The sequence below is a fragment of the Cyclobacterium sp. genome (genome assembly GCF_014762705.1).
Taxonomy (GTDB): domain Bacteria; phylum Bacteroidota; class Bacteroidia; order Cytophagales; family Cyclobacteriaceae; genus Cyclobacterium.
This window is the reverse complement of record NZ_JABURL010000018.1, coordinates 1-48,881: the sequence shown is the minus strand read 5'-3', so window position 1 is coordinate 48,881 and position 48,881 is coordinate 1. Positions and strand designations below refer to the sequence as shown.

38 protein-coding genes are annotated in these 48,881 nt (G+C 41.7%); 11 read left to right on the top strand and 27 right to left on the bottom strand.

The genetic code is table 11. From position 1 onward, the window contains the following. Positions 1–585: 585 nt before the first annotated feature. The 9 genes from HUJ21_RS02865 to HUJ21_RS02825 all read right to left on the bottom strand — a co-directional run bounded on the left by HUJ21_RS02865 (position 586) and on the right by HUJ21_RS02825 (position 14,407). Positions 586–3,021 carry a right-handed parallel beta-helix repeat-containing protein gene (locus HUJ21_RS02865; protein ID WP_291367114.1) on the bottom strand — a complete coding sequence of 812 codons (2,436 nt, stop codon included), beginning with the start codon at positions 3,019–3,021 and terminating at the stop codon, positions 586–588. Between the two features lie 130 nt (positions 3,022–3,151). Then, complete coding sequence (locus HUJ21_RS02860) at positions 3,152–4,261, bottom strand: mechanosensitive ion channel family protein (protein WP_291367112.1); 1,110 nt, start codon at positions 4,259–4,261, stop codon at positions 3,152–3,154. 228 nt (positions 4,262–4,489) lie between these two features. Beyond that, on the bottom strand, positions 4,490–5,482 hold the full coding sequence (locus HUJ21_RS02855; protein WP_291367110.1) for a GH25 family lysozyme: 993 nt from the start codon (positions 5,480–5,482) through the stop codon (positions 4,490–4,492). A 34-nt stretch (positions 5,483–5,516) separates the two neighbouring features. Next, complete coding sequence (locus tag HUJ21_RS02850; RefSeq protein WP_291367109.1) at positions 5,517–6,065, bottom strand: DUF2589 domain-containing protein; 549 nt, start codon at positions 6,063–6,065, stop codon at positions 5,517–5,519. A gap of 4 nt (positions 6,066–6,069) precedes the next feature. Continuing rightward, positions 6,070–6,354 carry a hypothetical protein gene (locus tag HUJ21_RS02845; RefSeq protein ID WP_166142577.1) on the bottom strand — a complete coding sequence of 95 codons (285 nt, stop codon included), beginning with the start codon at positions 6,352–6,354 and terminating at the stop codon, positions 6,070–6,072. Between the two features lie 7 nt (positions 6,355–6,361). Continuing rightward, a complete protein-coding gene (locus HUJ21_RS02840; RefSeq protein ID WP_291367107.1) occupies positions 6,362–7,096 on the bottom strand; it encodes a DUF2589 domain-containing protein in 735 nt (244 codons plus the stop codon). A gap of 143 nt (positions 7,097–7,239) precedes the next feature. Continuing rightward, positions 7,240–9,105 (bottom strand): tetratricopeptide repeat protein, encoded by a 1,866-nt coding sequence (locus tag HUJ21_RS02835; RefSeq protein ID WP_291367105.1) that lies wholly within the window; start codon positions 9,103–9,105, stop codon positions 7,240–7,242. 213 nt (positions 9,106–9,318) lie between these two features. Continuing rightward, positions 9,319–10,551: an MFS transporter gene (locus HUJ21_RS02830; protein WP_291367103.1), complete on the bottom strand. Its 1,233-nt coding sequence runs from the start codon at positions 10,549–10,551 to the stop codon at positions 9,319–9,321. Between the two features lie 604 nt (positions 10,552–11,155). Continuing rightward, positions 11,156–14,407 (bottom strand): S41 family peptidase, encoded by a 3,252-nt coding sequence (locus HUJ21_RS02825; RefSeq protein ID WP_291367101.1) that lies wholly within the window; start codon positions 14,405–14,407, stop codon positions 11,156–11,158. A gap of 708 nt (positions 14,408–15,115) precedes the next feature. Here HUJ21_RS02825 and HUJ21_RS02820 point away from each other — a divergent pair. From HUJ21_RS02820 to HUJ21_RS02800, 5 genes are all read left to right on the top strand, one after another. After that, entirely contained in the window at positions 15,116–15,964 is an 849-nt protein-coding gene (locus HUJ21_RS02820; RefSeq protein ID WP_291367099.1) for an SPFH domain-containing protein, read from the top strand. Between the two features lie 3 nt (positions 15,965–15,967). Further along, entirely contained in the window at positions 15,968–16,450 is a 483-nt protein-coding gene (locus HUJ21_RS02815) for a hypothetical protein (RefSeq protein ID WP_291367097.1), read from the top strand. Between the two features lie 4 nt (positions 16,451–16,454). After that, positions 16,455–16,637: an Arc family DNA binding domain-containing protein gene (locus HUJ21_RS02810; RefSeq protein ID WP_166142589.1), complete on the top strand. Its 183-nt coding sequence runs from the start codon at positions 16,455–16,457 to the stop codon at positions 16,635–16,637. Between the two features lie 142 nt (positions 16,638–16,779). Beyond that, the gene (locus HUJ21_RS02805; RefSeq protein WP_291367094.1) at positions 16,780–17,319 is read left to right on the top strand and encodes a HEAT repeat domain-containing protein; all 540 of its coding nucleotides are present in this window, start codon (positions 16,780–16,782) and stop codon (positions 17,317–17,319) included. Between the two features lie 176 nt (positions 17,320–17,495). Then, positions 17,496–19,556, top strand: a complete 2,061-nt coding sequence (locus HUJ21_RS02800) for an alginate lyase family protein (RefSeq protein ID WP_291367092.1) — start codon at positions 17,496–17,498, stop codon at positions 19,554–19,556. 45 nt (positions 19,557–19,601) lie between these two features. Here the strand turns inward: HUJ21_RS02800 and HUJ21_RS02795 are convergent, their stop codons facing one another. The 3 genes from HUJ21_RS02795 to HUJ21_RS02785 form a co-directional block, all read right to left on the bottom strand. Continuing rightward, positions 19,602–21,170: a SulP family inorganic anion transporter gene (locus HUJ21_RS02795; RefSeq protein ID WP_291367090.1), complete on the bottom strand. Its 1,569-nt coding sequence runs from the start codon at positions 21,168–21,170 to the stop codon at positions 19,602–19,604. Between the two features lie 331 nt (positions 21,171–21,501). Then, positions 21,502–22,845: an adenylosuccinate lyase gene (gene purB / locus HUJ21_RS02790; RefSeq protein ID WP_291367088.1), complete on the bottom strand. Its 1,344-nt coding sequence runs from the start codon at positions 22,843–22,845 to the stop codon at positions 21,502–21,504. A 134-nt stretch (positions 22,846–22,979) separates the two neighbouring features. Beyond that, a complete protein-coding gene (locus tag HUJ21_RS02785) occupies positions 22,980–23,711 on the bottom strand; it encodes a DUF4397 domain-containing protein (RefSeq protein ID WP_291367086.1) in 732 nt (243 codons plus the stop codon). Between the two features lie 208 nt (positions 23,712–23,919). On the opposite strand from HUJ21_RS02785, the gene HUJ21_RS02780 reads away from it, so the two are divergent. Then, positions 23,920–25,014: a ferredoxin--NADP reductase gene (locus HUJ21_RS02780; protein WP_291367084.1), complete on the top strand. Its 1,095-nt coding sequence runs from the start codon at positions 23,920–23,922 to the stop codon at positions 25,012–25,014. A gap of 47 nt (positions 25,015–25,061) precedes the next feature. Beyond that, positions 25,062–25,520 (top strand): hypothetical protein, encoded by a 459-nt coding sequence (locus HUJ21_RS02775; RefSeq protein ID WP_291367083.1) that lies wholly within the window; start codon positions 25,062–25,064, stop codon positions 25,518–25,520. A gap of 24 nt (positions 25,521–25,544) precedes the next feature. Here HUJ21_RS02775 and HUJ21_RS02770 read toward each other — a convergent pair whose 3' ends face one another. From HUJ21_RS02770 to HUJ21_RS02730, 9 genes are all read right to left on the bottom strand, one after another. Continuing rightward, positions 25,545–26,462 carry a DUF4097 family beta strand repeat-containing protein gene (locus tag HUJ21_RS02770; protein WP_291367082.1) on the bottom strand — a complete coding sequence of 306 codons (918 nt, stop codon included), beginning with the start codon at positions 26,460–26,462 and terminating at the stop codon, positions 25,545–25,547. A gap of 19 nt (positions 26,463–26,481) precedes the next feature. Then, positions 26,482–27,507, bottom strand: a complete 1,026-nt coding sequence (locus tag HUJ21_RS02765) for a hypothetical protein (protein WP_291367081.1) — start codon at positions 27,505–27,507, stop codon at positions 26,482–26,484. 20 nt (positions 27,508–27,527) lie between these two features. Then, positions 27,528–28,298 carry a hypothetical protein gene (locus HUJ21_RS02760; RefSeq protein WP_291367080.1) on the bottom strand — a complete coding sequence of 257 codons (771 nt, stop codon included), beginning with the start codon at positions 28,296–28,298 and terminating at the stop codon, positions 27,528–27,530. Next, positions 28,288–28,857: an RNA polymerase sigma factor gene (locus tag HUJ21_RS02755; RefSeq protein ID WP_291367078.1), complete on the bottom strand. Its 570-nt coding sequence runs from the start codon at positions 28,855–28,857 to the stop codon at positions 28,288–28,290. The genes HUJ21_RS02760 and HUJ21_RS02755 overlap by 11 nt, the downstream gene beginning before the upstream one ends. A gap of 131 nt (positions 28,858–28,988) precedes the next feature. Next, on the bottom strand, positions 28,989–29,531 hold the full coding sequence (locus tag HUJ21_RS02750) for a carboxypeptidase regulatory-like domain-containing protein (protein WP_291367077.1): 543 nt from the start codon (positions 29,529–29,531) through the stop codon (positions 28,989–28,991). A gap of 64 nt (positions 29,532–29,595) precedes the next feature. Then, positions 29,596–30,996 carry an MBL fold metallo-hydrolase gene (locus HUJ21_RS02745; RefSeq protein WP_291367076.1) on the bottom strand — a complete coding sequence of 467 codons (1,401 nt, stop codon included), beginning with the start codon at positions 30,994–30,996 and terminating at the stop codon, positions 29,596–29,598. A 58-nt stretch (positions 30,997–31,054) separates the two neighbouring features. Further along, on the bottom strand, positions 31,055–32,953 hold the full coding sequence (locus HUJ21_RS02740) for a PspC domain-containing protein (protein WP_291367075.1): 1,899 nt from the start codon (positions 32,951–32,953) through the stop codon (positions 31,055–31,057). A gap of 51 nt (positions 32,954–33,004) precedes the next feature. After that, positions 33,005–33,343 (bottom strand): PadR family transcriptional regulator, encoded by a 339-nt coding sequence (locus HUJ21_RS02735; RefSeq protein WP_291367074.1) that lies wholly within the window; start codon positions 33,341–33,343, stop codon positions 33,005–33,007. A gap of 49 nt (positions 33,344–33,392) precedes the next feature. Beyond that, positions 33,393–33,518: a hypothetical protein gene (locus HUJ21_RS02730; RefSeq protein WP_291367073.1), complete on the bottom strand. Its 126-nt coding sequence runs from the start codon at positions 33,516–33,518 to the stop codon at positions 33,393–33,395. A gap of 218 nt (positions 33,519–33,736) precedes the next feature. Here HUJ21_RS02730 and HUJ21_RS02725 point away from each other — a divergent pair, with 218 nt between their 5' ends. After that, positions 33,737–34,852: a PorV/PorQ family protein gene (locus tag HUJ21_RS02725; RefSeq protein ID WP_291367071.1), complete on the top strand. Its 1,116-nt coding sequence runs from the start codon at positions 33,737–33,739 to the stop codon at positions 34,850–34,852. A 7-nt stretch (positions 34,853–34,859) separates the two neighbouring features. After that, complete coding sequence (locus tag HUJ21_RS02720) at positions 34,860–39,887, top strand: C25 family cysteine peptidase (protein WP_291367070.1); 5,028 nt, start codon at positions 34,860–34,862, stop codon at positions 39,885–39,887. On the opposite strand, the gene HUJ21_RS02715 is transcribed toward HUJ21_RS02720, so the two are convergent. Next, positions 39,879–41,402 (bottom strand): hypothetical protein, encoded by a 1,524-nt coding sequence (locus tag HUJ21_RS02715; RefSeq protein ID WP_291367069.1) that lies wholly within the window; start codon positions 41,400–41,402, stop codon positions 39,879–39,881. The two genes, HUJ21_RS02720 and HUJ21_RS02715, sit on opposite strands and share 9 nt — an antisense overlap. A gap of 210 nt (positions 41,403–41,612) precedes the next feature. Here HUJ21_RS02715 and HUJ21_RS02710 point away from each other — a divergent pair, with 210 nt between their 5' ends. Both HUJ21_RS02710 and HUJ21_RS02705 read left to right on the top strand, forming a co-directional pair. Next, positions 41,613–43,322 carry an Ig-like domain-containing protein gene (locus tag HUJ21_RS02710; RefSeq protein ID WP_291367068.1) on the top strand — a complete coding sequence of 570 codons (1,710 nt, stop codon included), beginning with the start codon at positions 41,613–41,615 and terminating at the stop codon, positions 43,320–43,322. Between the two features lie 132 nt (positions 43,323–43,454). Further along, positions 43,455–44,378, top strand: a complete 924-nt coding sequence (locus tag HUJ21_RS02705; RefSeq protein WP_291367066.1) for a sugar phosphate isomerase/epimerase — start codon at positions 43,455–43,457, stop codon at positions 44,376–44,378. A gap of 72 nt (positions 44,379–44,450) precedes the next feature. Here the strand turns inward: HUJ21_RS02705 and HUJ21_RS02700 are convergent, their stop codons facing one another. From HUJ21_RS02700 to HUJ21_RS02680, 5 genes are all read right to left on the bottom strand, one after another. After that, positions 44,451–45,902, bottom strand: a complete 1,452-nt coding sequence (locus HUJ21_RS02700) for a DUF6600 domain-containing protein (RefSeq protein ID WP_291367064.1) — start codon at positions 45,900–45,902, stop codon at positions 44,451–44,453. Positions 45,903–46,056: 154 nt separating this feature from the next. Then, positions 46,057–46,224 carry a Lacal_2735 family protein gene (locus tag HUJ21_RS02695; RefSeq protein WP_291367062.1) on the bottom strand — a complete coding sequence of 56 codons (168 nt, stop codon included), beginning with the start codon at positions 46,222–46,224 and terminating at the stop codon, positions 46,057–46,059. A gap of 43 nt (positions 46,225–46,267) precedes the next feature. Next, entirely contained in the window at positions 46,268–47,851 is a 1,584-nt protein-coding gene (locus HUJ21_RS02690; RefSeq protein ID WP_291367061.1) for a toxin-antitoxin system YwqK family antitoxin, read from the bottom strand. 248 nt (positions 47,852–48,099) lie between these two features. After that, positions 48,100–48,678, bottom strand: a complete 579-nt coding sequence (locus tag HUJ21_RS02685; RefSeq protein ID WP_291367059.1) for a hypothetical protein — start codon at positions 48,676–48,678, stop codon at positions 48,100–48,102. Positions 48,679–48,690: 12 nt separating this feature from the next. After that, a partial coding sequence (locus tag HUJ21_RS02680) for a 3-oxoacyl-[acyl-carrier-protein] synthase III C-terminal domain-containing protein (RefSeq protein WP_291367057.1) occupies positions 48,691–48,881 on the bottom strand: 191 nt, incomplete at its 5' end.

Sequence of the window (48,881 nt, the reverse complement as noted above, 5' to 3'; positions counted from 1 at the left end):
ATCTTATTTTGATAATAAATGGTATAATATTCTTAATACCAAATTTTATTTTTAACAACAAGTGACATGGGGAGATTAAAAAATTGTATAATTTCTTTATGTGATTTCAATTGTGTTTTTGGAATTATTTTTATTGCCGATAATCCAGAAATGAGGATTAGAAAAAAAAAATATTTTTTTCAGTTTTATTAGCTGGAGTTGTCTACCTGAGTAAGGATAGGGTGTGAAGCCAGATAAAAAGGGTAAATGAAAAAATAGATGCATCCATCATTGCAATTGACCGGAGTTCGATTGTGAAATATTGCCTATTGAGGGCACCAAACCTTGCCGAAGCAAACGGAAAATTGCCAGATAAGTCAAACCATCATAGATTCAACTCAAATCTCATTTTCAGGGATTCTGTATTAAGGGGGAATTATTCTTTTCAAGCAGGAAACTGCTTTAAGCTGTTCTGACAGTTAGAATTTAAATCAAACTTGGGTCAGTAATTATAGGAACCAGTTGCGAAAAGTGGCAAACCTATACCGCAAAGTTTTTGAATTTTTAGTGCTGGAATAAAAAAATGGTTTAAGAATAGTGTGCAATTTAATCCCGGATAAGAAAAATGCTCCGGTAAGGTTCCAGGCTAATTTTACCAGAATGAATTTTGCCGGATAAGTCTTTATAGCTGGCTTCCAGTTCTGCTAGGTGGGGATCGGGTTTTGGGTTGGTCAGCAGTAAAAAAGGCTCCGGTTTTCTGGTTTCTTTCTTTTGATGTAAAATATCGAATTTTATGTTGTCGATTTTGATGCTGTTTTTAGATTGGAAAATGTCTAGCATTAAAGAAGCATCCCTATCTTCTCTTGGGTTTTCTATAAAAATTTGAATTTCTTTTCTGGATTTATCCAGTATAAAAGTTTTTCCATGACTTAATTTCTGATAAGCTGGCCCACGTTGTCTCAGATAGACTTCCATTATTACTGGTTCCTCACTAGAAGCTGTCAAGGTTAGTAGGTATCTCAGTTCGTTTTTAACGGGCCCAAGGTCTAATTTTAAACTTGACATATCCTTGTCGCCGGTAAGGGAAACATATCCTCCATTTTCCCAAAAAAGGTTACAGTCTTTTACGCAATAGATTCCTGATGCGTCTTTGGAAAAGTTAAGGTTTTTAATGGTGTTTAATTCAGAAGTAGCAGGAAGTTGACTGTCAGCTGAATGAATAGTTTGGGTAGTCTTTCCCTCCCATGCTGTTATATTTTTCCAGTTTTCGAGGTTAAAATACATGTCATTTCTTGTGGAGATATTCTGTACATGAAATATAGCCCCATTTCCGGTGGGATCTATATAATGGTTTTGATCAGAAGAACCAATAGTAGAGAAATCAGGATCGGCCGATCTGATTCCCATTGGAATTTGGTGGGGTGTCTTTTTTATGAGGGTGTTGTCTTTGATAAAGATTTTTTCAAGAGGCTGTCCCAAATGATCATCTGCCAGAAAAATCAAATAGGATGCATCAAAGACAAGGTTATCCTTTACTTCAATATTATTGGTATTGTGCAGGTAAATGCCTTTGTTGGCGATACCAGAAATGGTATTTTCAGCTACCAGGATGTTTGCAGCATCATCATCCAGGTATATCCCCTCTGCAGGAGCTGGAAAATCGGAACCTTGTAGGGAGGTTCCCTCTCTTGCTCCAACACCATTTTGAATTATATTACCGATGATTTTCCTATTGAGATACTGCTTGCGGGTACCTCCGGTGTAGGAGTAAATCCCACCGCCGTCACCTTTTACAAGACAAAAACCATTGATATAATTGTTATTTACCAGCGTATTGCTTCCTCTAAAGCCAATGCCTACATAACCTGAATTCTTGATGGTATTGTTGGAGATGGTATCTGCGTCTGAAACGCTAAAAATGGCGTATCCATTATTGTCTCCGCTCTGCCCCATCCCCGAAAATACATGGATGTTTTCAATATGGTTGTTGCTTATGGTAGCCTGATAATTTCCGGATCTCAGGTAAACACCTGAGTTTTGAGCATTAAGAATCGTTGAATTTTCAAAGCGAAAACGATCCATATTTTCAACCATCACAGCATTTTCACCTGAATTTTCTATTTTGACTGAAGTGAAATGCATCGAATCACCACCTCTTATCAGTATGGCGTCATTGTTTGCCCCTTCAAAATGTATCCCATGAAAAACAATATGTCTGGTATTGGTAAGTGTGGTGAGAAGATTGCCTTTTGTACTGACTTTGATGGATAATTTATCAGGGTTTTGGTCCTCCAAACATATATAAAGTCTGTTTGCATTGACATCATGGTACCATTCACCCAGTTGGTCAAGGGTATTCAGGTGATTTTGAATAAAGAAACCATATCCTTCTTTTGGTTCGTAGCTGGATGAAGGTAAAAACGTAAGGGTATTGGATTGATGGGAAATAATTTGGTCACGGTCCATAATCCAATGGTTTTTTCTAATAACCAACTCAGCCCCTTCCCACTGCTCCCCTTCCTGTAAGGATGGATGCGCTATTTGGTTTTTCCCCTTAATTTCATCCGGAACCAAATACCCTTTGTTTTTTTCGGTTTGGTTCGGGAATCTCCCCAGCGCCATAGGCTTCCCGTTTAGTGTTAATAAGTTGACTCGAGGGGTAGCCTGAGGAGTATTGGTGAAGAAAATTCCAGGAGCGTATTTTTTCCAGTTATTAAGCAGGGTAAACCCTGAAATGACAGGGGGGGAGCCGATTCCATATTGGCTAAAAACAATGGGCTTTTCTGAAGTTCCCGATTTTTTCAGGTTTAGGCTGCCATAAAAAATGTCGCCGGACTTAAATAGAACAGAATCTCCAGGTTTCAGTTGAGGAATAAATTCATTCAATTTATTTAAAGTCTGCCATGGGCTGTCGGTATGCTGGGCCTCCTCTGCGGTTCTCTCATCATTTCCGGAAGTAGATGAGAAATAATAGTTTGCAGCATGGACCTTGCTATTATTCCAAATAAAAATAAACAGAAGTAAAAATTTTGCTTTATGCATGATGAAAACTTTCGATTCAGCTCCTTGTACCAAAGCTTAGTTATTTATTGTGATTTTGGATAAGAACTGTATAGCTCCAGGGAGGTTAGCTTTTTCAAATAAAACTATCCTTTTACTCTCATTATTGCCACTAACTTTCAGAAGGTTGAAATTCCCGTCCAAACGTTTCAATTTTAAACCTTTGATCATTTTCATTTCTGACATACAATGTTCTCGTGGGGAAGGCAATGGAGACACCCATGGCGGTAAACTGTTCAAATATCTCAAAGTTTATCTGTTCCTGGATATCCATAAATGTATTGTAATCAGCATTTTCTATGTAATAAACAATTTCAAAATCAAGACTGGAATCGCCAAAAGATTTAAAATGAGCCCTGTCAAAAGTTACAGGGGATTGCTTTTGTACGATTTCTTTTAGCAATCCAGGGATTTGTTTTAATTTCTCCGAAGGTGTTTCGTAGGTCACCCCAACGGAAAAAAGTATCCTTCTTCGCTGCATTTTTTTGTAATTATGAATCCTGGATCCCGTAAGATCACTGTTTGCAACCACCAATTCCTCTCCTGACAAGGTTTTGATTCTTGTTGTTTTGATGCCTATTTTCTCCACAATTCCGTTTTTATCATCCACAACCACAAAGTCGCCGATTTCAATCGGCCGGTCAAAAAAGATAACAAAGTAATTGAACAAATCCCCTAATATATTCTGGGCAGCAAGGGCTACTGCGATACCGCCAATTCCCAAACCGGTAATGATGGCGGTAACATCGTATCCCATATTATCAAACAAAAAAAGGATACCCATGCTCCAAATCAGGACGTTTACGATGATGATGATTCCGCCGATTTGTTTCACTTTTTCCTCACCGTTTTCCTGTCTCCGTACGTAAGTGCGGAGAACCATGATGATAAAGCTGGCAATTATTCGAATAAAAAAATAGGTCAAAACAAACTTATGGCCTGTGGAAATCGCATAGTCCATTTTTTCATTCAGGGTTAGCATCTGAATGCCCCAGAAGACTATAGAAATATAGATGGCAGGTAGAACAAACTTTTCAATAATTTCAAATAAATAATCATCGAAGCTATTATCGGTTTTTTCCGTTAGGCGCTTAATTTTCTTGAATAAGGTTTTTTTAAAGGCCTTGATAATTAAAATGCCTAAGAGGATAAAGCCCAGTGCCTGGAGATAACTCTGCATGCTGTTGTTCCAATACTCCTGATTTAAGTAATCTTGTATCATTGCAAGTTGAAATTTGGTTGGGAATTAAAAGGGGAATAAGACCATAATATTGAATAACATAGCATTTATTTTCCCCTATAATTTCCAAATTACAACTATTCCGTTTTTATTCAAATCTTATTTAGTGGGAAAGGATAGGGCCAGGGCTTTCCTTTCAAGTCTTTTTTGATTTTTCTACGGCCAACCAACTGTTAAATTAAAGGAATTCGGGACTTGATTTACTGTTAATTAATCGGGAATCAAAATATTGTCCTTTAATGTGGCTGGAAGAAAGCTCATATCTGTTTTTCCTGCGATTCCTTTTATTTTTCCCGAATCGGTAAACTGCCACATGGCGATTTCGGGCAATAGGAAAGTTGCTGAGTCGGCCTTGACGGTAAATGATTTTGGGGGTTTGTTCGAAAATTTAGCCATCCAATAAATATAATCATCAAAGTGCCCTTTTAGATGACTTTGGTAGAAGGCTTCATAAGTGTAGATGATGGGTTTTACTTGGAAGTGATCTTCAATTGCCCCCAAATAAATTTTCAAATTTTTGATCATCAGTTTATTTGAAATTTCCGGACTGGTACAGCCCGTGCAATCCAACTCTATGTCCAATATGGGTATAATGTCATTTGCTTTCAGGTTTACCTGTTTGATATAATGCTTTGCCTGGTCCAGTGGGGGGTCTTTATATTGATAGAAATGATAGGCTCCCCTAAGTATTCCGGCTTTACCTGCCGCTTTCCAGTTTCCCTGGAAATAGGGATCAGTGGCTTTGCTTCCCTGTGTTGCTTTGATCAGTGTAAAATCAATTTTGTGTGGGAGAGAGTCTGATTCTACTTGTGACCAGTTGATGGCGTTTTGCCAATGAGAAACATCGATGCCATAATAGCCATGGGTTTGGTGTCCAGGGCTCCAGGCTTCATCCTGCAGATTAAACATCCGAAGTATACTGTCATAGTGGTGCCCTCTGTGGGTAATTTCTCCGGATTCACCAGGAGTGGAATGGCCTGCAAAAAACAATGGTTGGTTAGCCAGTTGAAACTGACTGGAATCAGGATTTTCCTGTCCTTTTAAGGTGTTCTGATTGAGGTAGATGTGGTGCTCATGCACAGTTTGGCCGAAGTTTACAATTCCGGTTATGTGAAGTAAGATGACCAAAATCATGGTACTCATCATAAAAAAACCAAGTAACATGACAAATATAATTCTTCTGTACATTTCCCTTTTTCTCATAGGTCAGGCTGATCGATTGCGTCATTCCTATGGTTTAGATAATGGATTTAATCAGGTGGTCATTGATCCTGAGGAAGGACTCTGCTGGTTCCCCTGCCTCAAAGGTTATCTTTATTTTTGCCAGAGAAGATTTTTTTCCGAAAAAACCACCCCCAGACACACCTCCCAGGTCAATTCCAAGGGATTGACCCTCCTCCCGGGGCTGGTTTTTTTTGAATAGATTCCGGCCTTCTTTCCGGTCTTCCACCAAATTACCCAGGGCTACTTTAAACTCAACTTCCATATTTTTTATTTTTATGGCTGTTGGGGGAATAAGGCTCATTAATGGGACCTGAATTGTTGTAGTGCTGCCTTTTTCAGCTTCGGGATGCATATTGGGTACTTCTACTGCCCAGGTTTTGGCGATCCCCCCATTTCTGTGGATATGGGCCGCCATTTCTTCATTTTTTTTGTTTTCATCTTCAGGCCATTCAAAGTACCTGTCCAATTGCTCCAGGTGTTGCTGTTCGGTAAGCAACTGGGCTTCCAGGACAGCCTGGTGAATGGCTTGAAGCAGGTTATCCAGTTTTATCGTTTTCGCCATGAGGTTATTTGTTTTTCTCCAACCAAACAGGTTTTCTTAAAAATCCCACATGGTAGGTAGTTCGCTGGAGGGTAATCTGGTGGTCCCCCACCTGAAAAACGCCAACAGAAATATCTTTTCCGATGATCTTTCCTTTAGGGTATTCGTTAAGGCATTTATTCAATAAAGCCATTTGATTTTCCTGTTGTTCTTCATTAAGTGGGTTGTTGGGGTTGATGTTACCTATGCTGACTCTTTTTACATAGGTAACATCCCCCAAATCAGCTGCCTTGTTTTGCTGTTGGATCATTGTAAAATCAGGTGAGCGATGGGTGGGACCCATCCGGACTTACAGGTTTGGTATCCACTAGTTTGCCGGTTTTTGGGTCTCTTTTGCTGGCAGCCTCCAGGGGTGCTACATTCACATCCATAGGAGTTGCAGCTGTAGCCATCATGTCCAGTACCCTGGCCAGACCCTCCGGAGTACCGTGATTGGAAGCGGTTACTTCCACATGGTATTTGGCCGAATTGTCAGAACTTCTGGTATTTTCTTTATGAGTAGCCACCGAGCCATGTATTTTCACGGTGGCACTTACGGGACCCCATCCAATCTTTGCAGATACATCGGCTGATGCATTCATATCCGTTGAACTGGATTCGGAGGTTGCACTCTTGACCTCCATATCAAAGGTGATGTCCACCGTATCTACCTGAAGATTGGGAATGGGTACTACTGCCAACATGGGTACCCGGATTTTTACCTCCTCTATGGTTCGCTGTGGTGTTGGATTTGGGTTTTTATCACTGACTTCTGGCACATAAATACCAGGCCGTTCAAATTCAAAATCCAGCATTCTGGCAGCACCCGTAGTGAATTCACCAGGTTTTTTGTCTACCGGAACTTGGGTAAATCCCACTGTATTGATGAAATCCGCTGTTGCTTGTGCCAGTTTAACATTCGCGGAAACTGCTGCATTCAAGGGACCTCCAATCAGGTCCTGCATGGGCAATCCCTTGAATTGATCTGACATATTTACTAAACCTTCTGCCATTTTATTAAGCGTTTTTTTGGTTAAAAATAAGTATACTGTTTTGTGGGAAGTAATATGCTATTCTTTCCAGGAAATGTATTAAAATCAGGGGTGGACAAAAAGTAGACAATACCGGGGACAGATTAAATTCCCGAATTGGCGGGCTATTTGGAAAACTGCCCTTTTTTATGACTATCTGAAAGGCTGGTGATTTTCTTTTTAAACCGATACCTGGCCTTCTTAGTGCCATCGTATGAAATACCCAATACCGAAGCCATTTCCTGAGTGCTAAATCCCAGCTTGAAAAGTGCGCCCAAGATAAGTTCGTTTTCGGTTAGTTCGGGAAGATCTTTTTTCAAACGTTCCCAATATCCCGGAAAGGCTTTTTCAAACAATAACCTGAAAGTGCGGCAATCTTCCTGTCTTGAAATCTTGAATTGAGCCAGGGCTTCCAGGGCTTCCTGTCGGGCATAGTTAATAGCAGATTTTTCCAGCTCCCTAACTAGTTCTTGGTTTTTACTCAGGGAATTGGCCAGGTTTTCTGAGTAGACCAGCAGTTTTTTTTGTAACTTTTCCTGCTTCTTTTTACTGTCCCTGAGCTGTAGATCGAAAACACGAAGTAATTTTTCTTTTATGCTTAGCTTGTAATAAAAGTATACTAAAAAGAAGAAACTTGACAATGCCAGTAGGGCGAGGCCTATTTGAATGGATGCAGTTGATTCTTTTGGGAATGCAGTCGAGAATGGCTCTGATTTTGTATCTTTCTTCTGGCGATAAAGAATTTCAGCACTGGCAATATTTTTGGCTTTCTCCAGGTTGATAAGGCTGTCAGATAATTTTTCTTTTAACTGAAGGCTATTGCGATAGGCCTGCAGGTCTTTTTGTTTATAGTATTCCTCAGAAAGGTCTTCAAGCAAATCTCTGTACAGGGAAAGGGCTTTTCCCTTTTGGGCATAGGAGATGGCTTCCTGGTAAACCTTTACGGCATCCATGGACTGGTTTTCAGCGGAGATAATTTTCCCTTTTAACCAATAGGCATAACCCAGGCTTCTGTGGTTGCCAGTTTCAAGCTTAATCGGTATGGCTTTGGAGAGAAGTCTTTTGGCCTCGGGGAGATCATGCTGCTCAAAAGCCAGGAAGGCCATATTGTTCAGGATCATGGCGATTTCTGGTTTTCGATGCTGCTTTTCTGCCAGGGAAAGGGCCAGACTGTTATGCGCCTTAGCAGAATCATACAAACTTTCCTGCGCTGAGTTGTCCGCCAGCTTTTTATAAACCAATCCCAAATTTAGGTGGGCGTAAAGGGTTTGCACGGGTAATTGTTGGGTCTTTGCATGGCTAAGAGCACTGTTCAGGTAATACCTTGCCTGATCATGATCCTCCATTTCTGTATATACCAGAGCCAGGCTTGTTTCGCAATCTATGAATAAGGCGTAGTCTAATGGTTCATCCTTATTTTGGATTACCTGGATGGCCTGAAGGAGACTTGACACTGCTTTTTCCAATACCCCCATTTCTTTATATAACTGCCCTTTCCCTTTCAGAATATTGGCCAACCGTATTGGGTCTCCATTTGCGATAGCAAAGTCATGTGCCAGATCAATATGTGTTTTTGCCCTGTCAAAATCTTCCATTCTGCGGTAGAGCTGATAGAGCGCATTGTGGTTTTTCTCATTCAAGCTATTCAGCTTGTATCTTTTGGTAATGGACAGAGCTTCAAGAAGTTTTTTCTCGGCTTTTTTATATTCCCTTTGATCGTAATAACTGTATCCAAGCACCTGGGCAGCCTCAGAATGGATAGCCGGAGAGCCTGATAACCTGGCTGTTGCATAGGCCTGCAGGGCATAGGCAAAAGATCGTTCTGGTTGGGTATATGCCAATTGATTGGAGAGATCCAAAAGCAAGCGAAGGCTGTCTAAATTATCTGCCTCCTGATGAAAGTCAATCGCATGAATATTCCCCAACTGAATAAATGTAGCCAGTATAAAAAAAGTAACCTTGGTCACGATTAAAGCTGTTTGGTTTGCCATATGGCTTGAATATCAGTCAGATATTCTGTTTTAAATTTAGTATAAAAATTTAATCAATCCTAAGACCCCTTTTTAAATTATCAATGGGAGTGCAAAAACAACAAAGATTTAATAATAAGATAAAAATGGATCTTTTGCCGCCAGGTGTTTAAAGTCAAAAAAAGGAGCCGATAACAATCGGCTCCCTAAAGTATTTGGTGTATGTTTTCTTTCTTAATGTGAAACAGGACTCACCATTTCCGTTTTTTTGGAATTTTTCTGCCAGAAGAAAAAGATGATAAAGAGTACGATCAGGATGGCCGGAAATAAGGCCATGTTCTGTAAGGTAGCCTGGCCAGCCATAAGCTCCAGTTCCTCCCCAGAAAACCTTCCAGACAATTCTTCTCTGGAACTATCAATCCATCCACCAATGATAGGTTGCCAGATAGCTGTGGAAAACATACCGATTCCACCAATTATGGACATGCCCAAAGCGCCACTAAGTGGCACTCGCTGTGCTACTGCACCTACCATTACCGGCCAGAAGTAAGCTACTCCCAAGGCAAAAATGATGGCTACAAAATAGGCAATCCCACCCGTCACCATACTGAAAAGGTAAATTCCGATAGTAGCAAGGATAGACCCGGCCAATAACACGCCGGTTTGTCCCAGCTTTTCTACAACCGGCCCTGCAAAGAACCTGGCGATGGCCATTACACCTGTGGTCAGTGCAAGAATAATCATTGCATTTGCACCACTGTTTGCCAGTACGATATTAACCCACTGTTGCGGTCCGAACTCGGAAATGGCAGTAAGGGACATACAAACGAAAAGAAAAAGGAATACCGGACTGAATAATGCTTTAAAATTATTGCCCAATGAGGTAGCTCCCTCCACTTTTGCTTTTGGAAATGCTTTTCCATAAAATAATACGGCATAAATCACTGTTGGTACCATGGTGATCCACATCTGGGCTTCCCATCCCAGATTCATGGTGGTCATCACATTGGAAATGATGGCACCTAACATGATACCACCCGGGAACCACATGTGAAACCTGTTGAGCATTTTGTTCATTTTCACCCCTGAATACATATCCGCTATCATGGGGTTACAGGCTGCTTCCGTACACCCGTTACCGAACCCGATAAATAGTGTGGAAATCAGTAAGGTGGTATAACCACCAGCGTAAATGGTCAATAAAATACCCAAGGTATGGGCAACGAATGCCACCCGCATGATGTTTCTGGCACCAAAAGAATGGTAAACAATCCCTCCAATAATCATGGAAATCGGAAATCCCAAAAACCACATGGAGTTGATAAAGCCTAGTTGAGATGCCGAAAGGCCAAAATCTTCGCCAAGCTGTGGCAGGATGCCGGCCCTGATGCTAAAGGTAAAGGCGGTGGTAATCAAAGCAAAACAACTCCCGTTAAAGAGTGCGCTTTTGTTGATGTTTTCGTTCATTGAGATTGGGTTTAGAAGTTTTAAATATTGTTTGAGGTTGATTAATCAAAACTTTTGGACAATATATAAAAAAATGATTTTATCTTCTGACTTTTATAAAAAATTATGAGGAATGACAAAATACGGGTTTGAGAGGGCAGGGGAGGGAAGGTATATTTTTTTTAATTAGAGGCATAAAAATCTCTACGCTTCCGAAAAAGTAGAAAAACAAAAACGGGAAGCATTCTTTGCGAATATTTCCCGTTCCATAATGTAAGGACCGTAGTCTTTATATCATGCCAAGCTACAGTTATTGTGACTTTCTCCCAGTTTCCCAGGTTCATGGCCTTAGGATCTAAACCACTACTAAAAATCCTTTCGGATTTCAAGCTTGAATTTTGGAACGTCTGCGGTTTCCCGTTTCAGGCTTCAACACTAAAGTTTTATCCCATTTTGTTCTCAATCCCGTGATTTGACCTTAGCCCGAAATTTTACTTTCGGCCTTTTATCTCTTACTTGATACTGTTAAATGTAGCAAGTTGTTATTACAATAGCAATTTTATAAGTTATTATTTATAAACAATTTTTCCACAAATAAATTTGAAATAAACACAAGTTATGCACATTATTTATCTTCATAGGCTGGGACGGCTGGTATATTGTTTGGTTGATTCTCCAGTAAACGCAACACCTCTTCAATGGCCTTTTCCAGTTGAGGATCTGTTCCCTGTGCCAACTGGGTCGGGTCTTCCGGGACTTTAATATCAGGGTCGACTCCATAACCTTCCCTGAACCATTGCCCGTCAGGATCATACATCCGGAAAGTAGGTACCGTCACATTACCACCATCAATCAAGTTTGGTGCTCCGCTTATGCCTATCAATCCACCCCATGTTCGGGTACCGATCAAAGGCCCCAAACCGGCTTTTTTGAAATAATCAGGAAAAGCATCCCCTCCGGAGCCGCTCCACCCATTGATCAACATTACTTTGGGACCAAAATTGGCCACCGGAGGCCATTGCCAGGTTTGTCCATCACGCACCGCCCAGAAAGCAAGGGCAGGGCGGTTAAGCAATTCTATAAACCGATCGGGAATCTGGCCGCCATTGTTAAAGCGTTCGTCGATGATCAGGCCTTCTTTGTCAAACTGTGCGTAAAACATCCTGGCCAGTTCTTCCTGTCCATCCTGACCCGTGCTTGGCACATAAATGTAGCCGATCCTTCCCCCGGTCGCCTCAGCTACTTTTTTTCTGTTGGATTCTATCCAGGCCAGATTTCGAAGCCGGGTTTCATCGGCCAGGGTCTTGACCAATACCTTTCTCGCACCTTTAATTTCCGGGTTTTGGTTGACCGTTAGTTCAACTGTTTCTTCTGCTAATCCTTCAAATACAGCCCATGGATCCCTATCTGCATCCAAAGGTATGCCATTGACTGCCAGGATAAAATCACCTTCTTTTATGTTGGTGCCAGGCTGGGCCAGGGGGGAACGGGCCTCGGTATCCCAGGCAGCTGCGCGAATGATTTTTTTTATATAAAATGCACCTTCCTTGAATCCCCAATCTATACCCAGGTAACCTGTTTGCTTACTAAGAGCCTTTTCTGTATCCCCACCTCCCCTATAGGTATGTGAAGCCGAAATTTCAGCGATCAATTCCCCCAAAATGTAATTGACATCCCAACGGGTAATTGCATGGTTCAGCAGTTTTTCGTAACGTTCTTTCATGGCTTCCCAATTTACCCCATGCATGTTGGGATCATAAAAGAAATCTCTTTCAAAACGCCAGGTATCCATAAAGAGCTGCTTCCATTCCTTTTTTGGGTCCAGCGTCATTTCCATTTTTGAAAGGGGTAATTTGTCCTCTATTTTTTGGTCTTTGTTCATTGGGATTACCGCCAATGATCCATTGCTATTGACAAGTAGCTTTTCACCATTTGCCGACAATTGGTATCCGCCCACTTCTGTCAGAATGGTATGTTCTTTCCTTTCTTCCACATCATAGTAAACCAGGTCGGCCTTGGCCTCCGGGGTCCCGGCCACCGGATATTTCAGATAGGTCACTTTACCTTTTGCAGCCCCCATAGTCCTGTAATTTCCAGCCTTAAGAGGTAAAATCACCAAACGCTCCTCCATTCCATCCCAATCTATGGTAGTGGTTGCTGTCTCTGTCTTTTTCTTTTCTGTGGTATCTCCATTCTCTTTGGAAGCTTCTTCCGTTTCATCCTTTACCGGGGTATGATCATTTTTAGGGGAAATTGGAGAAGGCGTTTCGCTTGAAAGGGGCAGTGCTGCCAGTTGACTGCTATTGACATATACCCAACTTCCTTCAAAATCGCTGTATACAGGGTCAAAATTTCTTTGTGTTATAAAAAAGATAAACTTTCCTTCCGGGTCAAAGACTGGATTTTGGTCGTCATAAAAACCCGATGTTGCCTGCTGAAGGGCTTTCTCCTGGTAGTCGTAAATGGCTATGGCAGTTTTCCGGTTACTCAAGTCCTTTTCATAGGTAAGGTACCGACTATCAGGTGACCAGGAAATTGAAAAATTCCTCAATCCTCCTTCATACAGGAATTTCATTTGATCGACCCGGGAGGTGACTTTTGTATTGTGATCGTAAATGTACAGTGTCATGGTCTTATCTATAAAGGCCATTTTTTCACTGTCCGGCGACCAAAAAATCCGATAACGGTATCCTGGCCCATAATCGCTCAAGGTTGTCTCCTCCCCGGGGCTCTCCATATCTCTGATGGTTAGTTCATACTCACCGGTACGGTCACTCCAGTAGGCGATATACCTGCCGTCAGGTGACCAGGAGGGGTAGCGCTCCGCAACACCCGGACTTTGACTGAGGTTGATCACTGCCCCATCTTTGGCGGGTACTGAAAATAATTCTCCCCTTGCTTCCACCACTGCACGATTGCCATCATAAGCCAGCCAGGCATTGGCCAGATGTTCTTCAACTTTGATTTTTCGGGGCATCAAAGTGGCCAAATCAGCACTGACCTGTATGGCCACTTCTTCATATTCTTCTGAACCTAGATCCAAAAGGTAAATTTTGCCTGCCGCTTCAAAAACGATATCCCCGGATCCCAGGCTTGGAAAATGCACATCAAAATCCATAAAGTGTGTGATTTGATGCAAGGACTTTTCTTTTATGTCATATCGCCATATATTACTGCGTTGGTTTTGACCCCTGTCGGAAAGAAAATAGATGTTTCCGTTTTCAGCCCACATGGGAAATTCATCGTTATAGGTGCTGTTGCTGATATTTTCGGCAGCAAAATTCTCAAGATCAAAAATGAAAATATCGGTTGTCATGCCCCCTGTATACCGCTTCCAGGTTCGGAATGCACGACTTTTGGGGGTATAGACCATTTTCTGTCCATCTGGAGAAAGCATCCCAAACTCCCCATAGGGTACTGGAAGCTTATCAGGTAGTCCTCCGCGAGAAGATGCCTTGTAAAATTGGGAAAAACGCTGTTTTTCACTTTCCCTTCCGGAAGCAAAAATCAGGTGATTTCCGTCCGGGTGCCAATCCACTACCCTGTCACTCATTCCATGGTGGGTGATTCGTTTTGGTACACCTCCCTTTGATGGCATTACATATACGTCCACATTTCCGTCATAATTCGCACTGAAAGCAATCTCAGATCCATCAGGAGAAAATCGGGGAAACGATTCTTCTCCATTTGCGCTGGTTAACCGTTGGGCAAGGCCCCCATTTTTTGGCACTATCCAAATGTCTCCTCCATAGGAAAATGTAATGGATGTGGTAGAGACATCCGGGTATTGAGCAATTCGGGCTTCTATTTGCGCAGTTGCCCTCAACTCGAACCAGGACAATAGGAGTATATACAATATGGAGATTTTTACTTTCATCTGTTTATAGTTATTTCTTAATGGTCACTTAGCTTGTCCCAACTCGACGCTTGGGAGAATCCCGCAGGTTGGATAATCATCCCTCCTTGTATCGCCTGCACAGGCGTTATTTTATGGTATTAATGATTAACGGATTGAATACCAAAGCAGCCTGGAATCCTGTATTGAACTTCAAGCGTAAATATTTCCTACAACTAAAACTGATACATTATTTTCAGCTAATTGTAAAAAAAACAAGGCTCTTGAAGGACTAAATGTAATAAAGATATTGATAATTCAAGGAAAATCGCAGATTAAAACCATTCAAATACTCTATTTATCCAGTATAGTGCCATTTTTTTATCAGTCACATTATCAGTACTTTATCTCTCGAGATTATGCTTAAGGGTTCTGTAACCGGACACTCATGTTCCACTTTCGGACAAGCTTTCCTGAACCAACCACCTAATTTTCACTTTATTCAAATAGCGCAGGGTTAAGTTAGACTTTCCCTATGTTTTATTCAGGTTGGTAAAAAGAATGGTCACCCGGATTAATTCTTGTTTTCCGGGTTATTCCAGACAGGATTGGGCAATCCTATGCAGCTTAGAAAAATAGTAAAAGCCAGATGGTATTGGGTTTGAACTATTATAATAAACACAGCTAAACCAAACCAAATAAAAAATTTTCCGTATAATTGAAATGATATCAAAATAATATTAAATCAATATGGAAAAAACAATCAAACCCCAATCCGGATACCTGTTAATTCTGGTAGCTATTGGCATTCTTGCCCTCACGATTTTTGCCTTTGCGGTAAAAGCCTTTATTTTAGCCCTTCCTGCGGCACTTGTGTTTTTCCTTGTTCTACCCGGGTTTTTCATAGTTGAGCCCAATAAAGCCATGGTGCTTCTCCTTTTCGGTTCCTACAAAGGTACTGTTAAGGCAGATGGTTTTTTTTGGGTCAATCCCTTTATGAGCAAAAAGAAAATTTCGCTGCGTGTAAGGAATTTTGAAAACAAACCATTAAAGGTGAATGACAAAATCGGTAACCCGGTAATGGTGGGTACCATTGTGGTCTGGCAGGTGGAGGATACCTTCAAGGCTTCCTTTGATGTGGACGACTATGAAAATTTTGTACACTTGCAGGCAGATGCTGCGGTGAGAAAAATGGCAGGAACCTATCCTTATGACAATTTTGAGGATGAACATGCGGAAGTAACCCTGCGCTCCGGAGTGGAGGATGTAAATAAATCTCTTGAGGATGAAATCAGTGACCGCTTGCAACATGCCGGTATAAAAGTGATCGAAGCCAGGATTTCCCATTTGGCATACTCCTCGGAGATAGCTTCCGCCATGTTGCAAAGGCAACAGGCAACAGCCATTGTTGCAGCAAGAAGAATGATTGTAGATGGGGCGGTTGGCATGGTTGAGATGGCACTTGAAGATTTGAAAATCAAGGGAATCATCGATTTTGAGGACGAGAAGAAAGCGGCTATGGTAAGCAACCTGATGGTGGTGCTTTGCTCGGATAAAAATGCCAGCCCGGTGGTGAATGTAGGAACCCTCAATCCATAAAACATGGTGTTTAAGGAAGAGCAATACTTGAGGAAAATCTGGTTGCTTCCCCTTTTTCTGGTTCTTTCGCTGCTTTTTGGCATCATTTTGCTGGTGAAGGATCTATTCGGAGATGCAGATCTCCAGGGCACCATAGCCCTGACACTGCTGATGCTGTTAATGGCTTCGGTTTTCTGGTTGTTACTGACGATGAAGCTGGAAATCAGGATGGATGATTGGGGGCTAAGTTTTAAAAGTCCGCCTTTTATCAATTCCTGGAAAAAGTATTCCTGGGGGAGCATTCAGAAGATTGAGCCTGTTTCTGCCCGTGCAATTTGGGGAACAGGAGGCATTGGGATCAGGTATAGCCTGAGCGGGGAGTGGCGTTACATCTTCAGTGTAAGGCATGCCATAAGGGTTCACCTGAAAAAGGGTAGTTTTGTATTGAGCACTCGAAAACCAGTAGAACTGATGGCGGCATGGGAAAATTGGAAAATAGTTAAATAATAAAATGGCGCAAAAGAAACCCTTCGCCCTAAGGATAGATGAGAAATTAATGAAGGCTGTGGAAAAGTGGGCAGCGGATGAATTCAGAAGCACCAACGGACAGCTGGAGTGGCTAATTCACGATGCTTTAAAAAAAGCAGGACGGCTTCCCAAAAAAAACCAGCAAAACCATTCCGAGAATGATTGAGGGTCGATTTATGGGTCTTGCTTCAAGCAAATTGGTTTTATTTGTCTTACAGTCCCCGAATTTTTGTGGGATTGTTTTTTGTTTTGAAAAATAAACTAAAATTCACCTTCAAAGAAGATTTAAATCGATTAAAATTATACTTATGACTGAAGAAACGGAACAAAAAATCAATGGCCTTTTGGAGAAAATGTTGGACAAGGATCAGGAAGAGCCTTTGAAATACGGGGAGCACCTGGCGCGGATGGGAAATCCAGAGGTACGTCAAAAGTTGATACAGGTAATGAACGAAGGAGATATGGAAGAGGCTTTTTTGGCGGCAAAGACTTTGTCCATGATACCGGAAGAGAGTGACAAATCATTAGATGCTTTATTGGCCGTAATTCATAAGCCCACTAACCATGCACATAATGGCGGGTTGGTTTCTTTATTGGAAGAATTTGATTTAAGCCAAAAGTTTGTGGATCTGTTTCGCATATACCTTTTTGGCAATTTCAAAGCGGCTGCATTGGCCAAAGTTCATCTCGATTATACCGAATTCGATATCAGCCCCCGAACTTTGAAAAAGGCAGAAAAGCATTGGAAGCATTTTTTGAACAATGCCTCTCATGACGAGGCTTTTGAGTTGAAAAAGGAGGAAGCTGAAACGATATTAAAGGAGATAGAAGATTTGTTATCGGATTAAATTGGAATTGTTATGATTTTCTATAACACCACTAACATTTCAATTTTTACTGATAATCAGCTTTTTATTAAAAGAATCAGGTGAAACCTGATAGGCTTTTTTTATTTGGATTCCGAATTGTCAGGTATTTTCTGCTGTTTTTAAGTACATTTAATAACCAACAATTTTGAAAAGTGATGCTTAAAAATTCAATATCCAAAAATTGCCTCCTGATTCTTTTTCTCACTCTTTTTTCTGTTTGTGAAGTATCCGCTCAGAAAGATTGGCAATCCATCCAGACTGTTGAAGATCTGTATCAGGCTTATCCGGAAACGGTTAAGGGTATCTTTGACCACCTGGATTTGAGTCATTCCGATTTGGCCGCTGTGAAAGAGGCCAAAGAGCAGGGAAACTGGGTACTGGCAGCGGAAAACTTACTTGAGTACTACAGGGAAGGGGATAATGCCCGTTCCCTCCGAAAAACACTTCCCCTTTCATCAACTGACAAGACCATAGCAGAAGCAGATACCATTTTGAAAGACGTATTCACCATTCAGAATGTGAAAGGTAAAGTGCCTTTGCTTCCGGATGGACATCGGGATTGGTACTATAAGGGGCCAAACAATGACAGGGAGTGGGCCTGGCTTTCAAATCGGCACAGTCAATTGATGCAGGTGATGAATGCCTATTTTGAAACCGGCAATCCAAAATATGCCAGCTATATGGATTTATTTTTAAAGGATTTTATCATCAAGAGCATGCCTTATCCAGGAGAAAAAGGTTACGAATCCATTTGGCGGGGATTGGAGGTTGCTGCCAGGGCCAAGGCCTGGTCCAGGGTTTTTTATGGCATGATGGAAAGTGAATATCTTTCTCCCGCCACCCGCTTGTTAATCCTCAGCAGCCTGCCGGATCATGCCCATTACAGCCGGAATTTTCATGGGGGCAATAACTGGCTGACCATGGAGATCTCTGCATTGGCGACCATTGCCGCTTATTTTCCTGAGTTCAAAGCTTCAGAAGACTGGTTGGATTATGCCATAGCCGCAATGACAGCAAGTATGCGGGATCAGGTTTATCCTGATGGAGTGCAGACTGAGCTTGCCTCCCACTACCACAATGTGTCCCTGCATAATTTTGAACTTTTTCAATCTTTGTGTGAAACTGCGGGCCGTGAACTTCCCGCTTATTTTACCCAAACCATAAAGGGTATGTATGGGTACATTGCGAAGGCAGTGAGACCGGACGGTCACCGTATCCTTAACAATGACGGGGACAGGGGAAGTGACAGGGAACTTATTTTAGAAGGAGCCGAAAAATTTAGCGAACCGGGCTGGGCATTCATTGCCAGTAATGGAGAAGCAGGTATTGCTCCAAATGAGGGGCCTTCCTTCTTTTTTCCCTGGGCCGGCCAGTTGATTTCCAGAAGTGGATTTGAGGCATCGGCACATTGGTCTTTTTTTGATATGGGGCCCTGGGGTAGTGGTCACCAGCACAACGATAAATTGCATCTTTCAGTGACAGCTTTTGGAAAGGACTTCTTGGTTGATGCAGGTAGGTTCGCCTATACTGGTGCGGTGGCAGAAAAATTCAGGCCCTACGCCAAAAGCAGCAAGGGGCACAATGTATTGCTCATAGATGGAAAAGGACAGCTACCAGGCCCTACCCATGCCGCGGAGGCATTGGATCAGAGTTATGTGAAAATAGCAACAGATTTTGACTATGCTTCTCAAAGTTTTGATCAATTTGAGGAGTCGGATGGAAAAGTAACCCATGTGCGCAGCCTTTTTTATGTGCGCAAAGCATTTTGGGTGGTGGTGGACAGGGTGATCACGGATAGACCAAGAAAAATAATGGCTTTGTGGCACTGGCATCCGGATGTCAGGCTAAGCCAGGACAAGCTTCAGTTTACAGGCAAATACCAGGAGGGGAATTTGGCCATCATGCCTGTGGGTGACAATCTGAACCACGTAGTGCAGATGATTAAGGGTCAGGAAACTCCTGAAATACAGGGATGGTACAGCCCGGAGTATAATTTATTTGAACCCAATACCGTCAGCACTTACCAGACGAATATTGAGAAATCTACCAATTTGGTCTGGCTGTTGGTACCCTCCAAAGAAGAGGGTGTGATAACTGATGCTAGGATTTTATCTGAGAATAATGAAATGGTGGAATTGGAAATCAGACAGGATGGGGAGAAATGGCACCTGATTATTCCTTTTCTTGATAGCGAATTAGCCGACTTAAAAAAATAGTAGTAAAAAAAAGGCCCTCCAATACGGATATTGGAGGGCCTAATGTTAGTTCAATACAGTTGTGTTTTCTTTATCGATATTAATTACCTCAACGGTGATGTTTTTTTCTTTGGCGTTGACCTGAAAATCCTTGATGACTTCAATCACATCATAATCGATGATTTTTGAATTGCTTCCATCTATAATGACCTTCTTGTTTTCGCCTACTTCCTTGAGGGTTTTGATCAGCGATCCCTTATTTAGGAAGCTCACCTCTTCGGCAAGAATAATATGGATGATGGATTCGTCGTCTTCTCTGGAATCTTTGAAGACGTGTGAATTTTTATAATTCCTTTTCAAAATATACACTATTCCGACAATCATGCCCATGCCGATACCTTTTAGCAAATCAAAGAAGACGATACCTAAAATGGTAATCAGAAAAGGCAGGAACTGGTCCCAACCCAATTTATACATGGATTTAAAAAGAGATATTTTAGCAAGCTTATAACCTATAACCAGGAGAATCGCAGCCAAACTGGCAAGTGGAATCAAATTCAATAAATTGGGTATCAACAAGACACTGGTAAGCAGCAATAAGCCGTGGAATACTGCTGACATTTTGGTTTTTGCGCCGGAATTGATATTTGCGGAACTTCTTACGATTACAGCTGTAATCGGCATTCCGCCTACCAATCCGTTGACGAAATTTCCTGCTCCCTGAGCCAATAGTTCCCGATTGGGCGGGGAAACCCGCTTTTGTGGATCAATTTTATCTGAAGCTTCCAAACATAAAAGCGTTTCCAGGCTGGCGATGATGGCAATCGTGATGGCAATAACCCAAACTTCGGGATTAAACACCCCGGAAAAATCAGGAAAGAACAGATGCTCTCCAAGGCTTGAAAATCCGGATATTTCAGGAAGAGTTACCTTATCCTGGGCATCAACATAGAGACCGCTACCGGGTATGAGGAATTTAAAGATTTTGTTTATCCCAATGCTCAATAGAACTGCCAGTAATGGGCCGGGAATAAATTGTAGGAAACGGTGATTTTTAATTACAGGTTTTTCCCAGAAAATCAGAATAAACAAGGATACAGCAGCTATGATAACGGCACCGAAATTAATGGTTTCACTTAAAGATTGTAAGGCGAGTACGGCTTCCAGATCATTTACCAGGGGAATAAAATCTTCTACCAGTTCGCTTGAGTTAGTACCAAAAACAAATGGTATTTGTTTGATAATCAGTATGATGCCAATCCCCGCCAGCATTCCTTTGATGACCGAAGTTGGGAAATAATAGCCAATTACTCCTGCTTTAATTATTCCCAGGACAAATTGGATGATACCTGCGATGACCAAAGCCGTTAAAAAGAGTTCGTACGCCTGCAAGTCCTCAATGGCATTCAATACGATAACCGTAAGGCCTGCAGCAGGACCTGATACAGCGGTATGTGAGCCAGATAAGAATCCTACAACAATACCACCTACAATTCCTGCAATTACTCCTGAAAACAACGGTGCTCCAGAAGAAAGGGCGATGCCAAGACAAAGGGGTAGCGCCACCAAAAAAACAACCAGCCCGGCAGGTAAATCCGATCCTAAATGTGAAAAATATCCTTTTTTATTCAACATAGCATGATAAATTAATGGTAAAATGGGTATATAAGCTAATTATCCTATCAAGAACCAATTAGACCTGAATTTGAATACTGATTTAATTTACGGAAAATTACTGATATTATTTTTCATTATGTTTCACATAAGCAAATTTTATACAAAAGGGTTCACCGATTTGTCGATTTAAAAAATAAATCCCCAGTAATAAATTATTTCAATTTATCACTCAATAAAATTTTGTTTTGATAGACCAATGATTTCTGAAGGGCCACAAACATTAAAATTCTATTTTTAATTAACAAAAGTCAAGTTTTGGTCGATGAAATTGGATTATAAATCCTTGTTTTTACTTCCCTGTATAGTTAAACGGGCTTATTTTTGACAGTTCTTCTTTTACCTCATCAGTCACAGCCAGAGTTGAAATAAAATCTTTCAATGAATCTTGGCTTATTTTATGGTGGGTGCGGGTCAGGGCTTTTAAGGCTTCATAAGGTTTAGGATATCCTTCTCTTCTCAAAATTGTCTGAATGGCCTCTGCTACCACTGCCCAATTATCTTCCAGATCATGGTTGATTGTGTCCGTGTTGAGTTCAAGCTTCTCTATACCTTTACCCAAGGAGAGCAAGGAAATTAACATATGGGCCAGGGGCACACCCAAAATCCGAAGTACAGTGCTATCTGTAAGGTCCCGTTGAAGTCTGCTGATGGGAAGTTTAGCGGAAAGGTGTTCGAAGAGGGAATTGGCAATACCTAAATTCCCTTCTGCATTTTCAAAGTCTATTGGATTCACTTTATGCGGCATGGCAGAAGAACCGACTTCCCCTGCTTTGATACTTTGTTTGAAATAGTTCATTGAAATGTATTGCCATACGTCCCTGCTGAAATCCAAGAAAATCGTATTGATTCTTTTAAGGGCATCCATGTGTGCTGCCAAATGGTCATAATGCTCAATTTGGGTAGTAGGAAAGCTCCTGTCAAGACCAAGTTTCTGAGATACAAAATTATCCGCAAATTTTTTCCAATCGATTTCCGGATAAGCTACATAATGGGCATTCATGTTGCCGGTGGCCCCTCCGAATTTGGCCGCATAGGGTATGGTATGGAGTAGTTCCAACTGCCCGTTCAGACGGCTTACGAAAACCTGAAGTTCTTTGCCCAGGCGCGTTGGTGATGCCGGCTGTCCGTGCGTTTTGGCCAGCATGGGTACGGTATCCCATTGCGTGGATCTGTTGGTTATTTTTTCTTTAATTTCCAGAATTGCAGGTAAGATAATTTCCTGGATGCCATTCTTATACATTAGGGGAATAGCGGTATTGTTGATGTCTTGTGAAGTGAGACCAAAATGGATAAATTCGGATACTTTTTCCAGTCCAAGAGAAGAGAAACGTTCCTTTAAAAAATACTCCACTGCCTTGACATCGTGGTTGGTGGTTTTTTCTATGTCCTTGATTGCCTGGGCATCTTTTTCTTCAAATCGCAATTCAATTTCCCGGATGGATTTAAAATGGGATTGGGTCACACTTTTCAATTGAGGCAGTGGTAGTTGGCAAAGGGCAATAAAATATTCGATTTCCACTTTTACCCTGTACCTGATCAATGCAAATTCAGAGAAGTATGCCATCAGAGGGCTTGTTTTTGAAGCGTAACGGCCGTCAATTGATGAAATTGCAGTAAGTGGGGTTAGTACCATATTCTTAAGGATCCATTTTTTAAAGCACAAAATTAATTTTTATTATTGAAATGCCGATGATACTCCCGGAATTATTGAAATAAAAAAGGCCCCCGTAAACGAGAGCCTTAATAGTTAAACAAATTATCAGGTACTTAATAGTTGGGGTAGTTTCTGATCAGTTGTAAGCGCAAGGCGTCTGCAGAATTGCTGTCGGCTTGCACCTTTCCTCTGATGATAAGGGTGTAAATTCTCCCTTCCCGAAGATGGATATCGTTGATTCTGGCCAGCTCCTCGCTGTTGTCATTGGATCTTATAAAAAGGTCCGTTTCCCCCATGTCCACAGGTACAAAATCCGTGATATCCATAAAGGATTGATCACCGATCAGTGGGTCATCTTCATCCCTTTGGTAGACACTTACTTCGGGGCTGTCTGATGAAAGGTGCACCAAACGGATCAAAGCTTTACCGGAATCAGGTGTTTTGAGGCTGTCTTCGGTGAAAATGGTTTTGACTTGTGATCCATCTTCTGTCATAAAAAAGGAATATACTTTTTCTATTTCCAGATTGACGGTGGTATCCAATACGGATTCCTGTGTTTCAGGATCTTTAAAGGAGAAATCTCTTTCCCCGGTATAGAAATACCAATAATCAATATACTGACCAAAATCAAATGACTTCCGGTCATAAACCCTGTCATCTACCTCAATTTTGATTTCATTGTCTGCGCTGGTCCCATTGAAAAAAGAGACATAGGCCGTAGGGGTATTGTCAATGTTTTCCTGATCGGTATCCAAACAGGAAAAAGTAAAAGGCAATAGGATTAGTATCCATGCCTTTCTCCAGGTGCCGTTGTTGCTTAAGTAGTTTAACATTTTTGCTTTCATTCAATAGTTTGGTTTAATCTTCTGCCACCATTACGTTAATTGATATGGAAGTGCTACAATACCCCGGGAAAATATTTTAAATCAAATGGAGAACCTAAAAGTCTCACTGATAGTTAGCATAATAAAATTAATTTTTTTGCCATTAGGTAAATGAAGCAGGACTGTTAATTTTGTACGATAAGACAATAAATATATAGCCATAAAAAAGATGTTATTTAATTTATTCAATAGGGAAAAATCCAGCAAAAAAGAAGACAATTATTTGACCCTGAGAATCAGGGAAACTGTGGTGGAAACAGCAGACACCATGACCGTATATTTCGAGCAGCCTGAGCCTTTTTTGGACTACCAGCCAGGGCAATTTCTGACCTTGATTTTAGAAATAAATGGCAAGCAAGAAAGGAGGTCTTACAGCCTTTGTACTTCCCCATTTGTAGATCCATTTCCAGGGATCACTGTTAAAAGGCTCAATGGTGGTCTGGTATCGAATTATATCAATGATCATTTCTTCCCCGGAAAGCGAGTTGCGGTAATGAAGCCCCTGGGTAATTTTGTAACAAACTATCATTCAGATAATCGGCAACATTATGGCTTGATTGCTGGAGGAAGCGGTATTACCCCCATTATGGGGATTTTAAAATCCATTCTGGTCAATGAGCCTCATGCACAAATTCATTTGTTGTATTGTAGCCGCTCCAGGGAAATGATCATTTTTCGAGAGTTGCTGGAAGACCTTCAGGAAAAATTCCCGGACAGGTTGGCGGTCAGCCATCAACTGAGCCAACCTGAAGCAGGATGGGAAGGAGATAGGGGGAGGTTGGATCAGGAAAAAGTGAAACAATTTTATCTGAAAAATTTCAAGTTTTTTGAAGCCAATCAGAAGTTTTTTGTTTGCGGCCCCGAGGGATTAATGGATATCAGCCAGGACGCTCTCCGGCAACTGGGTATACCCAAAGAGTTGATCCTGAAAGAAAGTTTTCATTTGGAAAAAGAAAAATCGGCTCAGGAGGAAGGTTTGACAGATGTGGTCAGCAGACCGGTGAAAATCATTCTGGAAGGGGAGGAGTATGCTTTTGATGTAGGGCCTAAAAAAACAATCCTGGAAGCAGGACTGGATGAGGGCCTGGACATGCCTTATTCTTGTCAAAGTGGCTTGTGCACTGCCTGCATGGGAAAACTGATTTCGGGGGAAGTAAATATGGATGAGGATGCCGGTTTAAGCGAGCAGGAAATTAAATCAGGGTATATCCTCTGCTGTTCGTCCAAACCAAAGGGTTCTGATGTAGTCATTCAGATTGAATAATGGATAGGGAATTACTGATTTTGGAGTTAAAGAAAAAATTCAGGTTAATGGAGCAAAAAATTTTGTTGTTGATTGCTGTTCCATTACCGTTTTTCTCCTTTGCCTATTTGTATACCAGTAGTGGGAACATGCAATTTGACATGCCTGCACTTCCTCAAATACTCAGTCATGTGATATTTGGACTTGTTGGTTTCCTTCTATTTTTCCAGTATTATGCTTTTCGCAAAAAAATAATGCAGATAAGGAATGCTCCTGTGACATTAAATGAAAAATTAACCCATTATGGCAAAGCGACATTCGGCAGGTATTGGGGTTTATTTTGGGCAGGATTATTGAGCGCAGCAGGCTTGTTTATTTTTGATAATCAGGTGTTTACCATTGCCTATGCCTTGAATTTGATTTTTATTTCAATCGGAAAACCCACACCCGACAGGATCATCAAAGCCTTGAAATTGAAAAAAGAAGAAAAGGACATGGTTTTTGAAATCAACCGAAGAGAAAATTAAAAAACCTTGTCCTTTCCCGATGTATCAGATGGGTTGGATCACGATGTTTCCCGAGCTGATCCTACCTTTTATTGTTGGAAAATTTCCATTTCGGATCACGAGAGATTTTGATTTGGATTGCCGGTCTATCCGGATATTTCCAGATCCAGCCTGCAGGTCAAAGTTGTAATGATCAAAATCACTGGCCGTGCTGATTTGAATATTGCCTGAAGAACCGTTTAACTGAGTAGATTTCCCCAAACCGGCATGGTCTGCTCTGATGTTTCCGGAAGTGATTTCCAGGCTGCCCAATTCTCCGATCCTATTCAGCCGGATGTTTCCGGAAGTAAGGCTGGCATTCAATAACCCAGTTACGGATTCTGCTTTAAGCTGTCCACTGGTTGCTTTAAAGTCCAGATCGCCTTTTATATCTGCTATAGAGGCATTACCGGATGTCAGCCTACAGGTCACATCTCCATTGATGTTTTGTAGGTTTAGGTTACCTGAACTGCCTTTGATCCATGTATTCCCGGTCAGGTTTGTGGCGTTGATCTGGCCAGAGCTTACTTCAAGATGAGTTTCGCTGGAAGTAATACCTGAGACCGCCAAGGAGCCAGAGCCGGATTTAATATCCAAAATCATGTTGGCTGGACCGTTTAGATAAATCTGTTTTTTTGAATTCCAGCTTCCTTTGGGAGGATTGTAGGCGATTTTCAGGGTATTTCCAACAGTCACCATGAGCAGTGACTTATCGGAGATTTCATTGCTGCCCAACAAAGCTTCGAGAGACAACTCCTGTAGGCCTTCCTGACCTTCATATGCTATGGCGATACCAGAGGATTTAATTTCCAACTTTTGTATTCCTGAAAATGACTTTTTGATGAGCTCCTGGGCCTGAACCGAAAGCATTCCCATTGAAATCAAGAGAGATAGAAGTAAACTGAATTTAAAATGATTTTTCATGATAAAGTAGTGGATTTAATTAAAATACTATTCCAAAACTGACAGGGCTTAAGTCGGGGCTCAGGCTGTCGTGAAACAATGGATTTAGATCGTAAGTGGTGAAAAAGGTAATGCTTTTAAAGCCAACCTCTCCCCTTATGCCATACCTGAAATTGCTTAAATAACTGCCAGCGGGTTCTTTTTCCTTTTTTCGGCCTGAGCCTCCGAGTTCCCGGTACACGAATTTACTTCTACCCCCCAGACGATAGCCCGCGTAGGGTCCAACACCAATGCGGAGCCCATTTCTTCCGTTGTCATTAAGTTTGCCAAAATCCAGTCTGAACATGCTGAGAACGTTAAGGTATGAGGCGGATATTTTACTTTTAAATCCATTGACATCCGTTCTGTTGACCATGGTAATGCCATCTTCAGAGCCAATGGCCTGGTACCTGGGGTTATCTAACTTAAAGTTATACCAGCTAACCCCCAGTCCAAAATCCCAATAGGCACCTTTGGTGAGTTTTTGACTTGCCATCCAGTGAAATCCCACGTTCCAGCTTCCCCAACCTTTGGGACTGAAAGGGGACCCGGCACCGGGGATAGTGCCATTTTGAAAATAACTGTTGATTCCAAGATCAGTATTGAGATAGGTTCTGAAAGAAGGGTCCTTTTTTTCTTTAGGGCCGGTCTCCATCTTCACTTTGGTTCGACCTCCTGTTTCATCCACAATGATTTTATACCTGCCAATTTTGACCTCTGTCTCCCCTACATTTTCATAAATACTTACTATTTCTTTGTTGCCATCCTTTTGTCTCATCTCTATTACGGTAACTACACCATCGTTTTCAGCTTCAGGTATATTGAGCTCTTTGATGATCTGGTTGATGTCCATGCTTTTTAACCGTTCAAAGTCCTCTGGATTGTCCACGAGAAAAACCACCTTACCGGATTTCCCAAACTCTACGATAATGCTGTCATTTACTGGCTTATCTTCCGGAATGGAAGGATTTCCAAATGCCAGCTGTACTAGGGCCATAAGTAGAATGGCGATAACATACTTTTTCATAGTTGATGTTGTTTATACGATTATCTGTTTTCTTTTTTTTCTCTCTTGGTACCAAGGGAGGCGAAGAGATTGTTTTTTGCGTCTTGCAAATCGCCAAATCCCTGGTCAACTTTACTAAAAAAGCCTTCGATTTTGTTTTCCAGACCATCTACAAGTTTCTCTTTTTCGGGTTGTAGGGCATATCCTCTGGATACAATCCTTACCGTATAGGCTTCCTCCCCTGCAACAGCTCCGGGATCCGGTCCGGACGGGGTGTCTTCCAATGCCAGGTCAATATCCGGGACCAGGATGATTTCTTTCCATTCGGGTAAAATGTCAGGGCTTGCCTCAAGTGCCACTTCCTGTTTTCTGGAAGGGCTGGTGTTTTCCCTTGGCTTGTTTGATGATTGACCTTTTACGGTCTCATTTTGGTTGGAAAGTTGGCCGTTGGCAGGTTTTTGCTGTTGCTTTTCCTTCTCCACCTTTACCTCAGGTTCTGTGACTTCGGCCAGATCAGTTAGATCATTCTTTTCCTCAGGGCTAAAAACTGTTTTGTCGCTTTCGTTTTTGTCATTTGAATTAAGGGAGATGGGTTTATTGACTTCGGGAATAGTAAGCTGAAGCAAAAACCAGCTGAATCCCAATATCAATACAGCTGCGGCTGCCCAGCCTTTCCAAAAGATAAGCATGGGCTTTCTTTTCTTTTCCAGTCTGTCCGAGATTTTCTCCCATACCCAATCATCAGGTGTTTCATGATGCCCTGAGAGGGTTTGGCGGATTTTATCATCCAGATTATTTTTTTTATCCTCCATTTTTCTTCTCTTTTTGTAGATTAGGTTTCAGCTTTTGTTGTAACATGGTCCTTGCTCTGCTTAACTGTGATTTAGACGTGTTTTCGGCTATGTCCAGCATTTCTGATATTTCCCTGTGGGAATACCCTTCAATGGCATAAAGGCTAAAAACAGTCCTGTAGCCCAGAGGAAGTGTGGCAATTACATGTAGCAGTTCTTCTGCACCGGAATTAAACAGCTCGGTATTGAAATCAATTACTTCATTTTGACCATCCAAATCTACTTCCATCCGTAATTTTTTGTTTTTCCTTAGCGTAAGCAATGCCTGGGTTACCATTATTCGCTTCATCCAGCCCTCAAAACTTCCTTCACTTTTGTATTGAGACAGATTGTCAAATATTTTCATAAATCCTTCCACCAAAACATCCTGAGCCAGATCCCGATCTTTGATGTACCTCAGGCATATTGCCAGAAATTTTCCGGAATACAATTCGTACAACTCCCTATGGGCTAATCTTTCACCCTTTAGGCAAGCTTTGATCAAATCGTATTCGTCCGTAAATCTGTTTTTGGCTGGCATTATTTATGGCTTACAATTAGGTAGATACATTTGGCCAGAGAATGGTTGCATGCCAGGATGAAATTAATCAAAAAAAATTATTCCAATGGATAAGAATATCTTTTAAAAAATTGAAAATCAAATTTTTATGTTCAGTAAACAGTTTTGTAATCAATGCGTATTTGAATTTTATTCCATTTGCTTTTCTCCACCGTCAAAGGATGAATGTAGCTGTCCAGATCAAATACGTTTGCAAAATAACCATTTTCCTCTACGGTGAATATAGAGTACCTGCCGGGTGGTAGTTCTACCTTAAAATAACCCTGCTCATCGGTTTCAACTTCTGCGACAAGCGGCGTTTCAATATCTCCAAAAAGATAATCACCCAGGCTGGCCTGGTTGATATGCGTGAGTTGATGTATTCTTATGGTTCTTTTGGCAGGTTTCCCCTTCCCGGAGGCCGAAGACTGAGATTTTTTATCGGAACTTTGGGGCATTTGATTACCTTCTACCCAAATAACCTGCCCCTCGATTCCTGCGGTTTGGTCAGAATTGGAAGTTCGACCGGCATGCTCATTTCCTTGTTTATCAGTTGTTTTGTCGGATGGTACTGATATAGTTTTAGAGGACTTACAGGAATAAAGACATGCTGTGGCAAAAAGCCCATAAATGAATAATTTCACCACTGTTTTCATAAAAAATAATTAAAATTTTTTCAGTTAAATCGCTGTGTTACATTAAGTATTAAGGCTGCGTATTTTAAATCCCTGTAAATAATTCAAAGGATTCCAGGTAATGGGGACAAATTGTATTCCAGCCCAATTTGTCTTTCAAAATTCCGGCCAGTTTTTCACTGGCCTGTTTTTCTCCATGCACCAGAAAGGTAAATTTTGGTTTGGAGATGAAATTTTCACACCATCGGACCAGTTCTGTTTGATCAGCATGGGCTGAGAGCCCGTCAATAAAGTGGATGCCTGCCTTTACAGGTACATCGATACCATATATCCTGCAAACTTTGTCTCCGTCAAGGATTTTTCGACCCCGGGTGCCTTCAGGCTGGTAACCCACAAAAATCACACTGTCATTTTCATTGGGCAACCGATGGTACAGGTGGTGCAAGATCCTGCCTCCGGTAGCCATTCCGCTTGCAGAAATGATGATGGCATCCCCCCGGATATGATTCAGGCTCATGGAAGCCTCCTGATCCCTGTAGTAATGGAGATTTTTATGAAGAAATGGATTGGACCCCTGATCTTCTAACGAAGGCCCAAGATGATGATAATGGGAAAAATTTTTATAAAGCCCAGTCACATCTATGGCCATTGGGCTGTCTACATATATAGGTATATCCGGTATTAAACCTTTTTCCTGTAAGCGGTGTAAGTAAAAAAGTATCATTTGTGTTCTTCCTACGGCAAATGAAGGTATCAGGGAGACGCCGCCGTTCTGGTAAGTAGTCCTTATCAATTTTGCCAGCTCTTTGTCCAGGTTCTCGGATTCATTGGTTCTGTCTCCATAGGTGGATTCCACAAAAACAACATCTCCGAAGGGGATGTCAGCAGGCGGATTCAGGATGGGATCACGATAACGTCCCAGGTCACCCGAGAAAATAAGTTTCTTTTCCTGATGCTCACCTTTTATCTTTAACTTTAAAATTGATGCCCCAAGGATATGTCCTGCGTTATAAGCCATAAGGCTGATGTAATCGTTCAGTTTTACCTCTTCTTCAAAAGAGATTGCCTGCAACAGGGGGAATACTTTTTCCGCATCTTCCTGAGAGAATAATGGCAAAGGCTTTGAATGTTTTGAATAACCTTTTTTGGCCGCAAATTTTGCTTCCTCTTCCTGAAGTTTTCCGGCATCCAACAAAAGGATTTTTACCAGTTCCAGGGTAGGCTCTGTGCAAATAATCTGTCCTTTGAATCCCTCCTTGACAAATTTGGGCAGGTATCCGGAATGGTCAATGTGGGCGTGGGTTAACAAAACCATGTCTACTTCGGCAGGATCTGTCGGGAAACTGTCCCAATTCCGTAGCCTGTAATCTTTAAGTCCCTGAAATAACCCACAATCCACGAGCACCTTAAACCCACCTGCCTCAAGCAAAAACCTGGAGCCGGTAACTGTACCGGCCCCACCCAAAAACTTAACTTTAACATCCATTTAATTCTTCTTTGTTTGCAATCCTGAAAGTAAGAAAAAAGTGGGTGTAACACATTGATTATTCCATAAAATACTTGTCCTGAAACATGCTTCTTGATAAGCTGTCGGCTTCGGATTGCCTGGGATCATTGATGCAATTCAAACATAGCAAACCGTCTTCATTGAACACCCAATGATGTCTGCTGCTAATATCCCTGGATTTGTAGCCATGCTGGGCCAGGGTGTTTTTCAAAATTGGCAACAAAGTTCTGTCTATGACAAAAGGGGTATTCATGGGCAGGTAAAGTGTCTGATTCAATTTTTGCATGCGGAATTTTGCGGAATTGGGGAAAGTGAGAATTTTACTAAAAACCAGAACGCTGTCTTCCATTTGCAGGTTGTAATTCACAGAAGATGCATGGATTAAGGCATCCTCGCGGTCAGTGCCTTTGGAGGAGAACTGCTGCTCCAAATAAATATTGTTTTTATCGTGACCCCTTACCTGTAGATTGACCAGTCCCCAATCCTTATTTTCCAATATACCCTCTTCACCTTTGATCAACAGGGTTCCCTCAGGCAACTCCATTTCCTTGTTAACTTCATGCACTGCATCAGCCTTAAATTGACTGATGATTTTTGGTGTCTGGAAGGAGCAGATCAATATACTCAAAACCCAAATCCCAAACATAACAAAACCGAACCGGCCATCAATGAGGTTTCTTTTGATGAGTACACTTAGGCCAAGGATTACCAATGCGATGCTGGGAATCAATACGATAACAGCAGCAGCTATGGCCAGCCATACGGGTAACAATTCTCCTACCGCATCAATGGGGAATCCATCCAGAACATAATTCCATCCGCTTTGGCTTACCAACTCGGAATATAATCCAAGAAAGGCAAGGGGTAAAATGATCAGGATCAAGCCGAGGAAAAATATGAAGAGTCCGAAGAGCACACGTACCACCTCGAGCAGAAATCTTCCAAAAGGACCCAGGGCTTTACCAATACCATTTATGACCATTCCTAGAAACCGAAAAGGCGCTAGTAAAATTGATTTGCCAGTAGACTCCTTTTTAGTTGGTTCCGAGGAAAGGTTCTGCTGAATGGTATTTTCAATGTTACTCAGGGTGATGGCCCCTCCCTTCATTTCAATTCTTTCTGTGATGGATTTGGCCATAGGAGTAATGATCCAGAGGATCAGGTACAACACAAACCCGGATCCCCCGGCAAAAATTAAACCCACGAAGGCCAGTCTCATCCAGATGACATCGATATTGAAGTAAGCTGCTAAGCCACTTCCTACTCCCCCCATTACCCTGTCATCGGGGTTTCTATAAAGTTTTTTGATGTTTTTGTCCTCTGGTTTTTCGTTGGATACAGGAAGGATGATCCAAAGCAGGATATAAGCAGCGACTGTCCACCAGCCAATGGCCATTCCCAAATTAAACCTGTCAAAAAAGAAAGGAATGGGAAAGGTATTAAAACTGAGTCCTCCGCTGAAAATCAATAATATGGCAATCAATCTGGTCCAAAGCGGATCAATAGATAGGTAGTTGGCGAAGCCTGCACATACCCCACCCAAAATTTTCGAATGAGTTAGCCGGGTTAATTTTTTATAGCCTTTCCCGGAATTTTGATGTGGAGGAGTGATGTATTTATAAAAATCATTGTGCCCTTCTTCCGTATTGTTTTCTTCCAGCATGTCATGTTCCACAGCTTTAAAATCTGCTATGGTTCCCATTTTATCAATCAGGTTGCTCACATTTTCTGCTGTGATGACTTGTTTGTTGTTTTTTAGGTTGCTGAGAAAGATTTCAGCGATCCGGTTTTCTATGTCCGTAATAATTTCCTGATTGTCTTCATATAGCGAGAAGTGCTGATTGATGGCATCGAGATAATGCTTTAGCGAAGTATACCCATCTTCTTCGATGTGAAATAATATCCCGCTGATATTTATGCTTATTGTCTTTTTCATGATTTTCTATTGCTAAGGTTAAGAAAATTAAGTTTAATAACCTGAATGCTGCTATTGGTTTTTCGGTTTTTTGAGTATTTGATTGACAGAGCTGTCCAGGTCCAACCAGGTCTTATCGAGTTCTTTCAAAAAATCATTTCCCTTTTCGGTGATGGAATAGTATTTTCTGGGAGGTCCCGTCTCGGACTCCACCCATTTATACTTGGCCAGTCCGGAGGTTTTTAACCTGTTTAGCAGAGGGTACAGGGTGCCTTCCACAACGATTAGTTCCGCATGCTTGAGTTCATCTATCATATCAGTGGCATAGACTTCACCCCTGGCAATAATATGTAAAATACAGAATTCCAATATTCCTTTCCGCATTTGGGTTTGGGTGTTTGAAGCTTTCATTTTCTCTGGATTAGTAGCTTTTTGGGGATTGAACCCATCTTTATCTATTCTATTTACCCTGGTACAAGAAAAATAATACCAATTTTTTATCAGGTACCTTGTAATACCTGTTTCTATCTGCCTCTTTGGTATTGGCCAGGACTGAATCTGTATCAAAATGCGTTATTTGCGTCATAAAGCGCATATCTCTTTATCCAAACAAAAGGGAAATTTTATTCTCAAATTTACGCATCGCATTAAATTTCGTAAAACAACTGAAATGAAGGCTGTCTGCGAACAGTTTTATGTCCGTTTTTGAACATGGCAGTTGCGGTGGCCAGTAAATTTTTTAATTTCAAAATATTTCCATTGCCTTTTTCTTTTTACTTTGCATCAGAATTATTATTTAATCTTATGATTTCCAGGGCTAATTTTTGTGTGTTGGTGGGGCTGTTGCTGTTTGGATCCGTCAGAGGACAGGGAATGGCCCCCAAATATTCCAATGAATTCATGAATATTGGTATTAGTGCCAGGGCACTTGGCATGGCGGGCGCGCAGGTTGCCGCTGTCAGTGATGTGACTTCAGCATATTGGAATCCCGCAGGATTAATTGGGGTGTCCCATGAACATGAGTTTGCCCTCATGCATGCGGAATATTTTGCGGGTATAGCCAAGTTTGATTTTGCAGCCTATACCACCAATATACAAGAAGACAACCAAATAGCCATATCCTTGATCCGTTTTGGAGTAGATGATATCCCAGATACCCGCTTTTTATATGATGCCAACGGGGCCTTGAACTACAATAATATTCAATTTTTCAATGCGGCAGATTATGCGCTATTGTTAAGCTATGCCAGGGATGTAAGCGACAACTTCAAATTTGGAGTCAATACCAAAATTATCCATAGAAATGTAGGTAAATTTGCCAAAGCCTGGGGGTTTGGTTTGGATTTTGGTGCCATTTACCTGTGGGAGGATTGGCGTATTGGGTTGATGGCCAGAGATGTGACCACTACTTTTAACGCCTGGTCCCACAATGCAGATTTGGTTAGGGAGATCTATTCCCAGACACGAAATGAAGTTCCCATAAACAGCATTGAGCTGACGCTTCCCAGGGCCATTTTAGGCATAGCCAAACATTTCGAAATTACATCTGAAATTAGTCTCCTTGCCGTGTTGGATTTGGATCTTACCTTTGATGGGCAGCGTAATGCTTTGTATGGAAGCCGGATTTTTAACGTTGATCCAAAAATGGGCCTGGAACTGGATTATAAAAATACAGCCTTTTTCCGTTTTGGGGCCGGTAATTTTCAAAGATTGAATAATTTCGATGGTACGAAATATACCAGCGTACAGCCAGGTTTTGGTTTGGGATTTAAAGCCAGTGAAAAGGTATTGATCGATTATGCCTTGACTGATATTGGAAGTATTTCTGAAACCCCATTCTCTCATGTTTTTAGCGTAAAGGTTTCATTGAATCCTTTAAAGGAAGATTTCAGGATTTATAGGGGTTGGGAAAACAATTAATCTGGTAATGTTTAGAGTGATTATTTTATTGGCTTTGATTGGGTTTTCTTTCACGGCTTTTGGTCAGGTAAGCCAGTGGGTGAAACATGAGCAGGATTATTATAAGATCCCAACAGCAGCAGATGGTGTTTTCAGGTTGAGCTATACCACATTTTCTGCATCTGGTATTCCCATTGCTTCTTTAGATCCCAGGGAAATCCAGGTATATCATCGTGGCAAAGAAGTTGCCGTGTTTGTAAACGGTGAAGAGGATGGCGTTTTCGATCAGGGTGATTATCTGGAATTTATAGGCAAACGGAACGACGGGACTTTGGATACCGCATTGTATGATAGTCCTGATTTGCTGCCAAACCCCTTTTACAATACCCATAATGATACCACTGCCTTTTTCCTGACGGTATCTCCCGGCGAAAGAGGTAAGCGAATGGTCCTTACGACACCCTCAATCGGTGCGGTAGAGGTCTCCGGTTACCAAAAATCGGTTCTGCAACATTTTTCGGAACAGTATTCTCTGGGGAAAATTTATTTTCCCGGCGTGCGGTTGTCCAAATATGATGAGGGACAAGGCTGGACATCTTCCATTGTCACCAAAGGAGCAAGTAGGTCATTGAATTTCTCAAACCTTGGGGAAATCAGAGCGGAGATTACTCCAGGTTTGGAAATAAGCCTTGTCGGGCGCTCTGAAACTTCGCACCTGACCTCAATAAAAGTGGGACCCTCAGCTGCTTCCCTAAGGGAGTTGGGCCAGGTATCTTTTGATGATTTCCAGGTTAAAGTATTCAAAGAGGACCTGAGGGCAAGCGATTTTTCAGTGGATGGTAATCTTTTTATTAGTGTTACCTCTATTGGGGTAAACAATGCAGTGGACAATATTTCAATCAATTATTCCAGGCTTGTATATGGGTCGGTTGGCTATTCCGGGGACTTTGAAAAGGAAATATTTGCATTTCAGGAGCCCGGTAAAATGCTGAGCATACCCGGGAATAACGGTGAATATGTGGCTTATGATATTAAAGATGTTGACAATCCGGTAAAGTATGAACTAAACCGCTTGGGAAATGTGCTTCAGGTACCTACGGGAACTCAGGGTATGCCCGGCACTGTATTGGTACAAAACCTAAGTCAGGTAAAAGAAATAAATGTCTTACAGCGGGTTAAGTTCCGAAATCTTTTAGCCCAAAATGCCAATTTCCTGATCATCTCCCACGAACGGCTGAGGAGGCCGGCGACCAACTATGGGGATCCTGTAGGTGCCTATGCTGCTTACCGCGCTACCCCGGCTGGGGGAGGTTTTGATACATTGACGGTGAATGTTCAGGAGCTTTATGATCAGTTTTCGTATGGAGAAAAGACACCCTTGGGTATCCGGAATTTTTTAAAGGAATACAACGATCGGTTTCGGCCGGAATACCTGCTATTGATTGGAAGAGCCTATGGTATGATCAATACCAGGAGGCAGGGAGGGGTCACTTATTTTTACAGAAATAACCCTTCACTTTTTGATTTTCAGGAACTGGTGCCTGCATATGGTTATCCCTATTCTGATAACCGTTTTGGGGTGGGATTGGATCCCGCTGACCCATTGGGACAAAATATTGGTATTGGCCGGATTCCCGCGAGAACCCCGGACGATGTGGGTGCCTATTTGGATAAGATCAAGGAGAAGGATGCTTTGGGAGTTACCGAGCCCTGGCAAAAGAATATTGTCCATTTAAGCGGTGGTAGGTCAGCCTTTGAATTAGAGCGCTTTTATAATTTTTTGAACGGTTTCAAAGCCGTGGCAGAAGATGTTTATCTGGGAGGAAATGTGGAAACGGTAAGGAAAAGGTCAAATGCCACCACCGAATTGATAAATATTTCCGATGAAATCAATGGGGGAGTGGGTTTGGTGACATTTTTTGGCCACGCAGCCCCTTCGACCACCGATATCGATATTGGGTTTGCCAGTGTCAATGAAATGGGCTATCGAAACGAAGGTAAATATCCGGTGCTGCTTTTAAATGGTTGTGATGCCGGTAATGCCTATGGGGATGCCTATACCTTTGGGGAGGACTGGATCGTGACTCCAGATAGGGGAGCGTCCAATTTTCTGGCCCATGCGGATATTGGTATAGATGTTTATCTCAGGAGGTACAGTGAATCATTTTATGCAAAAGCATTTGCTGATTCTTCATTGATCTACCAAAGCCTGGGTAAAGTTAAGATTCAGGCGGAAAAACAGCTTTATTCCAGGTATGGAAGTTCGGAGGTAAATCAATCCCATGCCAATCAGATCATCCTTTTAGGAGATCCTGCATCCCGCATGTTCCCTGCCAGCAAGGCAGATTACTCCATAATACCAGAAGAGGTACAGCTGCAGGGAGTAGGGGGTCAAGCCTTAAATTCCTTGTCAGATTCGTTGGAGCTATCCCTTTTGATCAGAAACCTGGGTCGCGTGGATTTGGATTCTGTGAGCCTTGACATTAGAAGACAATTGCCTGATGGGAGTATAATCGAAATAGAAACAGGGTTGCTGGCACCTGTTTTCAGGCAGGACACTTTGGTCATTGTCATTCCTAACTCAGGTATCAGTTCTTTTGGAGACAATGTCTTTAGTATAGAGATCAATGATGACAGGATGATAGAAGAAATGACTTTTTCAAACAATGTCGTTTCCGCTTCCTTCTTTGTACCCTTAAGCGGTACATTAAACCTATTCCCCCTGGAGTTTGGTATCGTAAATGAATCCGAAGTTTCATTGATAGCACAGATTCCGGGATTTTTGCAGGAACCCAGAAACCTGGTCCTACAATTGGATACGACTGCTGATTTTTCCAGTTCCCGGCGAAAAGAAGTTAGGATCACTACGGAGAACCTGGCCAAATGGGAGGTAGACCTTTTCGATAATCTTCCAGCTGAGGACTCGCTTACCTTTTATTGGCGGACACGGTTCCTGTCCCCCAAAGAAGGCGAAGATGATTCCTGGAATAGCAGTAGTTTTTCCTATATCCAAAACGGACCAGAAGGATGGACACAGCGGCAGTTGCCCCAATTCCTAAGGAACCAGCTGGATAATATCAAGGTCAATTTATCTGAGCGAGAATGGCAATTTCAGGAAACAGCCCTGAATATTGATATTTTCACTTTTGGAACGGATGCGGAAGGCTACGATGTGGAAAATACGCAAATCATGTTGAACGGAGTGGCTTATATACTGGATACCTTTAACCGTTTTTGTCCAAACGGATCCCTGGGTTTAATGGCTTTTGACCACAGGACCTTGGAGCCCTACCTGCCGGTTCCTCTGGTTACCATAGATGTACTGGACCCCCGTTCCTGCGGAAGGGTACCGCAGGTGATTCAGAGTATCCGCAATGCCAATATCACCGGTGCAAATGGGACCATGTTATTGGATTTTGTGGATGGGATGCATGAGGATGATTATGTAGTAATATTCTCGGTAGGAAATGTTACTTTTTCTGATTGGCCAGATGAGGCCTATTTTAAAATGAAGGAACTGGGTGCCAATGAGGCTACACTAAGGAACCTGCAAACGGGGGATCCCTACATACTTTTTGGCAGGAAAGGCATGAATCCAGGTGAGGCAATAGAAGTAGTCCCCGATATCAATGCAGCATTACCGCGGGAATCTCAGGTAATTACTTTTGAAACAGATATCACAGGTTATTTTCCTTCCGGAAAAATCCTTTCCCCCAGGATAGGGCCTGCCAGGGAATGGTTTGGCTTTTTCAACGAAATTAAAAGAAAAAACCTTTTCGAATCCGAAAGGAGTAATATGGTTGTTGTTGGAGTGACTCCGGATGGTGGAGAGGTACCTCTGCTCAGCAATGTGGAGGAGGAGGGAGCAGACCTTTCCCGGTTTGATGCACAAAGCTACCCTTATCTTAGGTTAAGATATGACTTGGAAGACCTGCCAACGAATGCCATGCCCCAGTTGGCCAAATGGCAGGTAGATTATACCGGAGTACCGGAAGGTGTTTTGGTTATAAAAGAGAAACGAAAAGAGTCCTTGCTCCTGGAGGGACAATCGGATGAGCTTGAATTTGAATTTGTTAATATTTCCGAACACGATTTTACTGACTCCATTACCATAGAATACACCTTCCAAAATATTGATCAGAGAAGAATCGATAGGGCAAGTAAAAAGATCCCTGCGGTAAAGGCCGGAACTTCTGCTTCCTTTACCGTGGAGTTTGAATCGAATGGTAGGCCGGGGAACAATTCCCTGAATGTTTTTGCCAACCCAAGAATATTTCCGGAGCAACTTTACCGGAATAATGTGTTGGATCTTCCTGGATTTTTTAAGGTGAAAGGGGATGACCTCAACCCCATTCTGGAGGTAAATTTTGACGGAAGGAATATCATGAATGGAGATATTGTCTCTCCTACAGTAGTCATATCAGCTCTGGTAAAAGATGAAAATAAGATAGCGCTAAAAAAAGACACCCTTGGCATGGAGCTGATGATCAGAAAACCTTGTGAAGGTTGTGATTTTGAAAGGATAAGTTTCAGTAATCCTGAGGTGAAATGGTTTGAAGCTAGCGAAAGTTCAGATTTTAAAATAGAATATCAGCCAGGTCCTTTGGCAGATGGTACCTATACTTTGCGGATCAATGCCAGTGACGCATCTGGCAATGAAGCAGGTTCCGAGCCCTATGAAGTAAGTTTTGAAGTGATCAATGAGAGTCAGATTACGCATTTTTACCCTTACCCCAATCCCTTTAGCAACAATGTCCGTTTTGTTTTCACACTCACCGGGTCGGAGATTCCTGATGAAATAAAAATTCAAATAATGACCATTAGCGGTAAGGTGGTGAAGGAAATTTTTCAGGACGAATTGGGTCCTGTTTCCATTGGCAATAACATTTCTGCCTATGCCTGGGACGGCAAAGATGAATTTGGGGATCAATTGGCCAATGGCGTTTATATTTACAGGGTTTTGGTCCGGAAAAATGGTCAATTTATGGAATTACGGAGCAGTGCTGCTGATAAGGCCTTCAAAAAGGGGTATGGCAAAATGTACCTTTTAAGGTAGGTAGCTTAATGATAAAATCATGACCCTGTCATCAACAATTGAGGCCACATCGGCACTTTCTGCTACCTGCTCCCAAAATTCATCCGCTTTAAACAACACGATTACTGCCTTCCCACTGAGTAGGGATTCCAGTGCCTGTTCTCTTTCCCGAAGCTTTTCCTCCTGACTTAGGGGGTAGTTTTTTCCTTCTTTAAATTGGTTTCCCGGCTGGATTGGCAGCACTTGCAAATCAACAAATGAAAGCATTAATTTCTCTGGGGCATCTGTACGTATTTCCAGGTGCCCCTCTTCCAACACCCCCTCAATGTTTTTTCTAACCTCACTTTGATGAAATTCTTTTGCCAGTGTCAGGGAGGATACGTCTTTTCTTTGCCATAGAAGGCCATGCCCTACCATGGTATGCCCACTGATGCAAATGGCCAAAAGGATCATTATTTTCTTCTGATTTAAACGAATAAGGGTTATCCAGGTGGCCCAGGAAATTACCAGCAGGTAGGGAAAGAGTGTCCGGTAATTGACCTCCCTGTACCCGGACCACTGCTGAAAGGCCAAAAAGCAAAGGGTATACACTACTCCAAATAGCAACAATTGGTAGGTTTTATTCTCTCTTTTATTTTTGTTCATTAGCAGGTAAGCTGTCAGGAAAAAAGTCCAGCCCAGACCCATGATGAAGGTTACAGGTTTTGGAATCAATTGGCTGAGGGTATCCGAGATGACAAGACCCAGGGTAACCTGCATCCAGCTTGCCAGATTTTCGTAGAAAAGAGCTAAATGAGTTAACAGGCCTTGTTTGCCTGCCACTTGTTCCGTCAGGTGAAACTGCAATATATTCTCGGGGACTACCCATTGAAAAAGAGCCCAGGAGGCTATCATGCTGCCGATAACTATTGACCACCCCCAATTGCGGTCAATAAGCATCCAAATCAACAAAAGAGGGATTAAAAAGAGTGCATTTAATTTAACCCAGATCATAAGGGCCGATAATACGGCCATTGCGGGAAAATAATGATTGTCCTCTTTTTCCGGCCAGATAAAATTATATAACCAAACCAAAACCATCAGGTAGAAGACACTATCTGCATGTGCACTCCCCAAAACCCTGAACGACCACCAGGAAAACAAGCTTATTCCAAAGGAAAAAAAAATTACACCTTCGTTTCTGTCAGCATGCGTGGCTATTCTGTAAAGTAAATAGATGGCCAATACACTTGTGATTAGACTTAAAAACAATACCCGATCAAACAAAGGGATCAGGGATAAAGGGAAGTTGGAGAGTAAAAAGGGATAAAAAGGAGAAAGAGAAGCTAGTGCATCAGAAAAACCTATGGTGATTTTAAAATAGCCTATGGTGTCCGGCAAAAGGTAGGAACCAAATTTACAGGCACTGATAATGGTCACTACCGTCAACAGGGCAAAACTTCCTGCCAGAATTAAATAGGCGGTGTCTTTTTTTAAAAAAATCCCCAATTGTGGAACTAAGTTTTTTTTCTCCATGGGTTGTTCTTTTGTAGACATTTTAGTCCATAAAGGTAAATAATTTATTTTTAAATTTTGTTATTTAAAGTAATTTATTATAAATATTACAAGTTTTATGCTTACATTTATGTTTTAAATCTAATAAATATATTAATATTATAACATAACCTACATATTTAATTATAGGAAGTTCAAATCTTTGTATGTGTTGGTTTGCGCAGGAAGAAAGAGAAAAATAAAATGTTTTGTTTGACCCAGTCAATAAAGGCCTATTTATCAGAAAACCTTTTTATTAGAAAGGGAATGTGCTACTTTATTGTCTTGTTTTTTTTAGGCGTGTCAGATGTGAAATCTCAGACCTATGGAGGAGCTTCGAGGATTTATACAGACTTTAATGGCTATTGGACTTCGGGAGTTGGGGATATTAGTACTGTACTTCCTGATAATTCACACCATTTATTGGGATTTACCTGGCAGGGGAATGTGTATTCTACCGGTATTGATGATGGGAGGCTGAGTCTTGAGGGGGTTGGTTTTTCGCCTCAGGTTTACCAGGCATTTCCTGTTAGAAACATAGCAGCAAAGTCCTCCGGTACCTTTATTGGTCTGGGTCAGCTATATGATGGAGTGGACAACGGCATATCAGATCCTCCGCCTTTTGCGGTGCCTCCCAATCTTTCTGCTTTTCTGACCGATGGACTTCAGGGCCTGGATTATGGAACTGGCGTAGCCAATATCGCCTCGGGAAACGTTATTTTTGATTTTTCCGGTATCATAGATCCCACGCAAATTGGTGATGGTATTCCTGATATACTCGTTACCCAATTTGCAGACCCAAGCAGCATACTTGATGAAGTTTATCTTACAGATGTGGACGGAAATCTGGTCGGAAATTCATTGAGCATTGACCACACCGCCATCAATATTCTGGGGCGATGGTCAGCAGATTTTTATGATTTGGATGGAGGTGCCGGTTCGACCTTTATCAAAACTACCAGGGACCTTCGCTTGTGGGTAGCCGAACTGGAAGCCTTTGGGATCAATATGGGCAATTATGAAGAAGTAAGAAGCTTGCGGTATCGGCTGAATGGCACCAGTGATGTTGCCTTTGCCGCCTATAAAGTGGGGGTGTTTGATATTGTAGCGGCCAATAATGATGAAGGTATCACCAATCAGGAAGAGCCCATTGTCCTGAATGTATTGGCAAATGATTTGCCCGGTGAAATACTTGATCCTTCTTATCTGAGTATATTGGATGGGCCGGATAATGGCTCTTTAACCATCAATTCCGTAACGGGAGAAATAGAGTATCTTCCATATGCTGAGTTTTTCGGTATAGATCAATTCACGTATCAGATATGTGGAGATGGTGGCCTGCAATGTGATGAGGCCGTTGTTACAATAGAGGTAAATCAAGTTAAATTACCGGTTAAGTGGTTGAAATTTACTGGTTCTACCCTCGAAAATCAGGGTATTACTCTGGCCTGGACAACGGCTTTTGAAAAAAACACTGCCTTTTTCGAAGTAGAAACATCTGTAGACGGGCGCGACTGGCGGGTTATAGATCGCATCGATGCTGTTGGTTTTTCCAATAATACAATAGACTACACTCATTTTATCCCCATGTATGGAGCCGGAAGGGTATTTGTAAGGCTGCGACAAGTTGATCAAGATCACAGTCAGGTTTTTTCTGAGGTACTTGCAGTTGATTTTTTGGAGGAAGAAAGCAATGGAGTAAGGCTGTACCCGAATCCGGTGAAAAATGAACTTATGGTTGAAGGTTTTATTGAAGAGGGATTGCCTATGAAAGTCATTGATTTGACAGGAGGAGAAAAAACACATTTGATCCAAAAATTAGAAGAGAATGGATTTTTAATACGTCTGGATGTAGGCCTTTTAGAGAAGGGCATTTATGTCCTTGTCTGGGGGAAGGAAGTGCTGAAATTTCAAAAGAATTGATTGAGGAATGCCCAATTTTTCTCAATTTCTGAGATTATTTTGTACTTTTAAACGCTGCGGGAATTTTGCTATTGGCATATTCCCTGAATCAATTCAGCAATGTGAAAACAAAAATATTGTTAAGGCATACCCATGAAAACCGATAGAAGAAAATTATTGAAATCAATAGGGTTGGGATCGATGGTGGCATTAAATCCTACTGCATCTTTTGCAATACCAAAAAAGAGAACCCGATTTAGTTATTGTTTGAATACCAGTACCATCAGAGGACAGCAACCGGGATTGAAAAAATACATTGAGATTGCCGCTGAGGCAGGTTATGATGGGATTGAGGTATGGATTGAAGATGTCAAGCAATTCATTTCAGCGGGAAATGATCCCGATGACCTTAGAAAATTGATTCAAGAGCATGGCCTCCGGGTTGAGAATGCCATAGGCTTTGCCCCCTGGATGGCGGCTGATGAGGAAAAAAGCAGGGCTGGATTTCAGCAGATGGAGACAGAAATGGAGCTTTTGGCAGCCATAGGTTGCAAAAGAGTAGCAGCCCCTGGTATAGGTGCTGAAGCACCGGTAGATCTTATGTTGGCGGGTAAAAGATATAAGGCTTTACTGGAGCTTGGGAGGAAAACAGGGGTAATGCCACAACTTGAGTTTTGGGGAGCCTTTGCCCCTTTTCATCACCTGGGACAGGTATTGATGGTAGCGGCCGTAGCCAATGATCCGGATACACGATTGCTACCAGATGTCTACCACCTTTTTCGGGGAGGGTCTGGCTTTGAAGGGTTGAAACTAATCAATGGCAAGGCCATTGAAATTTTTCACATGAACGACTTCCCAGGTGATATTCCCAGAGAAAAACAGCAAGACAAGGATCGGGTTTATCCGGGAGATGGTATAGCCCCTATGGGACAAATCATCAATGACCTCAATGAGATGGGAGGAGATAAAGTGCTATCCCTGGAACTATTTAACCCTGGGTATTGGGAAAAGGATCCTTTGGAAGTAGCTAAAACTGGCTTGAAGAAAATGAAGGCTGCGGTTAAATCCGCTTTGTGAATTGTTTTTATTTTGTATTAAGAATAAAAAAACGCCAGGAAGATCACCTGGCGTTTTTTAATTTCTATGGATTTAGTTTCCACGTCTTGATCTCGAAGAAGTGGATGGAGCAGAGGAGCGTCTTCCCCTCTGGCTGGGCTGGGCTTTAGGAGCTACCCTGGTACTACTCCTGTTTACAGTTGGGTTACTTCTACGGGTAGGACTTTGTACTTGTTGGCTTCTCTGCCTTTGCGTACTCGGCCTGTTTATTGTATTGGAAGGAGCAGATCTTCGAACTTGCTGTCTGGAATTTCCGGGACTAACCCTTTGGGTACTATGCGTTGTGTTTCTTTGCCTGGGATTTACGTTTGTGGTATTTGGCCTAACGGTTCTTTCCCTTGGGGCAACCCTTACATCCGCTTGGCTTTGGGGAGTCCGTACCCTGGGCTGCGCTTGTCTCCTGGCATTTGATGGAGCGGGCTGACTTTCCCTTACATTGGGCTCAGTATCCGCATTGTAACTTCTTTGCCTGAAATTATTAGGTTGTTCCATGGCGGAACTGGATCTTAAATTGTTGTTACGGGTATTGATTCCATTTCTGGTATCAGCACGGCTACTTGATTCACCCCTGTTTTTTAAGGCTTCCGTTCTAATGGTGCTACGTATATTTGTACCCGGTACCACGGCCCTTCTTTCAGTCCTTATCTGATTGGCATTGGAAGGTTTATATTCTCTGGAAGAAGTGTAATTTCTCGGTCTGAGGTTATTATCCCCTCTTGCCTGAGTATTTGTTCTCCTGATTTCCGGTTTATACAGTTCCAGGTTGTTGTTATTGATAGAAGACCTGCCTGGTCTTCGGCCTTCTCTTACCTGATACACCGGAACATCCCTGCGGGTTACCCTTCGCAATTCAGACCTGCTGGGCCCGGTAATATAGGTTTGGTTGTTATATACATAAGTATTGTTAATGATGTTGGTTTGGTTGTATATCACATTTACATTCCTACCTGGCAGGTAATACCTGTAAATATTCCTGCTAAGCAACCTTCTTCTGGGTACGAAAACCCAATGGGAGTAAACAGGGAACCTTACAGAAGCGTAAAACTGTACCCTGGGACCCAGGGGAAACCAACCATAATAGCCACTTCCTGACCTCCAGTTGACCCATGCAGGACCCCATTCATATCCGGGAATCCAGGCCCATCCATACATATCACTGAAAAACCACCTGCCATAATGAAAAGGTGCCCAGCCCCAGTCATACGTAGATACCCAGGTGTTGCCATAGGAGGACATTACCCAATGGCCGTTGGTCCTGTATGGTTGAAAACCTTGCTCTGCGTAGGGGATCCAAATAAACCCGTAATGGGGATCCTCCACCCAATCGCCATAAGGGCTCAATTCATCATAAAATACCTGAAAAGATACTGCAAAAGGTGATGCTTTGATTTCATTTACACTTCCTGTATAAAGAAAAAACAGGCCGAAAATAAACATACTGGTGATCTTCACCATTTGGGACCGATTACTTATGGAATTTTTCATGGCGTAAAATAATTGTTGTTATCAATTGATACGGCAATAAGTGTTCCAGGTTCCAAGGGTGTCAAAAAACAGAATATTACCGATGTAATATCGTAAAAAAATAAGAATATGTTGTAATATCAAATATCACAATATATTCTAATAAAATACTTGCTTAATTTTTAAGCGTATCAATTTTTTTTGCTATTTCCTCTGCCTGTGTCATCAATTGATCGGAGAGGGTTCTGTCTTGATGGGAAGCTTTATGCGCTCTTTGCAGCAGTTTTTCATATTGCTCCTGTAACTTTTCAATTTCTGTTTTCTTTTTGAATAATCCGAACATGATTTTTTATGATAAACAATAAGAGTTAAGGAACTGTTTGGAATTAGTCAAAATTTTGAAAAAGATCGCTTTCTTCGGGCATTTCCTCTGGCACAACTTCATCGTTTTTAAAATTAATCAGGTCTTCCAGGTTACCGGATTTGGAATAATATTTCCAGTTGCCTTCTTTTTTTCCATCCTCCATGAGGCCTTCTGATGCCAATTTTCCATTATCATGGTAATACTTCCAGGTGCCCTCAGGTTTTCCGGATTGATAATTGCCCTCTGATTCTTTTAGCCCGTTGATGTAATAAGTGATCCTGGTACCATTCCCGTCCTTAAGGGTACCTGAATCCAGTTTGGCGGACCCGTCATAATTGTAATATTCACTGACATTCATCAGTCTGCCAAAGTCCCAAAATTCCTCCTGGGTCAGTTGTTTGTTGTCATAAAAAAGGCCCCACATGCCGTCTTCCTGTCCCAATAGATAGCTTCCTACTGATTTCAGTTGACCCCCGTCGTAGTAGTAAAACCATTGTCCGGATTCATTGCCCAGCTGGTAATTTCCTTCAGCCACCAAAATACCAATTTTATTGAAGTATTTCCAAAGACCGGATTTCAAGTCATTCTTATAAGCGCCAATGGCATATAATTTCCCCTCCGGATAATAATTTTTCCATATACCTGTGCGAAAACCATTTTCATACTGCCCCCTGACAGATGGCTTGCCATTACTGTGATTTTCAATGTATTCACCTACCGGGACTCCAAGATCATAAGTGACCCTTTTTGCCAGAGATTTATCCGGGAAATACTCTTCCCATTGACCAACAGGGATGTCATTTTCATACCGCTCTACTCTTGCAGTCCTTTTATTCTCATAATAGAAAGTCCAGGTTCCTGTCTTATTCCCGGATTGATCATATTCTTTTTCGGATTCCATTATATTGGTGTCAGGGAAAAAGCTCATCCATTTGCCTACCTTTTCTCCCTGGCGAAAAGTGCCTTTTTCCTGTATTCTTCCAGAAGGTGAAAATCGGCTGAATTCACCATGGGTCTGATTGTCGCGATAATCTGCTTCAATGATCAATTCGCCATATGGGGAATATTCCTTATAGGGTCCGTGAATTAATCCATTCTTAAAATTAATCTCAACTGCTTTTACACCATTTTCAAAATAATACCACCATTTCCCGTGCTTTTTGCCATCAACATAATTCCCTTCAGTTTTTACCTGCTTGGGATTAGCATATCCAGCATTATCCTGATTGCCGTAATATTCTTTATAGGGACCGATCAAAACGCTATCCTGATAAACAGCTTCTTTGACCAATGCACCTCCCAGGTCAAATTCCTGAAAAGCCCCGTTTAGTTTATTGTCTTTATACTCTGCGACAATATGCTGCTGTTGATTGGAGTAGTAAATGACCCACTTTCCATCTTTTATACCTTCTTCGAAAGTACCTTGCTGGATTAGGTTATTGGTTTTGGTGTTGATGAATTTCCATAGGCCATCCATTTTGCCATTCACCATAACCCCATTTCCCATCAATGTGGAGTCATTGTTATATATGTTCACTACCTGACCTTGTCCATATGATTGCGCAACTGAGAAGGCCAGTATAACCAAGGCAAATATATAATTCATATGTTTATTATCGTTTGTTATTTGCCACATAGATTCTCGCAGGTTTAACAATCATCCCACTGTGTGACAGGTTCGCCATGCTCGATTTCATGAGTGTTTCAGTTCAATTTACAAAGTGATACGGATTGTGTCTGTTACGGGTTCCAATTTACATTATATAGTTAAAAAATTATATTTAGTTTGGGAAAAGTTTAATCATTTTTATTAGAAGCTCTAGTTTAATCCGCTTTCCCCATTTTTAAGGACTATCAAGGGAGCATCCAATAAAGGATATTTTCTACTTCTTTTTTAATTTCGTCCCCTGCTGTTTCCATGTCTACTATGGGAATGGCTTTGATCAATTGAAGGTGAGAGAAGTTTGTTAAATGGGCGCTGAATTTTTCCGGGCTAAAATATTCACTCTCCTGAATTTTTTTTTCATCGATGATTTTTCCGTATGCCCATAAATCGGACAAGCATATCTGATAGTCATGTAATCTTGCCCAATCGATTAATTTTTTGGAGTCGCTGAGACAGGCGTGATTTTTACCAAAAAAAAGCAGGACAAATAAGCCTCTTCCCCACCAGTGGAGGATGCGGATATTACATCCCCGGGATATATCGAAATCTCTCAACACATCCAATACCTGATAGGGGCAATGTTGCAATTCATTACCTTTACTAATTTTGATGCCCCGATGTTTTTGGTGAGCTTTAGATAATGAATCAACGGAAATTTGATTGGCTACCTCAGCAAAAATGTGTACAAACCTTTTTTTGGCTTCACTTATTTTTTCAAACAGCAATTTGTTTTTTGTGATGGCCAGCAATTCTTCAAACTCAAACATAACTTAGATACTTTACCAACGGATCAATGCAGATGCCCAGGCAAAACCACTTCCAAAAGCGGCCAGGCAGACAAGGTCATTGGGTTTTATGCTTCCCTTTTCCAAAGCTTCGCTAATGGCAATGGGGATGGTAGCTGCAGTTGTGTTTCCATAGTTCATGATATTGTTAAAGACCTCACTCTCTTCAAGCCCCAGTGTTTCCT

Coding starts and splice junctions, on each gene's coding strand:
- HUJ21_RS02865 (WP_291367114.1), bottom strand. CDS start 3,021: ATGCATAAAGCAAAATTTTTACTTCTGTTTATTTTTATTTGGAATAAT.
- HUJ21_RS02860 (WP_291367112.1), bottom strand. CDS start 4,261: ATGATACAAGATTACTTAAATCAGGAGTATTGGAACAACAGCATGCAG.
- HUJ21_RS02855 (WP_291367110.1), bottom strand. CDS start 5,482: ATGAGAAAAAGGGAAATGTACAGAAGAATTATATTTGTCATGTTACTT.
- HUJ21_RS02850 (WP_291367109.1), bottom strand. CDS start 6,065: ATGGCGAAAACGATAAAACTGGATAACCTGCTTCAAGCCATTCACCAG.
- HUJ21_RS02845 (WP_166142577.1), bottom strand. CDS start 6,354: ATGATCCAACAGCAAAACAAGGCAGCTGATTTGGGGGATGTTACCTAT.
- HUJ21_RS02840 (WP_291367107.1), bottom strand. CDS start 7,096: ATGGCAGAAGGTTTAGTAAATATGTCAGATCAATTCAAGGGATTGCCC.
- HUJ21_RS02835 (WP_291367105.1), bottom strand. CDS start 9,105: ATGGCAAACCAAACAGCTTTAATCGTGACCAAGGTTACTTTTTTTATA.
- HUJ21_RS02830 (WP_291367103.1), bottom strand. CDS start 10,551: ATGAACGAAAACATCAACAAAAGCGCACTCTTTAACGGGAGTTGTTTT.
- HUJ21_RS02825 (WP_291367101.1), bottom strand. CDS start 14,407: ATGAAAGTAAAAATCTCCATATTGTATATACTCCTATTGTCCTGGTTC.
- HUJ21_RS02820 (WP_291367099.1), top strand. CDS start 15,116: ATGGAAAAAACAATCAAACCCCAATCCGGATACCTGTTAATTCTGGTA.
- HUJ21_RS02815 (WP_291367097.1), top strand. CDS start 15,968: ATGGTGTTTAAGGAAGAGCAATACTTGAGGAAAATCTGGTTGCTTCCC.
- HUJ21_RS02810 (WP_166142589.1), top strand. CDS start 16,455: ATGGCGCAAAAGAAACCCTTCGCCCTAAGGATAGATGAGAAATTAATG.
- HUJ21_RS02805 (WP_291367094.1), top strand. CDS start 16,780: ATGACTGAAGAAACGGAACAAAAAATCAATGGCCTTTTGGAGAAAATG.
- HUJ21_RS02800 (WP_291367092.1), top strand. CDS start 17,496: ATGCTTAAAAATTCAATATCCAAAAATTGCCTCCTGATTCTTTTTCTC.
- HUJ21_RS02795 (WP_291367090.1), bottom strand. CDS start 21,170: ATGTTGAATAAAAAAGGATATTTTTCACATTTAGGATCGGATTTACCT.
- purB (WP_291367088.1), bottom strand. CDS start 22,845: ATGGTACTAACCCCACTTACTGCAATTTCATCAATTGACGGCCGTTAC.
- HUJ21_RS02785 (WP_291367086.1), bottom strand. CDS start 23,711: ATGAAAGCAAAAATGTTAAACTACTTAAGCAACAACGGCACCTGGAGA.
- HUJ21_RS02780 (WP_291367084.1), top strand. CDS start 23,920: ATGTTATTTAATTTATTCAATAGGGAAAAATCCAGCAAAAAAGAAGAC.
- HUJ21_RS02775 (WP_291367083.1), top strand. CDS start 25,062: ATGGAGCAAAAAATTTTGTTGTTGATTGCTGTTCCATTACCGTTTTTC.
- HUJ21_RS02770 (WP_291367082.1), bottom strand. CDS start 26,462: ATGAAAAATCATTTTAAATTCAGTTTACTTCTATCTCTCTTGATTTCA.
- HUJ21_RS02765 (WP_291367081.1), bottom strand. CDS start 27,507: ATGAAAAAGTATGTTATCGCCATTCTACTTATGGCCCTAGTACAGCTG.
- HUJ21_RS02760 (WP_291367080.1), bottom strand. CDS start 28,298: ATGGAGGATAAAAAAAATAATCTGGATGATAAAATCCGCCAAACCCTC.
- HUJ21_RS02755 (WP_291367078.1), bottom strand. CDS start 28,857: ATGCCAGCCAAAAACAGATTTACGGACGAATACGATTTGATCAAAGCT.
- HUJ21_RS02750 (WP_291367077.1), bottom strand. CDS start 29,531: ATGAAAACAGTGGTGAAATTATTCATTTATGGGCTTTTTGCCACAGCA.
- HUJ21_RS02745 (WP_291367076.1), bottom strand. CDS start 30,996: ATGGATGTTAAAGTTAAGTTTTTGGGTGGGGCCGGTACAGTTACCGGC.
- HUJ21_RS02740 (WP_291367075.1), bottom strand. CDS start 32,953: ATGAAAAAGACAATAAGCATAAATATCAGCGGGATATTATTTCACATC.
- HUJ21_RS02735 (WP_291367074.1), bottom strand. CDS start 33,343: ATGAAAGCTTCAAACACCCAAACCCAAATGCGGAAAGGAATATTGGAA.
- HUJ21_RS02730 (WP_291367073.1), bottom strand. CDS start 33,518: ATGACGCAAATAACGCATTTTGATACAGATTCAGTCCTGGCCAATACC.
- HUJ21_RS02725 (WP_291367071.1), top strand. CDS start 33,737: ATGATTTCCAGGGCTAATTTTTGTGTGTTGGTGGGGCTGTTGCTGTTT.
- HUJ21_RS02720 (WP_291367070.1), top strand. CDS start 34,860: ATGTTTAGAGTGATTATTTTATTGGCTTTGATTGGGTTTTCTTTCACG.
- HUJ21_RS02715 (WP_291367069.1), bottom strand. CDS start 41,402: ATGTCTACAAAAGAACAACCCATGGAGAAAAAAAACTTAGTTCCACAA.
- HUJ21_RS02705 (WP_291367066.1), top strand. CDS start 43,455: ATGAAAACCGATAGAAGAAAATTATTGAAATCAATAGGGTTGGGATCG.
- HUJ21_RS02700 (WP_291367064.1), bottom strand. CDS start 45,902: ATGAAAAATTCCATAAGTAATCGGTCCCAAATGGTGAAGATCACCAGT.
- HUJ21_RS02695 (WP_291367062.1), bottom strand. CDS start 46,224: ATGTTCGGATTATTCAAAAAGAAAACAGAAATTGAAAAGTTACAGGAG.
- HUJ21_RS02690 (WP_291367061.1), bottom strand. CDS start 47,851: ATGAATTATATATTTGCCTTGGTTATACTGGCCTTCTCAGTTGCGCAA.
- HUJ21_RS02685 (WP_291367059.1), bottom strand. CDS start 48,678: ATGTTTGAGTTTGAAGAATTGCTGGCCATCACAAAAAACAAATTGCTG.